Raw genomic sequence first — 57671 nt, 5'->3', positions numbered from 1 at the left:
CTATCGTATCTTACGAGAAGATGATTGCCGATGGTATCGAACCAGGCTATGCAGGGAAACTTCTACAATACGGTTGGGAAACGATTACCGAAGCACTTAAGTTCGGTGGTGTCACTCACATGATGGATCGTCTATCTAACCCTGCTAAAGTTAAAGCGTTTGAGCTTTCTGAAGAGCTGAAAGATCTAATGCGTCCGCTTTACAACAAGCACATGGATGACATCATTTCTGGTCACTTCTCTAGCACTATGATGGCTGACTGGGCGAACGATGATGTGAACCTACTAGGCTGGCGTGAAGAGACAGGCGAAACGGCATTCGAAAACTACCCAGCTTCTGACGTAGAAATCTCAGAGCAAGAGTACTTCGACAACGGTATCCTAATGGTTGCTATGGTTCGTGCCGGTGTTGAGCTCGCATTCGAAGCTATGACGGCATCAGGTATCATTGATGAGTCTGCTTACTACGAATCTCTACATGAGCTTCCACTAATCGCAAACACAGTTGCTCGTAAGCGTCTTTACGAAATGAACGTAGTAATCTCTGATACAGCTGAGTACGGTAACTACCTATTCGCTAACGTAGCAACACCGCTACTGCGTGAGAAGTTCATGCCTTCAGTAGCAACGGACGTGATCGGCCGTGGTCTAGGTGAAGCATCTAACCAAGTAGACAACGCTAAGCTAATTGAAGTAAACGAAGCTATCCGTAACCACCCTGTAGAGTACATTGGTGAAGAGCTACGTAGCTACATGAGCGACATGAAGCGTATCGCTGTAGGCGGTTAATTAGTCGCTTAGATACTGAAATATGTTGAAAAAGCAAAGCAGTATCACTAGCTCCTTACAGGTTGGAGTTATAAATAAGTAACACAACATCTAATAGAAAGGCTTGGTCGCCGTTGACCAAGCCTTTTTGCTTTTCAAGGGGCGGTATCGAGAATGCTTCGCGTCTCAGAGGATGATGGTTTTCAAGCTAAGTCATTCCCGAAAGTGACGAAGGAACGTGGTCAGGAAACTATTCATTATTAGAGTTCTCGTCCGCATAAAAAAGGGCTGACGTTCTCACGTCAACCCTTCATATATCTTCTCGCTTGAATGCTTACTTGTCAGCAAGCTTAGCTTCTAGTTCAGCTAGCTTCTGTTCCATTTCCGTCAGCTTTTGACGAGTGCGCAGCAGCACCTGTGTTTGAACATCAAACTCTTCACGGCTGACAACGTCTAGCTTATTCAATTGGCCTTGGATAACTTGGCGAACCTTTTGGTCTACGTCTGAACCCAGTTCTTTCACTGGCTGAGGCATAGAGTCGTGGATCTGCTTAGCAATTTGCTCTAGTTTTTTTGGATCAAACATATCAATTAAACTCCTGACTATTTATCACTATTCTATTTAATCACACCTGAGATGTCGCCTATCGCGTATAAAAAAAGGCCACCGAAGTAGCCTTTTTCATTGTTTTACGACTTAGCGATTACTTATTGTCAGCTAATCCTCTCTGCGCAGCCTTTGCTTCATCGACACGAGCTAGCTTTTCTAGATCTTTGTCTTCAACAAATACAGGTAGAGGTTTGTGCTTCTCTGCTAGGTAGCTGTAGATTACTGGCAGTACAAACAAGGTAAACAATGTACCGATTGCTAGACCAGCAACGATTACAATACCGATACTGAAACGTTGAGCCGCACCTGCACCCGTTGCATACATCAGTGGGATTAGACCCGCAATCATCGCAGCAGTAGTCATTAGGATTGGACGAAGACGAACCTTCGCCGCTTCCATAACGGCTTCAATACGCGTCTTGCCATTGTGTAGTTGCTCTTCTTTTGCTACTTCACAGATCAAGATACCGTGTTTGGTGATCAAGCCGACCAAGGTGATTAAACCAACTTGTGAGTATATGTTCATCGTGGCTGCACCCCAAGCCAGAGCTATTAGGGCACCACAAATAGCAAGTGGTACAGACACCATGATAACCAATGGATCTTTCAGAGATTCGAACTGAATCGCCAATACCAAGAAGATGATAGCCAAAGCTAAACCAAAGGTTGCGTAAAGTGCGCTACCTTCTGTTACGTATTGACGTGCTTCACCCATGTAATCGTGGTTGTAGCCACTTGGAAGCTTATTCGCCGCCGTGTCTTCAAACCATGCAATTGCATCACCCATTGCTGCTCCTGGAGCAGGTACTGCACCAATCGTAGCTGAGTTCAATTGGTTGAAGTGAGGAAGAGAACGAGGCTCTGCCACAACATCAATCGTAATCAAACTGCCTAGTGGTACAGCATTACCGTCCGCAGCACGTACGTAGTAGTTGTTCATTGATTCAGGGTTTAAACGGAACTTACGTTCAACTTGAGGGATAACCTCGTAAGAACGACCATTCAAGTCGATACGGTTTACGTAACCATCAGACATCATAGTACCTAAAGTGATACCAATGTCTTGCATGGTCACGCCGTAAGCCCCTGCTTTGTCTTTGTCGATATGGATCTTCATCGTTGCTGAGTCGTAGTTCAAATCAAGATCTGAATAAACGAACAACGGGTTAGTAGATACTTCGGCTAAGATCTCTGTCGTAATTTGGAATAGGCTCTCGAAGCTGTTCGGTGTGGTAATAACAAACTGAATAGGAAGGCCTGAACCTGCCCCTGGAAGTTCTGGCATTTGGAAGGCTGTTACGGCCATACCAGGGACATCTTTCACCAAGTTACCAACACGGTTTGTTACTTCAGACTGGCTTGCTTCTCGCTCGCTCCAAGGAACCATAGACGCAATACCAAACGCTTGGTTTGCATTTGGTACACCTGTAAACACTTGTGCGTAAGCTACTTCTGGCTGATCAGACAGAATCTTGTTTACGTCGTTCATGGTGTTTTGCATGAAGTCTAAGTTCGCATTCGACGGTGCTGTACCCATCAACATGATTACACCTTTATCTTCTGAAGGTGCTAACTCACTAGGGATGAACTTGAACAACAACGGTAAACTTGCAAATACGATGATAGCAAAGCCAATGAATACTGGACGATGCTGCATTACCGCACCAAGTATACGCTCGTAGCGGTTAGTCATACCATCCAATACACTATGTACTTTTAGTTCAAACTTGCTTGGTTCTGCATGAGCTTTTAGCATTTTTGAGCACATCATAGGCGATAGCGTCAGTGCCACGATACCCGATACAAAAACTGAACCTGCCAGGGTTAATGCGAACTCTTTAAACAACGAGCCTGTAATACCACCCATCATAGCGATAGGAGCGTATACCGCACCTAGCGTTAGTGTCATCGCGATAACGGGTACCGCAATTTCACGGGTACCGATAATGGCAGCTCGGAAAGGAGATTCCCCGAGCTTGATATGTCGGTCAACGTTTTCGAGTACCACGATCGCATCATCTACCACTAGACCTATGGCGAGTACCATTGCCAGTAGTGTCATCAGGTTCCACGAGAAGCCCATTGCTTGCATTACCATTGCCACACCAATAAGTGATAGTGGGATAGTAACGATAGGAATAAGAACTGCACGGAATGAACCAAGGAACAAGGTAATAACGATCAATACAATTAAGGCAGCCTCAAGAATGGTTTTGATAACTTCTTGAATAGACTCATTAATCGCAATGGTCGAGTCATACATCACGTTCATTGATATGTTGCTTGGGAGGTTCTTCTCTAACTGAGGAAGAAGCTCAAGTACATCGGCTGCAATATTGATTGGGTTAGCACTTGGCGCCGCGTTAATCGCTGCAACAACTGCTTCTCGACCATTGGCGCTTGCTCGGTAAATATCGTGGCTTTTCTCTAAAGAGACCTTAGCGATGTCGGATAGACGAATGATTTCACCTTCACCGCTCTTCACCACTAGGTTCTCTAATTCTTCAGTGTTTGATACCTGAGTATCTGCACTGCCGTTATAAAGCACGAACTCACCAGTCGCTTGACCCGTAGCTGATTGGTAGTTGTTAGCGTTCAGTACCGTCATCACATCAGATGCAGTTAGGCTAACCGCTGCCATTTTTGAGGGGTCTAGCCATACGCGTAGTGCGTATTTCATACCACCATAAAGGTCGACTTTAGATACACCGTTTACCGTAAATAGCTGCGGGTTGATGACACGCTCTAGATAGTCGGTAATTTGGCTCGATACCAACTCATCACTGGTAAAACCGATGTAGAGGACCGCTGTTGTTGAACCGGTAGACATAGTTACAGTTGGGTCTTCGGCTTCTTTTGGAAGCTGCGAACGAACCGAGTTTGTCTTGGCCAGTATGTCAGACAGCGCTGCATTCGGGTCGGTGTTCAGCTTCATGTTCACGGTAATCGTTGAACTACCGAGAACAGAAGAAGAAGTCATATAGTCGATATTATCCGCTTGAGCTACAGCCTGTTCGAGGGGCTGGGTTATAAAGCCTTGGATAAGATCGGCACTTGCACCGTAGTAACTCGTAGTAACGGTTACGACGGTATTCGTCATTTCAGGGTATTCACGCACCTGCATTTTGAAGATTGCTTGTAAGCCAAGCAGCGCAATCAAAAAGCTGATGGATACCGCTAGAACTGGACGTTTAATAAAAACATCAGTAAAGCGCATTGTGCCTCCAGTTACAGCTTAGGTGTTTCAGATGGTGGAGTGATGGCATCACTTTCAACAATCTTAACTTTGGCACCATTACTTAGACGTACTTGGCCTGAAGTGACAACCGTATCACCGGCTTTCACACCCTCAAGAATATGAGCGATATCAGCGGTACGTTCGCCTACTTTTACAACATGTTGAGCAACACGTTGAACCCCATCTTCTTCAGTTATGATATAAACATTGTCGCCGTATAGAGTAAAAGTAATGGCTGTTTGAGGCAGAGTTACTTGGTTCTCTAATTTAGGTAAAATGATGTTAGCGCGAGCGAACATGCCGCTACGAAGCTTGCCATCATTGTTTGGAATGTCTGCCTGAACTTGAATAAGACCACTTTGGATACTTACTGCAGGTTCAATAGCACTGATAGAGCCTTCAAAAGGTGTTTCAGGGTAAGCATCAACAAAGATGTCGATCGCTTGGCCAACGTTGATGCGAGATATATCAGTTTGAGAAACCGTGAAGCGCAGGCGCATTACACTGGTGTCTTCTAAGCGAACAATATCCGTACCCGATTGCAGGTATTGACCTAAGTACACATTACGGATACCGACAGTGCCATCAAACGGTGCGCGGATTTCACGACGCTCAATCGATGCTTTTAGGCTTTCAATATCAGCAGATAGAGAGAAGTAGTTCGCTTCTGCTTCATCGTATGCTTCTTTAGAGATAGAGCCTTTTTTGAATAGACCTTGGTAGCGCTTGTATTTTGCTTTAGCAGCAGGCAAACGAGCTTCAGAGCTCTTTAGATTTGCTTTTTCCACACCTGAGTCAAGGCGAACCAGTTGTTGACCATTCTTAACTTCAGTACCTGACTCGAAGGAAATTTGATCAATAACACCACTGGTTTCGTTTGCTAGAGTGACACCTTGGTTTGGTTCAATGAAGCCGATTGCCTCAATCACCGGAACCCAGTCGATCGGCTGAACTTCAGTTACCGTTACTGGAAACTCTGGCTCAGGACGGTTGGCCATAAACTCAGCAATTTTTTGTTGTTTGAACATGTTAAACCCAATAACGCTGCCGAAAAGAAGTACAGCGATGAGTAACATGAAGAAAGTCCACTTTTTCATTATGGTCAAAACTCCAATCTAGTGTTTAATTATTGCATCCCAACAGGCTTCTATTGCCGCTTCTAGTGCAGCCTCGTCAAGTTGGTAAAATCCTAAAGAATGCTTACGTGCTAGCGAGACACTAGCTGCTAAGCTCAAGCCACTTAATACTTCATTATCAAGTGGTTTAAATAACCCTCGCTCTTTGCCCTCATTAAATAGCAGCTCAACTTGGGCAAACATTTTACGTTCTAGTTCCCTGAAGTCTTGGCTATTTGTCACGGGTAAAGAGTCATATTGAACCTGATTTTTAATCGCGGCTAAATTCGTTCCCGATAAGCTCCATATGTTTAACCACATGGTTCTATAGCGTTGCTTTATTGGATCCGAATCATTAACCCCTTTTTGAACAGCATCCGCTACTCGTTGAGTTACGAGCACTCGAACATCATCTATCAAGTGGTCTTTATCATCGAAGTAGCGGTAGATAGTGCCTGCAGCTACTCCTGCTTCTTTCGCTAATTTTTGCATTGAGAGGCCTTGAAAGCCGACCTCTGCAATTAGCTTTTCAGCGGCAGAAAGTATTTGTTGGCGTTTATCCTGAGGTGTATGAGCTGTCATTTTCCATCACCGATGAATGAACGTTCATTCATTGTAGCCTGATAACTATACACATGTGCAACAAAATTTTGCACAAATAACGTAAAAATCTTATATAAGAGAGCATAGCAATCATGCTATTGCAGGATTATTATAGACGCGCAATTTAATTCGCACCTCTAGACCAAATTGAGAACCAAATGAAACTGAACCCAAGACAAGATGAAGCCGTGAAGTATGTTTCAGGCCCCTGCTTAGTATTAGCGGGGGCTGGATCAGGCAAAACACGTGTTATCACCAATAAAATTGCTTATCTGGTTCAGGAGTGTGGTTACAAGGCGCGTAATATTGCGGCGGTGACCTTTACTAATAAAGCAGCTCGCGAGATGAAAGAACGTGTTGGGCAAACGCTGGGTAAGGGCGAATCGAAAGGGCTGATTGTTTCGACCTTTCATACCATGGGCTTAACCATCATTCGTCGTGAATACAAAGCACTGGGTCTAAAAGCGGGCTTTTCTCTGTTTGATGACCAAGACCAGCTAGCTTTGTTAAAAGAGCTAACAGAGAGGCAGATCGATGGTGATAAGGATCTGCTGCGCGCATTGATGAGTACCATTTCGAACTGGAAAAACGACATGCTAACGCCAGATCAGGCGAAAGCGCGCGCTCAAGGCGAACAGGAGCAGTTGTTTGCTTTCTGCTTTGAGATGTACCAAAAACAGATGAAGGCCTATAACGCACTTGATTTTGATGATTTGATCGCGATGCCTGTACTGTTGTTAAAAACCAATCAAGAAGTTCGTGAGCGTTGGCAGTCACGTATCCGCTATTTACTTGTTGATGAATATCAAGATACCAATACCAGCCAATATGAATTGGTACGATTGTTGGTTGGTGAAAGAGGACGTCTTACGGTAGTAGGTGATGACGACCAATCCATTTACTCGTGGCGTGGCGCAAAACCGCAAAACTTGGTGCTGCTTGGTGAGGATTACCCTAATCTGCGTTTGATCAAGCTAGAGCAAAACTACCGCTCAACCAGCCGAATCTTGCGTGCGGCGAACATCTTGATCGCCAATAACCCGCACGTGTATGAGAAGTCACTGTTCTCTGAGATCCCTGATGGTGAAAAGCTCAAGGTATTGAATGCCAAGAATGAAGAGCACGAAGCCGAACGTATTACCGGTGAGATCATTGCACACAAATTTTTGAACCGCACAGAATACAAAGATTATGCGGTGCTTTACCGGGGTAACCACCAATCTCGCCTGATTGAAAAAGCCTTGATGCAAAACCGTGTGCCTTACAAGATCTCTGGAGGCACCTCTTTCTTCGCTAGAGCAGAGATAAAAGACATCATGGCTTATCTGCGTGTGTTGGTGAACCCAGATGATGACAACGCCTTCCTACGTATTGTAAACACGCCGCGTCGCGAAATTGGCCCGGTTACGCTTGAGAAATTAGGCAGCTACGCCAACATGCGTGGCAAAAGCCTATTTGAAGCCAGCTTTGAGATGGGCTTGGAGCAAACATTGACTGGCCGTGGTTTAGAAAATCTGCGTCGTTTCAGTGATTGGATCGTTCGTATCTCGGATAACGCCGAGCGTGGTAACACCGTGGAAGCGGTTCGTTCTTTGGTGCGCGATATTAATTACGAAGATTGGTTATACGAAACCTCGGCAAGCCCTAAAGCCGCGGAAATGAGAATGAAAAACGTCTCTGACCTTTATAGTTGGATTGTGGCTGACTTAGAAGGTGACAATTATGATAAAGAAGAAAAAACGCTAAGAGAAGTCGTTCAGCGCTTAACGTTGCGCGACATGATGGAACGTGGAGAAGATGACGATGATGCTGACCAAGTACAGTTAATGACACTTCACGCATCGAAAGGCTTGGAGTTTCCATATGTATTTTTAATGGGAGCGGAAGAGGGCATTTTACCTCACCAAACCAGTGTTGATGAAGGCAATGTAGAAGAAGAGCGTCGTCTTATGTATGTAGGCATTACTCGAGCACAAAAAGAGCTAACTTTTACTAAGTGTCGTGAACGCCGTCAGTATGGTGAATTGATAAAGCCAACCCAAAGCCGCTTTCTTGATGAGTTGCCGTATGATGATGTTGAGTGGGAAAGCGTCAAGAAACCTCAATCTGCTGAAGAAAGGATGGAAAAAGGGCAGGCGCACATTGCCAATATTCGTGCGATGTTCAACAAGAAGTAAAGCTCTGCTTTAATCGCGCTATATAGAAGCCAATAAAAAAGGTGACCATCAGATCAGGTCACCTTTTTTGAATTTGGCATTTTTAATTACAGATCGGTAAATTACAGACCGGCAATCATGTGCTCGATAGCATCTTTGATTTCGTCGTCTGAACAATCCATACATGAACCTTTCGCTGGCATTGCATTAAAGCCGTTGATTGCATGGTCTGCTAGAATGTCGCGACCCTGAGCAATTCTAGGCCCCCAGTCTCCCGCATCACCTTTCTTAGGTGCGCCACTTACGCCAGATGCGTGACAAGCGATACAAAAAGTACCATAAACGGTTGCGCCGTCGCGAGGGCCTGTTGGTTCTGCGGCTACTGGCTCACTGCCGACTAGGTATACTTGACCAACTGGCTTGATGCGTTCTGCAATTATATCTTGCTCTGCTTCGCTTAGGCCTGAAGCCATTGCGCCAGTTGAAAAGGTTAAAACTGCGATGACAACGCTTAAAATTCGACGAGACATATCCATTAAACTCACTTTACATTCCCAAGGTAAGTACATGCTTACCAATTTATAGTGTTGGAAGGGTGTTTTGATTTGAGCAGCAAAGAGCGACTGTTAAACCAATGTAAATAATGGGTGATTATATCCCGATAAGTTGTTGCAATAAACAACAACTTATAAGCTGTGACAGGTTGTAGTACTCAAATAAGGGGTTTATCACATATTAACTGTCGAAAAAGAGACCAAACAGAAAAAAAAGTTAAAAAAGTACTAGACGGCATTGGGTGATCTACGTATTATTCCACTCCGCCGACAGGGCATGCGCCTGTAGCTCAGCTGGATAGAGCGTTGGCCTCCGGAGCCAAAGGCCGAAGGTTCGAATCCTTTCAGGCGCGCCATCCGGTCACTTACTTAGGTAAGTGAAAATTGGCACAAAGAAACAATGGTGGCTATAGCTCAGTTGGTAGAGCCCTGGATTGTGATTCCGGTGGTCGCGAGTTCGAATCTCGTTAGCCACCCCATTCTTTCTTTTAAAAAATAATGGTAGCCTAGGCTTCCTGTATTGACTTAATATTCCCTGAGTCGAGACAAAACTAGTCGGTGAATAGCGCAGCTTGGTAGCGCATCTGGTTTGGGACCAGAGGGTCGGGGGTTCGAATCCCTCTTCACCGACCACTATTTCAATAATTGCTGTTAAGCGGTTATATAAAAAGTTAGTGGTGGCTATAGCTCAGTTGGTAGAGCCCTGGATTGTGATTCCGGTGGTCGCGAGTTCGAATCTCGTTAGCCACCCCATTAATTTTGGTAGCTTTTTGAAGCTCCCTGTTTGAGAAATCAAACGAAACGTCTCGGTGAATAGCGCAGCTTGGTAGCGCATCTGGTTTGGGACCAGAGGGTCGGGGGTTCGAATCCCTCTTCACCGACCATTTTTAAGAAAGCTCATCAGAAATGATGAGCTTTTTTTTCATCTGTAGCTCATTAGATTGGAACCCAAGTGGGGTTCGCCTGGTGTTCAAAGAATGTCTCTTCACCGATCACCTTTAAGAAGCCTCAGTCGAAAGACTGGGGCTTTTTTACATCTGTCGCATGGGTATTTTCCAATTATTGTTTCTGATGGCAGGAGCGAATCGAGTTAGGCTACTCTCCTGGTACCTCTTCAGTAAGATCCCCCTCATATACAGGTATCCCACCTTCGACTTTCTCAATTATTGCGTTTTCATAGAGAGGAGCGCTTTATTAAGCTCAAAGATCTATATCTAGTTTTATCTAAAATAACCGCTCAATAATTCGACAAATTAATGTGTTTGGTCTACGGATTTTGTGAAAAGAGAAACTTGGCCCCGGATTTGGTCACTAAGGGCTATATCTGACAACTTTCTTTCGGTCAAATACCTCAAAATCTCATCTAATTTATCAAGATTTTAGGTTTATTGTTTTATATTTACTGTAGCTATGTGAGTGGTTAAATATCTGGCTTATATATTCCTATCTAGTTGTTTTGTTTGCTTAAAGTGTAAAATGTAGAGTTTGTTTCTATAGTGTTAATTGTTTTTTGGAATAATTATTTGTTTTTAGTGACTAATAGTGAGATCTGCTTTTAGCCATAAGCTTAGCTCTACAAGTAAGTAGTTGTATGGGATTTGTGAGAATTTATCGCCGATAATATAATGTTGATTTTTATTACTATATGCTTCTTATGTGAATATTTATGTGCTACTTTTGCCTGTTAAGCGTTTGACGTCGACTTTTTATCCTATTTTTGTTGCTTTTCTGTGAATTATTTGCCAAATTGTCAACCGTATAAAATATCAGAACAATATTCTGGTAAGAATGGATTCAATTTTGCAGACAGGGCAGAAAGCTGCCAAAGCAGTAGAGGTCTGGTAATGTCACTTTTAGAAGTAAAAAATCTTCGTATCGAATACCCATCTCGTCATGGAGTTCACGCCGCAGTTAAATCACTCTCGTTCAGTATTGAACGTGGTGAGATTGTTGGTGTTGTAGGCGAGTCAGGTGCAGGTAAATCAACAGTAGGTAATGCTGTGATCGATTTGCTGAGCCCTCCCGGCCGCATTGCTAGCGGCGAGGTATTTCTGGATGGCGAAAAAGTCTCAGGTCTATCTCCTGAACAGATGCGTTCTGTTCGCGGCTCAAAGATTGGTTTTATCTTCCAAGATCCAATGACGTCTCTAAACCCTCTATTCACCGTAGAGCAGCAGTTAAAAGAGACGATTCATGCCAACATGAAGGTTTCAGATCAAGAAGCCTACCAGCGCTCATTAGACTTGATGAACCAAGTGGGTATCCCGCAACCAGAAAATCGTTTAAAGCAATACCCACACCAATTCTCTGGTGGTATGCGTCAGCGTGTGGTTATCGCGATCGCCTTGGCAGGTGAACCTGACCTTATCATCGCAGATGAACCAACAACGGCACTGGATGTGTCAATCCAAGACCAAATCTTGGGCTTGATTCGCGAGCTATGTATTAAGAAAAACGTGGGTTGCATGTTAGTCACGCACGACATGGGCGTAGTATCTAACGTTACTGATCGCGTAGCCGTCATGTATCGTGGTGATTTAGTTGAGTTTGGCCCAACAGCGAAAGTTCTGGGTACTCCTGAGCACCCCTACACACACAGTCTTATTTCAGCGGTTCCGCGTTCAGATCGTAAACTCGATCGTTTCCCCACAGTGAGTTACATCGAAGAAGCGCAAGAGATGGCACCACTTGATGTGAAAAACCACTGGTTAGGTCAAAGCCAAGATCATCGTGATTACACTGGTCCACTGCTGAACGTTGAAAACGTAAACTTGCGCTTCACCACCAAAGACTCATTCTTTGAGAGCCGTCGTGAGTACGTTCAAGCGTCAAACAACGTCAGCTTTGAAGTACATGAAGGTGAAACGTTTGGTCTAGTAGGTGAATCAGGTTCAGGTAAATCAACGATTGCTCGTGTTATTGCCGGTTTGTACGCACCAAACTCAGGTAAAGTGACTTTTGAAGGGATTGATCTGACAGGACTTAAGTCTGAGAAAGAGCGTCGTCCAATGCGTCGCCAAATGCAGATGGTTTTCCAAAACCCATACACATCAATGAACCCTCGAATGAAAATATTCGACATCATTGCGGAACCTATCCGATTCCATAAGCTGACTCGTAACGAGAATGAAACTCGTCAGATCGTGAACGACCTGCTTGATCACGTTGGTTTAGGCAGGATGTCAGGGGTGAAGTACCCGCACGAATTCTCAGGTGGCCAACGTCAGCGTATCTCTATTGCTCGCGCTCTGGCAACTCGTCCTCGTCTATTAATTTGTGATGAACCTACCTCTGCGCTGGATGTGTCAGTACAGGCTCAGATCCTTAATCTATTGAAAGACCTGCAAGACGAGCTCAACCTAACCATGCTGTTCATCAGTCACGATTTACCAGTTATTCGCCAAATGTGTGATCGTGTTGGCGTGATGCAAATGGGGGAATTACTGGAAGTGGCGCCAACAGAGCAGCTGTTCCAATCGCCTCAACATGAATACAGCAAACACCTAATTTCTTTAATGCCTGAATTTACGGGTTTAAGAGAAGAAAAAGCAGTGGCACAAGCCGCAACATAAAATCAGCAGGCTGGAGTTTAGCTTGCTAACAAAAATAAACAGACGCACATACAACAACTAGGGATCTGGATTCCCGCATGAAGGAGTTATGCAATGAAAACCATGAAAAGCAAATTAGCAGTAGCTTTGATGGCAGCTGGCCTAAGCTTTAGTGTAGCAGCCGCAGATATTACTGTTGGCTACGCAGCTGACCCAGTATCACTTGACCCGCACGAGCAGTTGTCTGGTGGTACACTGCAAATGTCTCACATGGTGTTTGACCCTCTAGTACGTTTCACACAAGAGATGGATTTTGAAGGCCGCCTAGCATCGAGCTGGGAGCGTATTGATGAAACGACTTTCCGCTTCAACCTACGTAAAGGTGTGAAATTCCACTCTGGTAACGAACTGACTGCTGATGATGTTGTGTGGACTTTTGATCGTCTACAAGCCTCTCCAGACTTTAAGTCTATCTTCACGCCATACGAAAAAATGGTAAAAGTGGATGACTACACAGTTGAGCTAGTATCAAAAGCGGCTTACCCACTAGTACTACAAACAGCAACTTACATCTTCCCAATGGACAGCAAGTTCTACTCTGGTCAAACCGCGGAAGGGAAAGACAAGTCTGAACTAGTTAAGCACGGTAACTCGTACGCTTCGACTAACGTTTCAGGTACAGGCCCATTCATCGTAACGCAGCGTGAGCAAGGCGTAAAAGTAACGTTTGAGCGTTTCAACGATTACTGGGACACAGAGTCTGACGGCAACGTAGACAAGCTAACACTTGTGCCAATCAAAGAAGACGCAACGCGTGTAGCCGCGCTTCTTTCTGGTGACGTTGATATGATTCACCCAGTTGCACCAAACGATCATAAGCGTGTTAAGAATGCTAAGAACATCGATTTAGTAACGCTGCCTGGTACTCGTATCATTACGCTTCAAATGAACCAAAACAGCAACGAAGCGTTGAAAGACGTACGTGTTCGTCAAGCAATCGTTCATGCGATTAACAATGAAGGTATTGTTAAGAAAATCATGAAAGGTTTCGCGACAGCGGCTGGTCAGCAAAGTCCAACAGGTTACGCGGGTCACAACGAAGAGCTAGTGCCTCGTTACGACTTGAAAAAAGCGAAAGAGCTGATGAAAGAAGCGGGCTACGAAGATGGCTTTACACTAACTATGGCAGCACCAAACAACCGTTACGTGAACGATGCGAAAGTAGCGCAAGCGTCTGCGGCAATGCTGTCTAAGATTGGTATCAAAGTTGATCTTAAAACGATGCCTAAAGCACAGTACTGGCCTGAGTTTGACCTATGTTCAGCAGACATGATGATGATCGGTTGGCACTCAGATACCGAAGATTCAGCGAACTTCAACGAATTCCTAACAATGACTCGTAACGAAGAGACTGGTCGTGGTCAATACAACTGTTCTGGCTACTCAAACCCTGAAATGGATGCAATTGTAGAAGCTTCTAACACTGAAACTGACCCGGTTAAACGCTCTAAGATGTTGAAAGGTGTTGAAGCAACACTTTACAACGATGCGGTATTCGTACCTCTACACTGGCAGAGTGAAGCGTGGGGCGCGAAGTCTAACGTAGGTGCCGCTGATATAGTAAACCCAATGGTTATGCCTTACTTTGGCGACCTAGTTGTAAAATAATCTAGCTTGCTAGAATCGAGAGCCTGAAGCTTTTCAGGCTCTCAAATTATTAAGAAATAGATTTAAGTTTTGGTATTTGGTTTTCCTTCAGTCTGGCTAAATACTTTTTTAAGACTGAATTTTTTGTTGTCTAGTCGCGGAGTTCGATTAGATAGTCATGGATAGATAAGGGGCAAGGAATGGTTACGTTTCTGGTCAAGCGCCTGTTTCAGGCACTGATAGTGATGTTTGTGATCAGTTTGGTGGCGTTTGCCATTCAGGATAACCTGGGCGACCCGTTGCGTGAGTTAGTCGGTCAATCTGTTTCAGAATCGGAGCGTCAAGCGCTGCGTGATGAACTCGGCTTAAATGATCCCTTCGTTACAAAATACACTCGCTTTATAGGCGCTGCTCTACAAGGCGATCTTGGTACTTCATATTTCTTTAAACGTCCTGCAGTGGATGTGATTTTAGATAAACTGGTCGCGACACTGGAACTGGTGTTGGGCGCTTCTCTGATCATTGTTTGTCTGTCGATCCCACTTGGTGTTTATTCTGCAATACATCCAAAAAGTTTCTTCACCAAACTCGTGATGGCGGGCAGTAGTATCGGCATCTCTGTGCCGGTTTTCTTAACCGCAATCATGCTGATGTATGTGTTCTCTATCGAACTCGGTTGGCTACCGTCATTCGGGCGGGGTGATACCGCAAACTGGTTTGGGTGGGAATCTGGCTTCTTAACGCTAGATGGCCTTGCGCACTTAGTGCTGCCGAGTATTGCTCTGGCATCTATCATGCTGCCGCTGTTCATTCGTCTAGTACGTTCTGAAATGCTCGAGGTTCTGAGCTCTGAATACATCAAGTTTGGTAAAGCAAAAGGCCTAGCGCTGAACAAGATTTACTACCAACACGCTTTGAAAAACACAATGCTGCCAGTACTAACAGTAGGTGGTGTTCAAATCGGTACCATGGTGGCTTACACCATTCTAACTGAAACTGTATTCCAATGGCCGGGTACCGGCTTCCTATTCCTTGAAGCGATTAACCGAGTGGATACTCCACTGATTACCGCATACGTTATCTTCGTTGGTCTGATCTTCGTAGTAACGAACACCATTGTTGACCTGCTTTACGGCATCATTAACCCAACCGTGAATATTACAGGGAAAGGAGCATAATCATGGAACACACAACAACAGCTCCATCTCGTTGGGAGCGATTCAAGCAGTCAGACATTCTGTACTACTTCTTGCGCGACAAAGTTGCAATGTTCAGCTTTGCGGTCTTTGCAGCTTTCCTAGTGATGGCTCTAGCGGCGCCGATTTTAGCGCCAATGGATCCATATGACGTGACCTCAATCGACATCATGGATTCTGAGTTACCACCATCTTGGATGGAAGACGGCGAAGAGCGTTTCTTATTGGGCACCGATGAGCAAGGTCGTGACATTCTATCGACCATGCTTTACGGCTCGCGTCTTTCATTGACGATTGGTTTCTTAGCGGTTGGCCTTCAGCTAACACTCGGTATCATCATTGGTCTTTCTGCGGGTTACTTCGGTGGTCGTATCGATAGCTTCCTGATGCGTTTTGCTGATGTTCAGCTTTCGTTCTCAACCATGATGGTCGCGATCATTGTCTCGGCTATCTTTAAGGCAAGTTTCGGTAGTGACTTCTATGCACAATATGCGGTTGTAATGCTAGTGGTGATCATTGGTATTGCTGAATGGCCTCAGTATGCACGAACCATTCGAGCATCAGTATTGGCAGAGAAGAAGAAAGAGTACGTAGAGGCGGCGCGTGTGATGGGCTTCAGAGCACCTCGCATCATGTTCCGTCATATTCTACCGAACTGTTTATCACCGATCTTGGTTATCTCTACGGTACAGGTGGCAAATGCCATTATGTCAGAAGCGGCACTTTCTTTCCTAGGCTTAGGCCTTCCGGTAGACCAACCGTCACTGGGTGCTCTGATCAGTACTGGTTTTAACTATATCTTCTCAGGAGCATGGTGGATCACAGCATTCCCAGGTGTGCTTTTGGTAACATTAGTTCTAGTAATTAACTTATTGGGTGACTGGTTACGTGATGTGTTTAACCCTAAAATTTATAAAGGGTGATAGCACAGATTGATTTTTGACAAAAAAAGTCACTAAACTAAGAGCCGTAAGCAATTACGGCTCTTTTTTTGCTTAATGACTCTGGAACTATAGATTATTGGTATGGTCAATAATACTTAAAATGGAATTCATGTTTTATCGATATAGAGTCGGTAACAATTAGCCCGAAAGGGTTTAAGTGGTGGTTATGAAGTTGACAATGAATGCTGTACGCTGTGTTGTGAGTGAAAATTATCGTATGGGGCTTATCGCGGTATCCCTTTTAGTATCGAGCCAGGTTAATGCGGAATCGGTCCTATGTGATGCGACTCAAGCCAGTACTAATCAATTACCACAGTTAGAACAATCATGTCCTATCGGTAAGGGTGTGTGGGGAAAAAAAGCCCCTAAACGTCATTCAGAAAACGAGTTGTTTTGGGTTCAATGTGGCTTGTTAAATGAGCCTTTATCATTAGGCAGAGCGAAACCTCTTTATGAAAAAATTTCGACTAACGTTTGGATGAAGCCAGAAAGTGGCGACTATCGTTGCTTAATTGGCCCATACTCTACCTTCTCTGATGCGAGAAAAGACCTAGCTCAGGTGCGTAAGGTCCCTGGTTACGGTGAAGCTTTTATTCGCATGGTCGATAAGTCGAAAACCTCATCACAACCTATCGTTGCGAAAGCGGCACAATCAAAAGCGGTTAAGCCTGCAACTCCGGCAAAGCCAAAACCAGCAGCTAAGCCAGCACCGAAACCTGTGGTTGCAACTCAAGCGGCAACGAATGTCGCTGCAATTCAAGCTTTCCCAAGCAGTGGCACAAGCCCTGACAATGACCTTGATATCGAAATCCGAGTGACAGCAAACGTTGCGGGTAGCAAATATGCCATTCCTTATTTAGTTGATCATAAGCAACAGTTTTACATGGAACAAGGTAAACCTTGGAGCCGTTTAGATTTTGGAAGTGCTGAGCTAGTGTGTAAGCAAATTGGCATGAAATTGATGAGTGATCAGCAATGGCAGAGCATTCTTGGTTCATCGGTTATGGAAAACCAGAATTGGCCAATGCATCTACCTTATTGGGGCGCAGATAAGAAAGGTCTGTTTACTAACGGGAACGTGAATCAGCTAAAAGGTTCTTCACTGCTAAACGTGATGTGCGTTAAGTGATTTTTTGTTCTTAATAGATAAAAGAAACCCCAAAGATAGAAAATTTCATAGGGTGCAGTCTTGGATTAATGACTTTTTCTCCCCAACGGTTTGGTAAGACAAGCAGATTCTGCTTTCAAATGAATTCAAGGAGTAGAGTCATCTTAAACTCCAAGTTGTTCTCGATAAGTTGATACCTGAGTTATGTCGAATCTATAACTCAGGTTCTGAGTGGACATAAAAAAGCAGGCTCAAGGCCTGCTTCTAAAAGTTATCAACGGAAGGCGTTGATTATCTCATGGTAATACGTTACCAACACAGGTGGTTTCTGAAATAAATCTGGAAAGGTACAAAGGAAGAGGCATTTGAGCCTTTTCCAGAAAAATCGACTTTTGGAGTGATTTTTCCTAAAAACGTTAGATTCACTATACCACTTTCCAGAAAATTCACTATAGCCAAGAACTCGATTTTTACCTGTCCCTAAAACGTTTTATTTTGAATTCTCTTTGCCATAAAGCGAGCTAATGCTTTTCAATAGGGCAACGTGCATTTTTTGCACATTGCTTATAGGCAAGGGTTATTAATTGATGGTTTTCTGTTAGTGAGCGCGTTAATTAATCAACAAGCGAGAATTCCTCGGTAGTTGTTGCAAATTCTGCAACAGCCGATAGCCAAATTTACTCGCCTAATTTGTCCAACAGCTTGTTGGATAAATCAACCCGGTGCGTTTTTGCCTCAAAGTTTGTTCGCAAAAACGAATAACTCACCTCAGTAAATTGTCATTTAACCAAGATTTCCTAATGGTTGTGGTTTCCTAGTGTGCATGGGGCGAATAATTTGCGTGGTAGCCTATCACAAGATAAGTCTAAACTTGATAAACAATTTAAATAACAATCGCTTGAAGTGAAACTCGTGATCTGTGGTAAATTAATCCCTAGTAAAAAGTGTAGTTCTGGTACATATATTCCTAGCAAAAAGTGTTGTTCCAGCCTATTTATTCCTAGTGAAAAGTGTAAAACTGCCAGTGCGCTACTACTGTTTCCCTGAAGACCTCATTAGAAAAATTAATGAGAATGATTTGACTTTAAAGATGATTTTTTAGCTGGCAATTGTCCCTCAACGTGCAACATATTAGGTTGGTACGGTTTAACCGATTTTGCACCGAAATCTCTTGTAAAGCTAAGCTCTTATAATTCCAAACCTTTAAGGGGCATTAGCCGCTTTCTCTATTTGCATTTCATACAACTTAACATTCTTTTATTTTAATATGTCCTTGTTCAATCAATAAAATGAACCGTTCAAAATCATGCTGATAGGCATAGATAGGATGTGGTGCAGATGAGCCAGCTAAAAACTCTTCGAAAGCCAATCTATAGGTGGCAGGTAGTTCATTTGGGTTAATGACTTTGAATGGAACATTGGGCAAATTAAAAGGGGTTAGTGTTGGGTATAACGTTGATTTGTTTGTTGTCATAGAGTTCTCCTTTCCTTTCGTTAGGCTATTATGTTACGTAGCACGAATCAAAGTCATGCATCAACATTTAGGTGACTATTTGTTGTTCTAAATGATAGACGGGACTTAACGTAATCTTAGGAGTTTGTTATGAACCAGAAAACTAGACTGCGCAGTTTAGGCGGTGGGCTCAACATTATTTCCGATTTTTCGCGGCAAGAAATTGATGTTAGTTTTTGGCAGGAGTGCTGTGCTGAATTAAAAGTTTATGCCGTTTTACGAACGAAAGGTGGGAGTGGTGAGCGTCATACTGTGCGAGTTCTACAGAAAGAACTAATGCAGCGTGGAGAGCGTCCTCTCGTTGTAAGAATCTTTGGAACTCGCAAGGACGAATATGGACCATACTTTGACTCATTGGCTCGACTAGAGAGTTCTGAGGAGTTGACGGGGTCTATCATGTGGGATTGGAGCGCGTGTCACAGCAACCATCAGCTGGCTCAGGCTCTATTCAAGTCATCATTTACGAGCGTAATTCTAACTCAAGGGGGGAGCTCTGGAGTAGGCTATAAAGATGTCATGAATGCTGCAGAATTGGCTCGCCATACATATCTAAGCGTCAATATTGACTGTGATTTGTCTGTAGAATCTCAAAAAACCGTAGTAGAAGAACTGAAAAACTCGATGCTAAATGTGGAATGTGTCTCCTCTGTATTATGGAGGGGAAATCGATGGGATGAGCCAAATTATGAGCTTATGAACCTGTCGAATGTAAGTATCGAGCACCCTTTGTCATCTCAATACTAAGTTTTCAATCTTTTCTCTGACTTCTTGCAAATCGGATAAGCGTCCTGAAGCGATGATACTAGTTGGGCTTCGCCCATTGAAGAAGGTGTTGTTGTTTGCATGACTCATAAAGCCATATACATTGTCTTCATTGCTAAATATTGTCCTTAAAGTGGAATGGATATTTAAAATGTGGCTGATTCTAACTTCGAGACTATCCTCTTTAGTTGGTAGAATAACTTGTATCTGTTTATGGGTAGCTCCCCATTTTAACAATAATGTTTCGGCGGATTTCAGCCCAGAGGCTAGCCTTTGATTCATCAATACTTCCCCTTAATTTATTATCGTTATATTAAATATTAACGTATCTCCGACAGTTTTCTACACCTAACCAAGCCTTAATGTGCAAAGCATTGGTGGTAGTATGTTTTGGTTTAATATTTGAGAGGGTATATCTCCAATATATGGTTTCATTTTCAACAGAACTGCGACGTAGAATCGACAAAATGTCGATTCTATGTCTATTGGAATCCTCGACAGTTGTTGCAAATTTTGAAACAACTAAGTTATGACAGTATTCCTTAAGTCTGGTTGGATTGACTTGTTTTTGCCCCATTCGGTGTTACGCCTAGTTGATATATTATTCACCTAGCGGTGATTTGACATACTTTTGGTCATACTAGAAGTGGCTACTATATTGGTGGCTATTCAGTACTTGTTTAGAGCCCACCTCAATACAAGAACAGGAATAAGCACTTTTATCAGTAGATGATAAAATTCTGGGAACATGGATATGGAAACGAATATGGAAACAATGAGAATTGATAATAAAAGTAAAAGAACACGAAGATAGGTAATGTCCCGTTTGCTAAAGGGGTGATCCCCGGGGACAGCTTCAGACTGATTGGTATATCTCAATACAGATTTAATCTTGAGACTCCCCTGCGGGCCATCTATAGGACGATACTCAATACCAACATACATGCTCCCCTCATTGCCAGAGCTAGAATTATCAACATAATCAATCAGACCTTCATTCAACTCATATGAGTTTGAAAATGGATACTTAAGCTCAATGGATATACATCTTCCTCCCAATGCTCCAATAGCATTGAAGCCAACGATTTGATTACCTTCCTCAATTTCTCGATGAAGTACATCCCAAATCTTAGGGTGCATTTGGGACATAGCCAAGAATTGAAAACAAACTGGGCAAATTCCACCTTTTGAAGCCAGTATATTTGGACTGACAAACTTCCTACACTTGTTACAAGTAAATATCCCCATTTGAGAATACCTAAGTTCATGAATATAGTACCTACATCTATTTTAGCTCTACTAATGGGAATGTAACGGTCAACTAGATTTTACTACTTAATTGGAGGTTACCCGTACCTAGACTAATCAGTTAGTCGCCAATTTAGTCAAGTTACTAAAACACATTTGTCCACCAACATTTCAGATCTTTCTGAGCCCTATTAAATGTGACAGCCAAACTTCATGTTGACCAAAAACACTGAGAGGAGGTCATCATGAGAAAGTCATCTTCTGGAAAATGCAGTGGTATCAAAAGGCCATTTAAGCTTGAAGAGATCTGGCGGATCAGAACTAGGCTGGAGATTGAAAACGATTTGATGCAGATCGCGTTACTGAACCTAGCTATAGATAGCAAGTTAAGAGCGAGTGATTTGCTAAAGTTACACGTCTACGATGTTTCTTCGCAAGGAGTTATCTATGACAGGGTTCAGTGCATCCAGCAAAAAACGGGAACCGATGTCCACTATGAGATTACACCAAGAACACAGCAAAGTATTAGCCGATGGATTTTTGCAGCATCCCTAGAGGCAAGCAGTTTTCTATTTCCGAGTAGCCGCCGCTCCGGGCAACCTATCAGCTACTCATTCTATCGAGCAATTATCAGGAACTGGGCTGTAAAGCTTGGATTGAATGCTGACTATTACGGTACTCACTCCATGCGTCGCACCAAAGCAACTTTAATCTGTGCCAGAACGAAAAACATCAGGGCTGTACAGATCTTACTTGGACACTCGAAGCTTGATAACACAATTCGATACCTTGGCGTTGAGCTAGAGGACGCTCTGAGGTTGTCTGAAAAAACAGACTGCTGACAGATAGAAGCTGTTACAGGCTTTTCTCCTGAAAAGCCTGTGCCCCATAGCGCGTTAGTGCGATTATTCAGCAATGGTTCACGCTGTTGAGTTTGCAATACTTTTAGTTATAGCTGGGCATAGTACAGTTTAGTGCTGCTCACAACCTCCAAGTTTCTTTCGCTTTTAACAATTTCTTCTGTGATTAGTTTTTGCATATCTATTCCAATACAACTTTATCCACTACACCTTCTTTTTTAAATTAGGTAGTCAAGACTTTATCGGAGTATAAAATCCTATGTTGTCGATTTGTGTGAAACTAATATCCCCGATTGGTATGTCACTTTGCCAGCAGACACTGAGAGCTCCCCAACCAAGACAAATGGTTTTTGTCTTGTAGCTCTTTTCTTGCCAGCGTAGTTTATACGGTTGGTCCTCTAAACTCGCTGCACAGTTTATGGTGTTTAGCCTATCACCTAGCCCACAGCCAACGGCTTTAAGTAGGGACTCTTTAGCTGTCCATATTTTAAGAAAGCCCTGATTTATATTAGGAGTGGTAATTAAGTGATTCCTTTCTGCCGGGTGCAATATGGCCTCTGCGAGCTCCGATATATCCTCCCTATTTTTATAGACCTCAATATCTATGCCTACCTCAAGTTGGCTTTTCCCCTTTAGAACAGCTAAGGCGACTGCTCCCGAACTATGACTTAAGTTAAATGATAATGGTTCTTTTACAAATGGTTTACCGTTCTTATTTGTAAAGAACTGCCAGGCCATTTTTCCGTTCTTTGGGTAATTTTGACTTAGTATGTGGCGTTTCAAGCTATGTGAAAAAGCGTATTCGATCCGTTCTTTTTCAAACTGAAATCGATTGAAGCGCTGGTATTCAGTGGCATCTAAACACTTCTCCAGATCGAAAGGACTTCTGGTGAAAACAATTTGTAGTTGCATTGAGGTTACCCCCTTCTCATGATCAGTTGTTGGTTCGCTTTGGAGTTGACTTCTAACGTAACCAGAGAATCAACTAAGGTTAGTGAGATGCCAGGTGTTGATTATGTCATTGTACCGAGAGCCTCTTTCAGATCGTCGATAACGGTTTTCCAGAAGCGAACCAAGTTTTTGATATTGGACAAAAAGTTGTTTAATTTCGCGTTAATCTTGGTCAAGAAGAGGCCTTGTCACTAGAGCTAAGTGATATTTTAGATAGAGTACTCTTGAGTTCTGCTTGGCTGAGGGAGCGGAAAGTACGTTTACAAATCTGATTCAAGCCCTCGTGATATTGAAGTGTTCGCTCCTGACCTTTCTCGGTTAACTGAACTCTGATGCTTCGACGGTCAACCGGATCAGAGTAACGTAAAGTGAGTTCTTTGCGCTCTAGCGAGTCCAAGCGTCCCGTAATCGTCCCGGTAGTGACTCCTGTGTAGTAAGCAAGCTCAGAGGGTGTGAGATCCCCCTTGGTGCTATGCTGTTGTAAAACGTCAAGAATCGTAAACTCGTTAAGGGAGATTCGATGATGTTTGAGCTCTGTCCGTTGTAGATCGTTGATGTAGTTAGTAAGTTTCCTAAACTGATGATAAAGGTGCACCGCGTAATTGTCTCCAGTACGGGCAGGTTCTTTCGTTATCACAGCACATTTTCCTTGTCGATGTGTTTTGATGTTTCTGTGGCCTGAAGGTCATATAGCAATCTTTCATTGATAAGTGACTTCAGGCCGAATGGCGTCAGAAGGGAATCTGAGCAGGGTTATTTCTGTGAATAATGACGGTGGTGTGCTACTGCGAGTTCTCCTGCTACCCGAGCCGTATTAATCAGCACTGCTTGATTTGCTTCAGCAGAACGCCCCTCAGTGGCTTTTTCGATCGCTTTCATAATGAACTTGGTCACCGAATTTCCTGTTACTCCCTCTCGTTTTGCTCTCGCTACAGCGTCTTGAACCAACAGCTGGATATCCTGACTATCGATAGCATCTTCATCTCGGGTTGGCGTTGTAATCACTAAGCCACCTGATCCAGGTAGAGATCGGTTGATTTCAATGGCTCTGGCTATCTCATCTGCATGATCCATTCTCACTGGGCTTTTGTGTCCACTGCTCTGACAGTAAAACGCTGGAAAATCGTCAGATCGGTATGACACTACTGGTACGCATTGGGTTTCTAAATATTCCAGAGTTAGACCGATATCGAGAATATTTTTTGCTCCGGCACAGACGATAGCCACTTTGGAGCGCGTAAACTGAATCAAATCCGAAGATATATCCATCGAGGTTTCAGCTCCGCGGTGAACACCTCCTATTCCTGCAGAACTGAAAAACAAGATGCCGGCGAGTTCTGCTATAACAAGGGAGGACGCGACGGTTGTTGCCCCCATTTTTCCTGAAGCCAAAATAAAAGGTAGGTCTCTGCTCGAGACTTTCGGAATATTTGGGGTTGATGCAAAGCGCTCGATATGTTCGCGATTCATACCTACTAACACCACGCCATTGTCGATGCCGATTGTTGCGGGTATGGCACCAGATTCACGCACGGCTTCTTCTACTTTGAGGGCCGTGTTAACGTTGTCAGGATAGTCTAACCCATGAGTAATCACATTAGATTCCAGTGCTACGACGGGTTGACCTGTTTTAAGTGCAGCTTTTACTTCTGGGTGAAATTCAAGTGTAATCATTTCCTTCATCCTACTTTTGTTGTTCTTGGTTGTTGGCCCACAGTTTTTGTTTGAGCTCCTGCACTCCGAGGGGTTTTAGGACCTGATAGTGGTCGGCATCTAGCTCAACATAGGTTGGACTTTCTCTGCTAAAGGTTGTTGCTTTTTCAAGGAATGAATAATGATCATCTTGTGCCTTAACAATGGTAACTGGTGCATTTAAGCAGCGATTTTTTAACTCCTCGAACTGATAGCTAAAGCCATACGTCATGGTGACGATACGAATAATGCGTTTGACTAAATCGGGATCCAACATAGGGAATCGTTCACAGATGAATGCGACAAAGTCTTGTTCTGAGTGACACAGTTCCAGACAGCGCTCCATCAGGCGACCGTCCACTTTGTGAGCAAACACAGAGAACAAAATGGCCAGAAATACTGGATTTTTGAAGCTGGCGTTATGCTCAAATTTTTGCTCTCTTTCCATCTGTATGATCGGAGCACCGGGGGCTAGCAGGTAGAGTGCTTCAACAGTTTCGCCCATGCTTTCCAATTGTGCAGCGGCTTCGAACGCTACTCGCGCACCAAAGGAGTATCCCCAAAGTGTATAGGGACCTTCAGGTTGGACCTTTTTCATTTGTTGGATGTCTGCTTTAGCCATGTCACTGATCGACGCGAGTGGTGTTTCATCGGCATTAATTCCTTTAGCCTGAACGCCATAGAAGGCTCGCTCGGTGAACAACTCATTGGCAAGGTGCTTAAGATTAAGCGGATAGCCACCAAGACCAGGCCAGCAGAATACTGGACTGTGAAGGCTTTGGTTTAGATGGACTAATCTTGAATATGGGGCTTGTGCTGATGAGTTATTATCAATCCAATGAGCCAAACCGCTGACGCTTGGTGTATGGAACAAAACCTGCAGCGGCATTTTGATCCCAAAATGACTATTTATACGGTTGACGAGAGCCACTGCTGTTAGAGAGTTTCCGCCAGACTCAAAGAAGTTGTCTGTGGCAGAAACAGACTCCCATTTCATTATACGGCACCAAATCTCACCAATTTTGTGTTCCGTCTCTGTAGTGAGTGGCTCGAGTGGTCGATTAGCATTAATCTGCTTGAGTTCGTCTAACTGGGATAGAGCAATATAGTCGATCTTTCCATTGGCTGTTTGCGGCAATTTATTCAGCAGCAGAACTTTGTTCGGAATCATGTACTGTGGCAATAATAAGGCCAGTTCGTCTTTGAGTATTTCAGTTGGCCCTTGCATATGGACTCGATCTTCATTCATGCCTTCACTCGTATACTGAGCTTCGCTAATCGGTCCGCCGACACCAAAGTAAAGACACTTCATCGGTTGGCCATGCTCGGCTAGGATGGTCCGCATTTTGATAGCGGCTGAAAGATCATTATTGGTTTTAGAGCTGTATCCCGAAGACATGACCCCAATTCGTGATGTGTTGCTTTGCAGGCGGTGAAGTGCACGACCTAGGTTGATATAGTGGTCATCTATGTTTTCGTCATTACACACAAGACCGATACCAAAACTTGAGCGTTCGAAGACTTTCTGGTTGATAGCAATGACATCATTTTTTTGTAACATCTGGTCAGTTAACCAATGTAGGTCACCATCTTGATATTGATAAAGGCCAGGTAGCAGTCCCGCTACTTTATCGTCATGTATTTGTACAAGGCATTGCGGACTGGTTGGTTGATGAGTGACTCGGTAGGGTTCAAATCGGTAGTTACCGAGGTAAACGTCTTCACTTTCCCCATCATACCAAGTCGGTAACTTGTCGCGTTCAATTGAGCGGTCTTGAAGTAGCGAGAGGCCATGTTCGGGCAGTAATTCATCAAATAGACCCAGCATATGACCAGTTTCCATCTCCAGTACTTCTAACAGATTGTTTTTATATACAGGCTCGATAGCATTCCATTTTCCGATGAAGTGGACATTCAGCGTAGGAACATGTGATGTTGGCAGGGTGTGGATTTTTATCAAGCAGTGTTCTGCAGGATGATAATAGTAAATCCCTGGTGTAATCCCGAGCAGCCCACGGATCTCAAAATACATTTGTGTCGCGTATAAGGCACCTGGCGATGCATAGGCGTATTTTGGAAGCAGACGCTCCTCACTGATGAACTGGCCAAAGTTTCTTATGAGGAGACCAAATGTAGATAAGGAAAGAGTCTCAACATCACGTGAAGGTTGTGCGGACATAGGCTGGCGTTTTAATACACTTAGCAGTATTGCTTTTGACATGGGAGTTTCGCCTTCGAAAAAACGGTACGTTTTTCGGCCAAAGGCGTTCACTCGTTGAGTGGCTGTTGCGGTTTTTCCCGGTAATGGAAGAACATCAATGGCGTCACAGTGGTTCAGATCGCGGCATCCGGAGTTCGATAGCTGTGCTTTTACCTGAAGCTTATTGGATTTTGATTGATGATGGCTGTTATGAATGCCTTGATCCATCAGCGCAGCTTGTCTTTCATCGAGCTCTACGCAAGCGATTAAGTTCTGGTGACCAGTACGTGGATCATTGTTGACCACCATAGCGGCCGTTTTAACCCATTGATGATTCTCTATCGCCAAGCGTATTTCATCGAGTTCAACGCGGTAACCACGGAGTTTTATTTGGTTATCGGCTCTGCCGACAAAGTGTGTATAGCCATGAACATCTTGTTTCACAAGATCTCCGGTCTTATACATCACTTCATGACCTAATAAATAGGGCCTTGGATTAGCAATGAACTTTTCATCAGTAATATCAGGGCGTTGATAGTAGCCTTTCGCAACTTGTACGCCGGAAATATGCAATTCACCGATTTCACCGACTCGTGCTGGCTCACCATCTTCTCGCAATACATGGTACAAGGTGTTCGCGACAGGCTTACCAATCGAAATGGCGTCTGGGTAATTAGCCAACGCATCGCGAGATAGAGTAAATGTAGAAGAGTTAATCGTACATTCAGTTGGCCCGTACAAGTTGGTCAATTCAGCATGAGGTAAACATTGCAAGAATTCACTTGCCAGCTTGCGAGTTAATGTTTCACCACCACTAAATACCTTGTTCAAGCGAAGGCAATCAGTAAATAGCGGGTGATCCACCAATGCCTGAAGGAGCGTCGGTACACACTGTAGTATAGAAATATTATGATTTAGTAAAGTCTCAATCATGGCATCTGGATCGCGGTAGCAATCTTTCGGGCCGATCACGACTTGGCTACCAAATGCTGGCGCGAGAATTTCCCACTGAGCGGCATCAAAACTGGCTGGCGTCTTCTGAAGGATCCGATCATGTTGATTGAAATTAAACTGTTCTTTCATAAAGGCGATTTGATGAGAGATATTGGCGTAGGTCACCATCACACCCTTAGGTTTACCTGAACTGCCTGAGGTATAGATGATGTAGGCCAGCTGATGGTCATCGGAAACACTGCGCTCAACCGTGTGTATAGTGTCACTCTTGTCTAAGCCCTGCAGCTCAGCTTGTGTCAATACAGTGATATTTCTCGGAACAATAGACTCTAACTGGGATTTTAGATGTGGTTGAGTGAGGATCACTCGAACACCAGAGTCGACAACCATATACCTTATTCGCTCTTCTGGGTATTCAGGTGCCAGAGGCAGGTACGCGTGCTCGGATGCGAGAATACTCCATGCGCCCGTAATCATATCTAGTGAGGGGTCACAGTAAAGACCAATACATGGCTCATCGGCTTTGATATGTTGACTGATAAGCTGTGCATTGTGTGTCACCAATGCCTTAAATGTCGCGTAATCAATAGATGAATCACCATCTTGAACCGCAATATGCTCAGGATACATCTTTACTTGAACGTCAAGCATAGTGAATAAGCATGGTTGATGGATGGTGGTGAGGAGCTCTGAATCTAGCGCCGACAGAGTCTCAAGTTGATCTAATGAAGTACTCATAGCAAGTTAATTTCCCTATATGCAATTAGTGTGTTGGAAGGTAAGATACCAGCATGTTGCATTCTGTCAAGTATCTTCTTGGGAAGATACTTTGTTTCAAGCTATTGAGTTGAAGTAAAAAAACCTGCAAAATTGCAGGCTTGAGAAATTAAGATTCGTTGGTCAACATCCAGGTTCTAAGTAGGCTGGCCAATTGCTCACGTTGTTCATCAGTAAGTGGGTCAAGGATGGCTTTTTCATTGACAACATGCTCAGAAATAACCTTGTCTATCAATGTATTACCTTCTTTAGTTAGTACGACACTACAGCTTCTTCTGTCTTCTGGGCTTGCGATGCGTTCAATCAACTCCCGTTTCACTAACTGTTCAATACGCGTACTCATTGCGCCGGAGGATAGCATCAGTGTCTGGTACAGTTCTGTGGGGGTCATCGGTTCGTTAAAGCGTCTCAAAGTGGCTAGTATATCGAATTCAACTGAACTTAAATTGTTGTTTTTAAATGTCTTATTTAGTTTCTTATCAACGATTCTACTCATTCGACTTAAGCGGCCAATGACCCCCATCGGTGAGCAGTCTAGATCTGGTCGTTGATGTTGCCACTGTACCAACAACCGGTCTACATGATCGTAATGCATTTTCACTCCTTAAAATATTTTTTTGAAAAGATACTTGAAAAAAAGATTCTTGATCGGTATCGTCTGCAATGTATCTTTTGGTAAAGATACTCACTTAAAAGTTATAAGTATTCTACCACCAATCTTGTCAGTAACAAGCATTAAAAGGAAAAGTATTATGCGTCTTCAAGGAAATGTTCATGTTTTACCCCACACCTCCTATTTGGCCTATCTGCATACTAAAATCCGCGACAAGCACGCTGACTTAAGTACATTCATGCATTTCAGTGATCAGGTGATTCGTCAGTTGCTGATTAAAGCATCAGAATTGCTGGATTATTCAGAGCAGCATGTCACGACACCGATTGGTGATGTGTATCAGGGAAAAGTGCTATCAAAAGGTCTCTGTGGCGTATCCGTTATTCGTGCAGGCGAAAGTATGGAGCGTGAGTTTAAGCAGATGTTTCCAGAACAACCTATCGGCAAGATCCTGATTCAAAGAGATAAAGTCACCAAACTACCAGAATATTTCTATTCTCACTTTCCTTCAGACATCGCGCAAAAAACCGTGTTCTTGTTTGAACCTATGCTTGCAACGGGTGGTTCGATGCTTAAAGCGATCGATGTACTTCTGGGTCAGGGCGTTTCTATCGAAAATATTATTGTGGTGAATTTTCTGGCGTCTCCCGTAGGGCTGGATCGGTTAATGACCGCACATCCTTCCGTTCAACTGATCACCGCATCTATCGAAGAGACCATGAATGATGAAGCCTTCATGCGACCTGGCATTGGAGATTTTGGAGACCGTTATTTCGGTACATACCCGGTACAAAGTTATGAATAAATATCAAACTTTGATGAATGTGGCTCTGACAGCAATGGCTCCCATTGTATGGGGTAGTACGTATATCGTCACAACAGAGCTGCTGCCTGCAGACTTGCCTTTATTAGCCTCTGTTATTCGGGCACTTGGTGCAGGATTGGTTCTATTGTTGTTTTGCAAAATCCGGCCAAGTGGCATTTGGTGGGGGAAAATCGCAGTGCTTGGGCTGCTTAATATTGGGTTGTTCTTTTATTGCTTGTTTGCAGCGGCGTACTACTTGCCTGGTGGACTAGCAGCTCTGGTTATGTCGATTCAACCGCTCATTGTTATGGGATTGGGGGTGATTTTCTTTCAAAACAAACTCAGCGTAACTCATGTCGCCTCTGCCGTGGTGGGTGTCGCTGGTATTAGCCTCTTAGTTCTGAACAGCGCGGTCGAACTGAATTGGTGGGGAGTTTTAATCGGCTTAATCGGTACATGCAGTATGGCACTGGGCATTTTACTAACGAAGCATTGGGAACGCCCAAAAGGCATGTCTTTACTTGGTTTTACTGGCTGGCAGTTGACGCTGGGTGGTTTGATGCTGTTACCGATAGCCCTTTGGTATGAGGATTTCCCTCAAACCCTGACGGTTCTAAATATTACTGGTTATGCCTATTTAAGTCTGATCGGTGGGGTATTTGGTTACTTTGTTTGGTTCCGTGGTATTGAAAAGTTAAATCCGGTTACGACGTCGTTTCTTGGTTTTCTCAGTTCAGTCTCCGCCTGTTTGCTGGGGTATATCTTCCTTGGTCAGTCGTTTACTCAGCTACAGATTGTTGGTTCGGTTGCCATTATTGTCTCTGTATATATGGCTCGTCCGAAAGCCGAAAAACAACCTAGCACGTTAACTCAAGCGCCAGTGACATCTTTACACCGATAGGAGAATGAACCATGAAAATTAGTATTATTTCAGGAAGCCACCGAAGCAACTCATACAGCTTAAAGGCTGCTACCTATTTACAGAGCCTGGCCCTGCTGGAAGAGTTTCAAGAGACACAAATCATGGATTTGAGTGTCCTAGATTTTCCTTTTTGGAATGAAGGCGTTTGGGATGGCAGCGAACAGTGGAACGATTGGAGAGCTATCTCTCAAGAGTTGCAGCAATCAGATGCCATCGTACTGGTTACGCCAGAATGGCATGGCATGGTGACACCGGCTCTGAAGAACTTTCTTTTGCTTTGTACCAATCAAGAGTTGGGTCATAAGCCCGTACTACTTGTCAGTGTGTCTGCAAGCGTTAATGGCGTTTATCCCATCAGTGAGTTGAGGATGACTGGTAGTAAAAATAATCATGCTTGTTTTATCCCGGATCATTTGATTTTCCGTAACTGCGAGAGCCTTCTTCTATCTGACAAAGCGGTCAGTGATGAGCAATTCGATCACCGAGCCAAATACACGATGAAGTCACTAAAGGCTTACGCGAAAGCTCTCGGTACGGTTCGAGCAACGCTGCAACAAGACATGCAGAAATTCCCATTTGGTATGTAACAAGGAGAGCCCCATGCCACACATATCTATTAAGCATTTTCCTGCCGAGTTGACTCTGCAGGAGAGAAAAGACTTATCTGACGTTATCTCTTCTTCTATTCAAAGCGCACTTAAATGCAGTGAAGACGTGATTTCAGTTTCGATGGAGGAAGTTGTGCCAGAGGACTGGACGGCTGAGGTTTATCAACCAGAGATCGAAGCTAAACGCCAGTACTTAATCAAACAACCGAACTACTAGTCATCTCGAGCCCCAATGGACTCGGGGCTCCTGAGTTAAGGAAGGAATAGTAAATGAAACACAGCTCCCTAGTCATTATGTTCGATCTAGATGGCACATTGTTCGACACTGCCCAAGCTATTGCTACCGCATTTAACGCTACGTTTGCATCTAAGCAATTGCCAGCCAAGGAGAGTAAGGATATCTGCGATACGATAGGGTTACCGCTAGAAAAAGCGTTTTCCCACCTTCTCAATCAACCGGAGCACACTCCGATTGTGGCGGAGTGCGTAACTGAATATCAGCGTCAGTTTCAGGAGGTAATCCTTCCTGCCGCAAAACAGCTGTTATTTCCTGGTGTGCTCGATGGGTTAAGTTACCTAAAAAATCATCAGTATAAACTTGCTGTTACCACCAATAAGTTTTCACGCAGTGCAAACGCGTTACTTGCAGCAGCGGGGATCGCAGATTTTTTTGATGTCGTTGTTTGCGCGGATGAAGTTAAAGAGAAAAAGCCAGCACCTGAATCTGGTCAGAAGATTCTAGCTTACTTCCAAGCCTCAAAAGAACAAGCGTTGATGGTCGGGGATACCACACATGACATCTTTATGGCGAATAATCTCGGATGCAAAGCCATTGCTGTGAATTACGGCATTCATTCTGAAACGGAACTTAATAAAGCTAGCCCAACTTGGATGGCAGCGAACTTTCGCAGTGTAGTCGATATATGCGAACGACATTTTAGCTGAGTCAACATTTTGTTATCAGCCGGCTAAGCCCAAATAGCCAAGCCTGATAAGAACTACGGTGAATAAGTCATCTTTAAAGGAAATTTAATATGGAACATGTCTATACTTTTGTAACGCTAACCTATTTGACTTTAGGTTACCTAGCGACAATCTACACTATCATATTTTTTGTTTGTACAGGGTCGACGATTTTCGACCAAGGACGTAAGCAAACAATGCCCTTGCGATACAAATTTAGTTTTGTACTTGTATCTGCGGTGCTGATGCCCTACCTATACATTTTGTTTTTCAACGAAATTCTGACTCTTCACCGAAGAAAAATGCGACTATAGCTGAGTTTTCTAGCGCAAAAAGTAGTTACGAGTCGTAACGGTATTATTCGTGAAGCATCAAAGCCGTATGAATACGCTGAAGTCGGGTGTCCTACGTCTATTCAACATCTTTGGTTTATACTGTAATAGATAAATGAATTTGGCTACTTAACTAGAGGTTTTGCAGAATTTAAAATAATCCATTAAATACTAATTTAGTAAAGGTACTGACAAACAAATGTCCAAAGGTGTGCTGACGGGACATGTAACACGAAATTGCCCCAAGACGTGTTTAGAGCGCATGAAACCAACATGAGATTTATTTGTGCAGCAAGCTGCTGCACAATTAGGAAATCGCCTGCTTCATCGAATGTCCAACAGGCTGTTGGACAAACTCCAACCCCAATTTTGCAACAGCCTGTTGCAAAAATCACTATGAAGCACTTCTGCCCCAAGACGTGTTTAGTGCGCATGAAACCAACATGAGATTTATTTGTGCAACAAGCTGCTGCACAATTAGTAAATTGCCTGCTTCATCGAATGTCCAACAGGCTGCTGGACAAACTCCAACCCCAATTTTGCAACAGCCTGTTGCAAAATTCATTATGAAGCACTTCTGCCCCTTTCCGCGTTATAAACCAATCACGCAAGTTGCGTCACGCACACTGCGTGATGAACTCATTTCAGCCCCGAAATGAGTTAGAATGATTCACCCTCATTTTAACAATCTCAATATGCACAGTTTCAGTTGACCACTACAAAAACGACTACCCTTAAGTAGAAGGTTAGCGATGCTTTGCATTGCCATGTGTTCATACAACTCGGGACGGTTGAAATTAGTGGTACTTCTATCCCCCCTCAAGGGAAATCATGAAAAAAGCTAACATAATCCATATTCTATTGGTGCTAAACTTCCTTTTCCTCACTGCGGCCTGTTCTCAGTTAGAGCCGTATCGAGTCATGACCGATGAACCTCCTGGTAAAGATGGTGTTCTACCAGAGCAGCCCGTTTATCGTGCCGATGTTTCTATATTGCCGGACAAAAAACCATTATCTAGAGTCTGTGATAACTCCAAAACGAATTGTATCCAAATAGTCGAGTTCGATGAGTTTGGGAATGCCCAAAGCCGAAAACAATTAGAAACAAGTATTTCCGAATCTAAAAAAGTGGCGGAAGCAGGAGGAACTGTCCTTGTCTATGTGCACGGATGGCATCACTCAGCCAAGCCTGGTGATAAAGATATCGAAGCCTTTTTAGACTCAGTGACCTATGCGTCAAATTCTAACTCCAAGCCAGCGATGGGTATATATATCGCTTGGCGAGGGGACTCTATACCATCAGATAATTGGTTCACGTCTCCATTTAGCTACATGCTCACTTTTTGGGATCGAAAATCAACAGCTCACTCAGTTGGTAGTGGTGGAGGGGTGTCTGAGTTACTTCGCAAAGTTTCGGATGTTCGTAAGAACACATCATCTCGCCTAGTCATCATAGGGCATAGTTTTGGCGGGGCCATACTGTACTCATCAGTTTCGCAACTTATGGCTGAGCAGATAAGGTTAGATATGAGGTGTATCCGAGGTAAAGATGGTCAGCCGGAAAACGGAATAGCTGAGTTCAATGAGATTGCTGATTTAGTTGTTCTGGTAAATCCTGCCTTTGAAGCAATGCAAATGTCTCCGCTCTATGCATTAGCGAGAGATGCGACCTACAAGTGCAATTTACCCCCTAGAATAGTGGTAGTTACCACAGAGGCCGATTGGGCAACAGGACTTACATTTCCAATTGGCCGCTTTTTTGGTACTCAATTTCAAGCCTACCCTCGGGGGCAATATAAGGCGCTAGATCGAACCACAATTGGGCATTATGACCGGTACATTACTCACCAGTTAAAAGTGAGTAAGCGCTGTAGTTCATCCATACAGAAAAATACCCCTCAAGTGCAGATTCTGAGCGACACGAAAGGAAATAATTGTATTCCAGTTACAAGTAATAATGAGATAAATGCCAAGCCTGTTTTGCTAACAAGGTGCGATCAAGCAGGAGTGTGTGATCTTCTACCTGATGATATTTACATAAAACGCCGATTACCGGATGCGGATGGTAACAAGGATACGGTTCCAGAAAGATTTCCAATTATGAATATCCGAACAGACAAGAGTGTCATGAGTGGTCACAATGATATTTGGAGTCCAACTTTAAAGAGTTTTCTGAAGCAGTTACTGACGACAATTCAAACGAAGCCAGAAGACCTTAATTTCAATCCGATTTAGCGCAGGGTGAAGAGAATGGCTCCATAAAAGTGATGGAGTGTGTTGAGAAGTGAGCCGTGATAACTCATTTATGTCCAGAAACGTGCCAGAAAGCACCCCATTTGAGTTAGTCTCAAATGGGTATGTTGATTATTTGATTGCTACAATCTTACTTCGTTTTAGATCGGAAAGTTTCTCTTTCAACTCTTCATTCTCATACTCCAACTCATCAATGCGGGCCAATGCCTGAACTAGCTTGTCGTTGAGGTGATGCTGGGCTGCTGCGAATAAAGCTAGTTTTTCTTTTTCAGATTCGTACTTTTCCTTGAAGTTTTGCTTGATACGTTTTTGTTCATTGAGCTTAGTTTGAGCTGATTGAATTTCAGGTTGGACATACTCACCTTTAGCTTTTGCGATATCAGCCTTAACTTGCTTAACCTTCTCAACAAACTCAGGGTAGTAGTAGCCACTGCCGTTACCCAAGTTAGCCTCTTCTTCCACAGCACGCACACTGAGTTTACGATGAGTAGGGATGCGCTTAGGATTCCCTTGAGCGATTCGGTTTAATGCAGCCTCAAGAGCAATTAATGTGTTTTCACTCTTTCCCATGTTTAAATCTCCGTAACAGTTAACTCTGCTTCAAAAGGGATAAAGTCCATATCAAAGTCCTTCATTACATTTTCGGCGGCCCTTACCTGAGTGACATAATGGCTATGCTCACTCACCGAAATATCTTCTCCAGATTCCATGTAAGCAACCAAGCTTCGATGCTTTTTCTGCCACCACTTAGCCTGTTGTTCATCAATAATGCTGCTGCCAGAGCCACAATCGACACAGAATTGCGGAGCAACGATACCATCCATATCGCAGTCATAGCCACTTTTGCAATAGCTGTGTAGTGAGCCGTGAAGAGTGAGTTTTCCCTCTTTAACTGACTTATAAATAACATCCCAAGAACTGTAGATGGTTGGTACATCACCCCGCATTTTCACAATGGTTTTACCGTATGAGCCCGATAAATTTTCATCAGAGTGCCACTGATTAAAGATTTTATTTGTTGTGGTCTCAGCGTTTATTTCATCGAGCGCTTTTTGTACTTTTTCATCCACTTTCAAGTTTCGTAGACTCGCCAGTTTGCCACCATTGGAGTACCACTCGGTCATTGCAAGATAGAGGTGCTTAAACTGTTGTTTAAGCGCAACCAGTGTTCCTAAGCGATTTTTAATGCAATAAAACGCCAAGGTGCGCCTAAATTGGTGGGTTGACATAGGCCAAGGCTTTCCAATTTTTACGTCTTTTCTTATACGCTCTAAAGAGCGTGGATTAGCCTCAAGGCATTCCAGGTAATCCTCTTCTGTCACAGTGAAATTAAACTGCTTACAAAAACGCTTTAATCGTTGATTCCAGTCGGTAATGAGTACAGGGGGTCTAGAGCGGTATATTTGACTTACCCATAGGGAATTACTGTATTTTTCATCGGGATAATTTGTTTTTTTTCGCCATCGAACTGTTAACGAGTTCATTAACTCTATGGCTTTTTTTGATGAGGAGGCTGTAATCCAAGTTTCACGCTTTTCACCCAACTTAAAGGTGTGTGATTGCAGCATATGGTAATCACGTCCCTCAAACGTATCTTTGTAGTAGCTGTCAGGGGTTAGTTTATCGAGTTCGGAATCTCGCATCCCACTAAATCCGCCACAAACAATATAGCTGGCAATGGTTAATTGCCCTAAATAGCGCTTAAAATCACTTCCGTTGTTAAGTGGAATATCAGGAAGTTTTTTTTCTAATAGTGCAATAATAGTTTTGTTTTCTTGTGGAGATATATCATTGATTGTCGCTGCATATTTATGGGTGTCGACACTTCCATCTCCATTCAGAAAGCTATAGGTATAGCCCTGCTTTACTTTCTTATCGAGAATGCGTTTTCCCTCAAGGTAGTTGGCTTGCATGGCGTTCTCGGTATCTGCAATTAACTGTCTGTGAGGGTAAGCGTAATCAACTAGGGCTATCGCTTTGGCGTAAATGGCATCACATAAACGCTCTGGTATAACAAGGAATTGCTGACCCTCTTTATTGCTCAATCTTTTAGCTTCTTTTCTTGAATTAATGGGGGATATGCCTAGTTCAAGTTTGTGCCATGATGCATCGCTTATTGCGCTATTGATGGAGACAAAGGTCTTCTCTATTGTGCTTTGAGAGTAGTTCCGAGTTTGCAGGTAGTTTTCAAACTCAGTCCACACGACAGGAGATAATAGCGCTTTTAGAGAGTTGTAATTATTTTCCGCTAAGAATCGATAAACCCTTTTGATATTAGTTAACCGAGAATAAACTCCTGAGAACCTCAGTGCCTTTTTCCTTTTTGGGCTTTTATTAAATAGCGAGCCAAAGGTAATTAGCTTAAGTTCTCGTTGTAGCTCTGGAGTGACGTTAAACTCCTTAACTGTAAGGTTATTTCCTTCTTTTTTTCGAGAAAAAGGTAGGCAATCCCAGTTGTTTTGACCAAAGGTTGCGGTGACGTTTCCCTCTTTGTCTTTACAGACAACCGCCGCATCTAATTCTTCAAATTTTCCCTCGTGGTACAGCGTGACTACATCAACGTCTTTGACTTTGTGTTGTTCGGGGAAGACAGGTAAATAGAGTTTAGATGTGTCCATTACTGCACCTCATTAGTTGATTCAGGTATAAGGCCAAGGATAGATTCGCTATCATCCCACAAGGGGTGACGGGCATCATCGTCCAGTTTGGCTTCAGCTTGTTTTAAGGTGCGTTTATTAATATTGGGGAGTATCTTTAACTCGATAAACTTCACGACATTTTCAAAGTTTTTTCGATAATGGCTGGCATCTAAGTGAAGGTATAAAGATTCTTCGATACAAGCTTTAAATGAGAGCAGACACCAGATATCAGCAACCGATTGAACAACCACTTGGTCTGGACAACCAAAGCATCCTAAAAGGTCAGCACATGCTAATCGCTCACCTTCTTCAGCAAGTCCTCTTTTTTGAGCTTTCTTTGTATATTTTTTTGATTTTCCACCAAATGGGTCAGCGCAACTGGCTCCGTTAGGAGTTCGACTTAAATTAGGGATGTTGCTTTTATTTTCGGCCTCAACCACCAAGACATCTATCCCTAAATTCTCCTGTGCTTGCTTGGTTTTTACACCAGTTTTAACTTGCTCCTCTCTAATCGACATCACATCTTGCATCATGCCTTTATTTGCGAGTTCATTGCCTTTACTGTAATGCTTCTTGCGAGTATTAGGTGCATTATTTAACATGATATCGTTAACCATTTCACCCTGATGATACGTGGTTAACTGAGAGCCCGTTTCACGGAAGCGGCTGATTGCAGGGCGTAAACGCCTCCCTGTTTGGTCTGTGAAGGTAAAATGCTTTTCTACCCAACGTTGCAAGAAGCTATGTAGGGTTCTACTCTTTAACGGTTGCACCTTTTTAGAGGCAATGGTTTGAAGTAAAGTGGCGTTCTCATCTATGCTAAGCCTCTGTGAGGCATTGAGTAATTTATCGAAAAATTTCATGGCATATTTTGGAATTTCTAGTTCATGCCCTCCCATTTCAACTTGAATCGTTTTGAAAGCTCGACGCTTAAAAGCGGGCATTGTGTACCAGGTTTCACCTAATGAAGTGGATGCATTTTTAGGTTGTTGCAGTTTGAATAAATCACTTGTGTTAGCGTAAGTGTAATAAGCCAGCAAGTAGGTTGCCGCACACATCATCTTTGTGATTCCACCACAAAGTAGATAATCCTCACCTTTCCACTTAAAGGTCATGGTTGGTATGCTTTTATGCGCTTGAATATGCTTGTCAGGGCCTTTAATAAATTGTTCGTAGGTTTGATTAAACAAACGTCTTAAAAATGGAAGGATTTGGTTTAAGTCGCTACGAGCATAGGCTTCAAAAGGCTCTCTATCGGCATCATCCATAATGACTACGTTATCAAAATAGTGGTGTGGTAAATCTAGATATCGAGTAAATAGTGTGACCATTCTAGAACACCTTAATTTATAAGAACTACTTTTTATCTCTCCTAGCATGACCCTAGTTTGCAGGTGTGTCATAAAACCCTCTAATGAGCTTTGACTGAAAGCTTGAGAGCTTTGCCCATCACACCATCGAAGATATAAAGAAGTTTCACTAAAGTTATCGTAGAGCGAATTATGGCTACCTCCTTCCTCAATGACTTCATCAAACATATCTTTCAATTGAAGGGCAAATCTTTCACGGTCTGCATCTTCAAATTGAACACCTTGTTGTAATTGTTGTGTAGGTGGAATGCCTTTAACCAAAAAGCGGTTAAAGTCAGCAAGGTGGTTATCTTCCGTATTTAGTTGAATGCAAAGCTTAGGGTCCCAGCGACTTAGATAGGAGAGATTACTCATCGTTACCTCCAAGCGCTTCGTGCATGATGCTATCAAGAATGCCAAACTTTACCTTAAAGGCTTCTTTGCGCTCTAAAAAGCGTAGGTATTTCCAAGTGGTTGATTCGTTTTTATGTCCCATCCAGCCCATTAGAAGATCCATACATTCAGAAACGGGTAATTTAGCCTCTAGTAAGTCGCTGAGGCGGTAGGTGCCATAGGTGGCGCGTAAATCATGGAAACGATGAGAGAATGAAGGCTCTGTCTTTTTTATTTCGGCTCTGAACTCAACCCACCGAGCTTCAATGGATTTCCCTGTAGTAGGGTTGCTTTGCTGGCTAACAAATAGTGGTTCGTGACGTTTACAGCGCTCCAGTATTTCAATGGTCTTCTGGACGAAAGAAGGGGCGTCGCAATCCAACTGCTCAATTTTCTCACTCAGTTTGGCGATACGCTTCAGGCGGCGCTCTGAAGTTCGGTATTCATTCAATGATTGAAGCAAATCCGATGAAATTTCGACAGACCGGGTTTTTAGAAACTTGGTTTGCACCCCTGTTGAGCGGGGGCATAATTGAATTTCTAGGCGATGCTCGCTCTCAGCAAGTGGGGTTGCGGTATCTAGCGCATCTAGCGTTAGTGTTGCTACTTCTTCAACTCGCATGCCTGTATCAATCGCGAGCAAGGCTTGTAAGCGCAGCTCTTCAGATGTTTGCAGGAGATATTTAGTCAAAATGCTCAGGGCATCTCGACTTAACGGGGAAAGCGGTCTGATGTTTTTGCTATCCGCATCTCTGGGTACCTTTATGCGTAGATCACTGGTCTCAACAATGAAGGTTGGGGATATATGAGCAAGCATCCCAGTATTCTGAACAGAGACAAACTCCATTTTGAATGGGGCTTCCTTCTCATTTTTAATGTGTAGATAACCATCGTGCATCAGCCATTTATAGTAATTGACGATTTGGTGCATACGAACGCTGGCTGTGCTGTGGGCAAGCTCGCCTTGCTTAATTTGCTTGAGTAGGTGGGAGCGGAACAGATAGGTCGGTTTGAGCCGTTTGATAGGTGGGAATTTATCCCAATCTAGCCCCTTGTCTTCAAGAAACTGGTAGTAGGCACGCAGGGCCTGCGCGCAAGGGGATAGGTCTTCCGCTTTCTTTACGGCCTTGAGATGAACAGATAGCTGTTGGCTTCGTGATTGAATATGCCATCTTGCGAAAAGAGTGTGTGCAGCGAACCGATATTGTCATTTGTGGGTTGGCAATGGAATGAGCCATCATCCAGTTTTTGTAGCTCAGTCTCTTTGGAGACATCGCTGGAATGTACAAGGTATGTCATAAAATATCCTGAAAAAGATCACTGTCCATGTATGCAGTATGGACAGTGATTAATTATTTTCCAGATTTACTTACCTGTGTAAGATGCTTTTCCTACACTAACCCCTCATGGTAACAAACTCTTCAGAGCCCGTTGGGTGAATCGCTACAACAGAGTCGAAGTCTGCTTTGGTTGCGCCCATCTTCATTGCAACGCCGAAGCCTTGAATCATTTCGTCAACCGTGAAACCGATGCCGTGTAGGCCAACGACTGTCTCTTCTTCACCAGCACATACTAGCTTCATCTTACAAGGTTGACGGTGCTTGGTTACTGCTGTGTACATAGCAGTGAAGCCAGACGTGTATACCTTGATGTTGTCTTTGCCGTATTGCTCTTCAGCTTCTTGAGTCGTTAGACCAATTGTGCCGATAGGTGGGTGGCTGAATACAACAGTAGGAACGAGCTTGTAGTCCATCTTAGCGTTGGTTTGACCGTTGAATAGACGCTCAGAAAGCTGACGACCTGCTTTAACGGCTACAGGTGTTAGCTCGATACCGCCTTCCATGATATCGCCAACACAGTAGATGCCAGGAACATTCGTTGCTTGGAACTCGTCTACTTTGATGTAGCCACGGTCGTTAGTTTCAACGCCAGTTGACGCTAGGTTGATAGCGTCAGTCGCTGGGTGACGGCCGATAGCCCAGATTAGGTGGTCAACGTTTTGAGTGTTGCCGTTCTCTAGGTGTAGAGTCAGCGTGCCGTCTGCTTCTTTCACAACTTCTTTAGGTACTGAGTGTGTGTGAAGTGTTGGGCCTTCCGCTTCCATTACTTCAACCAATGTTTCGATGATCATTGGGTCGAAGCTACGTAGTGGAGACTCTTTACGGCAGAACAGGTGTGTTTCTGTGCCAAGTGCACTTAGTACGCCTGCGATTTCTACTGCGATGTAACCTGCACCGATAACAGCAACACGTTTTGGTTGCTCCATTAGATCGAAGAAACCGTTTGAGTCGATGCCGTATTCTGCGCCTGGGATGTTTGGAATCGTTGGACGACCACCTACTGCGATCAGGATGTGATCTGCAGTGTAGTGTTCGCCGTTTACTTCAACAGTCTTCTCGTCAACGAACTTAGCGAAGCCCTTGATTACGTTTATTTTGTTGTTACCCAAAACGCGATCGTAAGATTGGTGGATACGACCAATGTACGCTTGGCGGTTTTCAACCAACTTACTCCAGTTGAAGCCTTTTACCTCAACGTCGAAGCCGTAATCTTCCGAATATAGGTTGATCGCTTCAGCAACCTGAGCACCGTGCCACATTACTTTTTTAGGAACACAACCAACGTTTACACATGTACCACCAAGGTCTTGTGCCTCGATAAGTGCAACTTTTGCACCGTGCATAGCTGCGCGGTTAGCTGATGCGATGCCGCCTGAACCGCCGCCGATACAGATGTAATCAAAATGAGTTGCCATTACTTTCTCCATTTATTGAAGGCTGTAGTTACAGTGAGCGCACTGGATACCTACGTCCTATAGATTCTTAAATTGTCTAATTATTATATTGAGGGCAGATCGGTTGAACTCAATCACCCTGTTTGAAATTTATTCGTGTACGTCACAATCTGCTGAATATTCGTTAGATTATGACGTTAAGTTCGAGATTACTCGGGTACGATCCACTCTACTTTGAAGTGACCGGTCGCCGGCGCAATTGCTTCCTTCAAGAATGGAAGAATCTCGTTCATTTGGCTTTCTAGCTTCCAAGGCGGGTTGATAACAATCATGCCTGATGCTGTCATGCCACGCTCGTTGGTATCTGGTGATACGCCCAGTTCGATTTGTAGAATCTTGTTGATGCCTAATCCTTCCAGTCCTTCGATCATATCTTCTATATCACAGCGGTTTACTACCGGGTACCAAATTGCGTAGATACCGGTTGCCCAGCGCTTATGACTTTGAGCAATCGCAGTCACCACATCGCGATACTCTTTTGCCAGCTCGTAAGGTGGGTCGATAAGTACCAAACCACGACGTTCTTTAGGTGGCAGGCTGCCTTTTAGGCGTTGGAAGCCATCTTCTTTGTAGATAGATACCTGACGATCGCGGTGGAACTCTTGCTCAAGCAGAGGGTGATCGGCTGGGTGAAGCTCAGTCAGTACCATGCGGTCTTGGTCGCGCAGGTGCGCGCGGGCAACACGTGGAGAGCCCGGGTAGAAACGCAGTTTTTCGCCATTGTTGAGTGCTGAGATAGACTCAAGGTAGCTTTGAATGTCTTCAGGAAGTTCTGTTTGTTCCCAGACGCGTGCAATACCTTGCTTGTATTCACCGGTTTTTTCAGACCATTCATGCGTTAAGTCGTAACGACCTACACCAGAGTGAGTGTCATGATAAACAAAAGGCTTATCTTTCTGTTTCAAAGAATTAAGAATAAGGCTCTGTACGATATGCTTTACTACGTCGGCATGGTTGCCCGCGTGGAAGCTGTGGCGATAACTTAACAAATTAAACTCTCGTAACACTCTCGATTTAGAGTGTGGTTAGTGTAGGTGGGGTGAATCTGACTATTATAACCCTCAATGGACTATAAATTCTCGAACAATTCAGGAACAGTCGTTCGCAATATGCAGTTAGTTATTGGTTCTACTATTGAAATTTGCCTTGTTGGGCACTATTTAATAACTATTCGCAGGTGATTTTTTTAGGCGACCCTTAGCCTGATGACTGTAAGACGACCTCATTACAAAAAAGACGAAAGTCTCTAAAGCCAAAGGAATGTTTATATGTCTAATCCGCTATTAACCTTCACGGACTTACCTCCGTTTTCACAAATCAAGCCTGAGCACGTTAAGCCAGCAGTTGAGCAAGTGATTGAAGCGTGTCGCAACAAGATAGAACAAGTACTTGAAGGTAATACTTCACCAAGCTGGGACAACCTCGTTGCTCCGATTGAAGAAGTGGACGATCGTTTAAGCCGCATTTGGTCACCTGTAAGCCATATGAATTCTGTCGTGAACAGTGATGAGCTACGTGACGCGTATGAGAGCTGTTTGCCTGCTCTATCTGAATACGGTACTTGGGTGGGTCAACACAAAGGTTTGTTTGAAGCGTACAAAGCGATCAAGGCGAGTGAAGCATTCTCGGCACTGAATCGAGCTCAGCAAAAAACCATTACTGACGCACTGCGCGACTTCGAACTGTCGGGCATTGGCTTACCTGCAGACGAACAGCATCGTTACGGCGAGATCAGCAAGCGCATGTCTGAGCTAGGTTCTCAATTCTCGAATAATGTACTTGATGCAACCATGGGTTGGAGCAAGCAGATCACAGACGTGGCTGAACTGGCGGGCATGCCTGAATCTGCGTTAGCTGCAGCGAAAGCAGCGGCGGAGTCTAAAGAGCAAGAAGGTTACCTACTGACTCTAGATATCCCATCATACCTACCTGTGATGACTTACTGTGATAACCAAGAACTGCGTAAAGAGCTTTATGAAGCGTACGTAACGCGTGCTTCTGATCGTGGTCCAAATGCAGGTAAGTGGGACAACACAGAGATCATCACCGAGCAACTTAAACTGCGTCACGAAGTTGCACGCATGCTTGGCTTCAACACCTACAGCGAAAAATCACTGTCGACCAAAATGGCTGAAACGCCGGATCAAGTGCTCGGTTTCCTCAATGACCTAGCCGTAAAAGCGAAACCACAAGGTGAGCGCGAAGTCGAAGAGCTACGTCAGTTTGCTGAGAAAGAGTTTGGTGTGTCTGAGCTAAACCTATGGGACATTGCTTACTACAGCGAAAAACAGAAGCAGAATCTATTTGAGATCTCTGATGAAGAGCTTCGCCCTTACTTCCCTGAATCCAATGTTGTATCAGGCCTGTTTGAGGTACTAAACCGTGTGTTTGGTATGTCGGTAACAGAGCGTGAAGGTGTCGACACATGGCATGACTCAGTGCGCTTCTTTGATATCTTTGACGCGACTGGCGCACTGCGCGGTAGCTTCTATCTAGACCTATACGCACGTGAGCACAAACGTGGTGGTGCTTGGATGGATGACTGTCGTGGTCGTCGTATTACCGAATCTGGCGAGCTACAAACGCCAGTTGCTTACCTAACGTGTAACTTCAACAAGCCAGTTGGTGATAAGCCAGCACTGTTTACTCACGATGAAGTAGTGACCTTATTCCACGAATTCGGTCACGGTATCCACCACATGCTGACGCAAGTAGAAGCGGGTGCAGTTTCGGGTATTAATGGTGTGCCTTGGGATGCCGTTGAGCTGCCAAGTCAATTCCTAGAGAACTGGTGTTGGGAAGAAGAGGCGCTGTCGTTTATCTCTGGTCATTTCGAAACGGGTGAAGCCTTACCAAAAGAGATGCTCGAGAAGATGCTAGCGGCGAAGAACTTCCAATCTGCAATGTTTATCCTGCGTCAGCTAGAGTTTGGTTTGTTCGATTTCACGCTACACACAGAATACGATCCAGAAGTGGGGGCTCGCGTATTAGAGACGCTAGCCGATGTGAAATCTAAGGTATCGGTACTACCAAGCCTTGATTGGAACCGTTTCTCGCATAGCTTTGGCCACATCTTTGCTGGTGGCTACAGTGCAGGTTACTACAGCTATCTATGGGCAGAAGTGCTTTCAGCCGATGCGTTCTCTGCATTTGAAGAAGAAGGCATCTTCAATACAGAAACCGGTAATCGCTTTCTGAGTAACATCCTTGAAATGGGTGGCAGTGAAGAGCCAATGGAGCTATTCAAACGCTTCCGAGGTCGTGAGCCAAACATTGATGCAATGTTGCGTCATGCGGGAATCAACGCGTAATTGCTATCATTTCCGTAACGGTGGTAGTTGCTTAGTTCTATTGCGAGTTAATTAGCTTTCATTACGAGTTAATAGCGAAAAGAGCCTCTACGTTAGAGGCTCTTTTTTTGTCTACATTAAGCTGAATCAATGCTATGGATTCACATTGCGATTGATAGGGTTCTGCAATGAAATCAGGGTCTCGGTCGACTGAACTTCATCGATCGCTTGCAGCTTATCGATCAATACAAACTGCAGTTCTTCGATCGATTTACACATCAATTTGACAAAAATATTATAGGCGCCTGTGGTGTAGTACGCCTCTACCACTTCCTCTAAAGCATTGAGCTTGTCGATGGCTGAATGGTAATCGCGGGCGGCATTGAGATTGATGCCAATAAAGCAGCATACGTCGTAACCTAATTTTTTGGTGTTTACCACAACCTCGGTACGCTCAATAATGTCAGCCGCTCTCATCTTTTCGATACGAACATGAATCGTGGCTGGGCTGACATCAAACTGCTTTGCCATTTCAGCATAAGGCGTTCGCGCATCTTCCATTAAAGTTTTGAGAATGGCACGGTCTAGGTCATCTAGACGAGCGGTTGTTGTGGACATGCGTAATCCTTAGATTGAATGAAAACATACCGGCTAGAGTACACATCATAGCCAAGGGTGATAATATTAGCAGTAACTATAGTGTTAGGGTGAATACAGTGCGATTTTCGTTGTTATTAGTTTTGATGTGTTGGAGTGTTTTTACTTCAGCACAGACAAAAGATGTATTGGTCATTCACTCTTATCATCAAGGTTTTGTCTGGACAGATGATTTCCATGAAGGGTTGGCTGAAGAACTCGACCGTGACGGCCTGTCTTATCGTGTCGTTTATCTCGATAGCAAGCGTACTCAAAACACGGAATACTTAGAGCGAATTTATCAGCTATACCGTACCAAGTTGTCGCATGAAGAGTTTACCGCTGTGGTGGTCAGTGATAACAACGCCCTTAACCTGATGAAGCGCTTAGCGCCTGAGCTCAATGGCACGCCTGTTATTTTTGGTGGCATCAACAACTTCTCTCCACAAATGATAGAAGGTTTGAATGCGACGGGTATCACCGAAGATATTGATATAGCAAGCAATGTAGAGCTGATCAAGCGACTTCAATCGACAGTGGAAAAAATATATGTGGTCACTGATCATTCGGTAACGGGTGAAGCTATTCGCGCTCAAGTGGATCTATTCCTAGAAAAGCGTCCTGAGTTTTCTAGGTTGGTAGAGCAATATAAGCCCGACTCTTATCAAGAACTGATGACGTTCGCTCAACGCGCTGATATTACAAAAAGCCTGCTGTTTTGGGCTTACTACCGAGATATCAACGGCCGAGTCAGCAGTAATGAGGACTGGCGCCAGCTTAACAAAAAAGCTCAGATACCATTGTATATCGTGCATGATTTGGGGCTTGGGTATGGTGCTATTGGCGGTGTCATTCACCGTGGTAAGACACAAGGGCGAGGTACGGGGCAAGTGTTGCTGAATGTGCTCGATAACCCGGATCAACCTTTGCCGAAAGTGGTTGCTGGCGCCCCAGAAATCAAACTTGATTACCAACAAATCTCACGCTGGAATTTGGGTGCTGAGAATGAAGCCTCGGTGTCCTTCTTCAATAAGCCCAAACCATTCCTGACTCGTTACCGCGATGAAATTCAGACCATAGGTTTGCTGTTCCTAACGATGTCGAGCGTCATCGCGATCTTGGTTTATTACCTTAATCGTCTCAAGAAAAGTGAGAGAACGAGCCGTCAGAGCCAACGGCTACTTGAGTCGATATTCGACCAGAGTTTACAGTTTATGGGGATTATCGATGAGGCTGGTGTGCTGTTGTCTAGTAATAGTAAATTGCATGAACTTCTTTACAACCAAGGCTATAAATTGGGGACGCCTCTTCAAAACCATCAACACTGGGAAGATTCTGCAAAGCAGCGGCTAAAGGAATATTTTATCTCTAAAGACGAACATCAGGCTTTGCGATTTGAAGCCGAAGTGTGGTGTCGTGATCGTGGCGCAATGGTATTGGACATCTCATTAAAGCCAATGCCGATAAGCGAAGGGGATGATATTCAGTTCTTATTTGAAGCTCGTGACGTTACGTCGGGTAAGCTTGTTGAGAATAAGCTGTTCCAGCGTGAAGCAAACCTAAAGCTGTATTATGACAAACAACCGGTAATGATGATTACGCTGGATGGTCACAACCGCATCCAACAAGTGAATCAGTTTGCTGAAAAGTTGTTGGGTTATTCATTGAAACAGTTATTGGGCCATCGCCCTCGAGAGTTCTACGTTGATGAGAATGCGATGACTCCACGTAATATCTTGTTGCAACCGCAGCATAAAATCCGCGGTGTGTGGCGTCGTGATATTGAATATCGTCATGCAGATGGCAGTGCAATCTGGATTAGAGAAAATATTCGCCCGTTGGTGGAGTCTGATCAGCTGTTGATTGTGGGTGAAGACATTACTGAAACACACGAGCTGTCAGAAAAGTTAGAGTATCAAGCACAGTACGACTTGTTGACTGACACTTTTAACCGCAACCACTTTGAGCAAGAGCTGAAAAAGGCGCTTAAAGAGGTCGAAAGCCACATGCGAACTCATGCGATGTTGTTCCTAGATTTAGACCAACTGAAGGTGTTGAATGATACCGCAGGGCATGAAGCGGGCGATGCTGCGATCTTGTTTAGTGCAAAACTGTTAGAAGATGTGCTGCCCTATAATGCGTTATTGGCGCGCATGGGTGGTGACGAATTTGCTGTGTTAATCAAAGACTGCACCGAGCGAGATGCGCTCAATGTGTGTCGTAGCATTATCTCTATGATGAGTGAAAATTCATTTGTGTGGAGGGATATTCGCCTCAACCTCACTTGCTCTATCGGTCTTCGATTGATTGACCATACTGCCTCCTCACCGCAGATGGTGCATGCTCAGGCTGATGCTGCTTGTCATGTGGCCAAAGAGGAGGGACGTAACCGCTACCACCTTTATCATCAAGATGATGAAGACCTACGTCGCCGTCATTTGGAGATGGAGAGCGTGAACTTGGTGCATGAAGCATTGGCCAATGATCGCTTAGAGCTATTTGCACAGCGTATTCTAGGCTTAGATATAGATTGCGAGAAAATGCATTTCGAGATCTTGGTTCGGATTAAGAATGTTGATGGGGAGTACATCTCTCCGGGTATCTTCATGCCCGCTTCAGAGCGATACAACATTGCACACCTGATTGACCGAAAAGTGGTAAGCCTGACATTGAGTTGGTTGGAGCAACGGCCCCAGGTTATTGATGAGCTTGGAATGTGCTCAATCAATTTGTCTGGTCATTCGATGGGTAATCGAGAGTTTGTCGAGTTCTTGATTGATAACCTCAAAAACTCGTCAATACCGAGCCATAAAATTTGTTTAGAGATCACTGAAACGGCCTCAATGAGTAACATGAAACAGGCGATCAAGTTCTTTACGAGAATTAAAGAGCTGGGCTGTATGATTGCACTGGATGATTTCGGTTCAGGGTTATCGTCGTTTGGGTATCTGAAGAAGCTACCGGTCGATATTGTGAAAATCGATGGTTTGTTTGTACGTGATATTGATGTCAACGAGATGGACCACGTGATGGTTCGTTCTATCAACGACCTAGCTAAGCAGATGGGCAAATATACGGTGGCTGAATTTGTTGAAAACACTCAGGTGATCGACAAACTGCTCGAGCTTGGTGTTAACTATGCGCAGGGTTACATCATAGGTAAGCCTAAGCCGCTTGAAGAATTAGTCGAAGAGTTACAGCAAGAGCGCTTTCTATAACATTTGGACTTAGTGAATATAGCTTTGTGATGAACGCTAAGCATCATGAGTGTTTTTCCTTACTCATCGTTTCTACGTATTCATCCTTTTTACACCGTTAATATGTATTGTTGAGGCAATCAGGTAAACTGGTTGCCTCTTTTATTTGAATACTACAGTCTGTTGGAGACGACCTTGCAACTACAACTGATTTGCGAAGATGCTACCCAAATCGATCATTTGAATGACTTAGCGACCCGCTGGAACTTATCTCATGATGAAAGCAGCGATTTTGCGTTGGTATTAACGAGCGAGCGACTTGAGTTACGCAAAGTAAACGAACCGAAGTTGGGCGCTATCTTTGTGGATTTAGTAGGAGGTGCCGTTGGTCACAGACGTAAGTTTGGGGGCGGTAAAGGCCAGGCGATTGCCAAGGCGGCAGGTTTAAACAAAGGAGCAACACCGACTATCCTCGATGGCACGGCCGGTTTAGGACGTGACGCGTTTGTGTTGGCCTCGTTGGGCTGTAAAGTGCAAATGGTAGAGCGTCATCCTGTCGTGGCCGCGTTGCTTGATGATGGCTTACAACGCGCGCAGCAAGATCCGGATATTGGTGGTTGGGTAAGCGAACGTATGACGTTGATTCACGCTTCAAGCCATGACGCCTTAAATAAGCTCTGTGATGATCCTAATTTCAAGCAGCCAGATGTGGTTTACCTCGACCCTATGTACCCACACCCTGAAAACAAAAAGAAATCGGCTTTGGTTAAAAAAGAGATGCGCGTATTCCAATCTTTGGTCGGCGCTGATATGGATGCTGATGCTTTATTACAACCTGCTCTTAAGCTCGCATCAAAACGCGTTGTGGTTAAAAGGCCGGATTACGCCGCATGGTTAGACGAGCAAAAACCAAGCATGGCGATCGAAACCAAAAAGAACCGTTTTGATGTGTATGTGAAAGCATCAATGACCTAGGTAAAGTATCAATTACTCAGTTAAAGCATCAATAACTTAGCGACATGCTAAGAAAATTCCCCGTCATAAATACGATAAATCACCATTTAACACTTGCGATAGTCGCGTTACGGATGTATATCTAACTAAGAATCATTATTATTCTTAGCTGGAGTTGTAGCATGGCTAAACGCTTTTGTAAGTTAAACCGTCGAGATATTACCGAACATCTAGGTGAGATCCACAGCTTGGTCACTGAACCCAAGTTTGTGTGTCGTTCTTGTGCGCGTTCTTCGGCAGATCAAGCGAACCTATGCAAACCGACTGCAATTCCACCGCTTGGTTGTCAAAGCAAACCCATCGAAGAGAAAGTGGTGTGTGGCCTGTTAGCTGAAACGCTGCCTAAGCCTGAAATAACGCTTGTTGAGGTTGTAGATTCGCCTGATTCTGCCGTACAAATGTTTGATCCTAGCGTTGCTAAGAAACCATCATTGAAAAAAGCCAAGCTGAAAAAAATCATGGCGAGCAACGGTCAGAAAAAAGAGCTTAAGCGAGCGAAAAAAGCCGCGAAGAAGCAAGAGAAGTACAATAAGAAATTGGCGAAGATGATTAAGAAGCAGCAAAAGCTGTTTAAGAAAAGTCAGAAGATGGAAAGCAAACTGGAACGCATCAACCTACAACTTGATGACGTTGTTTTCACAGAAAGCCAATCGTTGGTAGCAAACCATATTCACTAATACTGAAGATGATAAGTTTATTTAAAAAGAGCGACCTTAGGTCGCTCTTTTGCTTTCTGGGGTAGCCACAATCTGTTCAATCCAATCGTTCGGTTAAACGTTGCTTGCGGATCTCGCTGCGCGCTTCTTCACCCAGGTCTCATTGAGGAATAGAGAAAACAAGATAACGCAGCCACCAATGGCAAGTCGAACCAGGTCAACATCCCTATTCCAAATCAGGATGTTCACTACAAGGCCGGTTGGAACTAAGGCATTATTCATTACGGCCAGTGCGCCTGCATTCACCATACATGCGCCTTTATTCCACATAAAGTAACCCAGCCCCGAGGCTATCAAGCCTAGGTAAATCAGGATTCCCCATTGAAGTGTGGTCGTTGGCAACTTCTCAGCGTTGCCCAGTAGCATGAAAGCAACCGAAGCGACGCATAACGCACCTAAGTAAAAGTAACCAAAGACCGTTCTTTGCGGTAGTTCAGTCGATTCCTTCTCCATCACCACTTTATAGCCTACTTGTCCGATAGCAAAGCACAGGTTAGCGCCTTGCACGACTAAGAAACCGACTAAAAAATTGTCGTTGATCCCTGCAAACTTAATAAAAATGGCTCCAAGCACTGCCGTCGCTGCTGTTACCAAATACCACGGTGAAAACTGCCCTTTTAGGAAGTCATAAATAAGTGTGACGTAAATCGGCGTGAAAACCGTAAACAAAAGGACTTCAGGCACAGATAGTAGCAAGAAAGATTGATAGTAGAAGCAGTACATCAGACCAAGCTGGATACCACCAATTGCCATCAATTTAGCGATCAACTTACGCGAGACGCCACGGAACTTAAGGAAAGGAATAAATACGATGCCAGCAAGGGCGACGCGCATTAAAACAGAAAACCAAGAATCAACCTGACCAGCAAGGTAGACGCCAATCAGGCTAAATGAGAAGGCCCACAGGAGGGTAACACCAGCTAAATAGCTCATACAAAAACTTCGTTAATAAGATATGAGCTGTATGTTACCTAACCTTAAATCATTAGTCTTCTGAATCTCTTAGAGGCACGACCAGCATATCAACCGGTGATGCGTTGATCAGTTGTCGTGTTGAAGAAAGCAGCTTGCTCCAAAAATCTTGGTGATGTCCGCAGACCACTAGATCAACATTAAACTCGTTGATGGTGTCACACAGTTCATGACTCAAGTCACCGCTGCCTACTAAAGTATGAGCGATTGGGTACTGAGCGTGTTCAGCAAAACTTTGTAATTGAACTCGTGATGCTTCCATCGCATTGTGCTGAGTTTCTGCCATGTTGATATCAATCAGCCCAGTATAAAGCTCGGCATAATTAATATCGATGTGGATAAAAGAGACTTTTGCACCCAATGGTTTAGCCAATACAACCGCTTTATCGACGAGTCGTTTACTGTCTTCAGATAAATCGACCGCAACCAAAATATGTTTGTAACTCATATCGCTACCTCCCTATTCATTGTCTAGTTAAAGATTAGCACTATGTGATACCTTTTTTTGCCAGAGTGATCTCATATCCATCGTCTTGCGTAGTAAGAGGTAAGTATTGGTTAACTAATGGCCTGCGAGATATTCATTAAATAGTGATATGATAGAGAAAATAACGGATGTAATTAGGAGACCGAAATGCTGTCTAAAACAATGGTTGAGCAACTGAACGATCAAATTAACCTCGAATTTTTCTCATCCAATCTATACTTACAAATGAGTGCTTGGTGTGAAGACAAAGGATTTGAAGGTGCAGCAGAGTTTCTGCGTGTTCATGCAGTAGAAGAAATGGGACACATGCAACGTCTTTTCACTTACGTAAGTGAAACGGGTGCGATGCCAATTCTAGGTGCGATTGAAGCGCCAAAACATGAATTTGATAGCCTTGGTGCAGTGTTCCGTGAAACTTATGAACATGAGCAAATGATTACTCAAAAAATCAACAAACTCGCTCACGTCGCTTTTAGCACACAAGATTACTCAACCTTTAACTTCTTGCAATGGTACGTTGCAGAGCAACACGAAGAAGAAAAATTATTTAAAGGTGTATTAGATAAGCTAGAACTTGTTGGTGAAGACGGTAAAGCACTGTTCTTTATTGATAAAGACTTAGCGCAATTGGCAAAAGATGGTTCATCTTCAATTATGGAAACTCCTGCTGTTTAGGTAGTAAGAGAAAGACACTGATTATCTTTTTCTTCCGAGTTTTCTGATGAAGATGTAGGGAGGAAAGGATGATCAGCGGCGACACTATTCTATTTGCACTAATGGTTGTGACATGTGTGAACTGGTTGCGTTATTTTACTGCGCTACGAACACTCATTTATATTATGCGAGAAGCGCACCCTTTGCTTTATCAACAAGTAGACGGAGGCGGTTTTTTCACAACCCATGGCAATATGACCAAACAGGTTCGCTTGTTTAGTTACATAAAAAGCAAAGAATATCATCATCACCATGATGAAGTTTTCACATCGAAATGTGATCGAGTGAGGCAGCTATTTATACTTTCTGTCTCTTTGCTGGGTGTAACGTTACTATCTTCGTTCATCGTTTAAGCGTGATCTGGGTTTTGGTTGTAGGTCTCGTATCCAATCAGTGAACATATTGATGCTTGCGATTTGTACAATTGAACATCAATTGCAAAGTTGAAAATTGCCGCTAAAATAGCGAGCAACAAGTAAGGATGTGCTGTTTATGCACATCCTTTTTTATTGACCGCATTTCGAGAACAGGGCGTACTCGGGCTGCAAAAGTGAAGAAAAGCAGAACCACAATGAGTGAAAAATTTGATGTAATCGTAATTGGTGCGGGCGCCGCGGGCTTAATGTGTGCTGCGGAAGCTGGTAAACGCGGCCGACGAGTGCTGGTGGTTGATCATGCAAAGAAACCAGGCAGAAAAATTTTAATCTCAGGTGGCGGCCGTTGTAACTTCACTAATTATGATGTTTCAGCAAACAACTTCCTGTGTAACAACCCTCACTTCGTGAAGTCAGCGCTGTCTCAATACACCAACTGGGATTTTATCTCGATGGTGAGCAAGTACGGCATTGAGTTCGAAGAGCGTGCTCACGGCCAATTGTTCTGTGTGAATGACCACACCGCAAAAGACATCGTGAGCATGTTGCTTGAAGAGTGTAAGCAGGCGAAAGTTGAACAACGCTACCGTTGTGATGTTCACTCCATCGAAAAAACAGATACTGGCTTTAAGATGCACCTCAACACCGACGAAGTTGAGTGTGACTCATTGGTTGTCGCGACAGGTGGTTTGTCGATGCCTAAGCTCGGCGCAACGCCATTTGGCTATAAGATTGCCGAGCAGTTTGGTTTGTCTGTGTTGCCGACTACCGCAGGTTTGGTGCCATTTACTTTGCATAAAGAAGACAAAGAAGCCTTCGCTGAGCTTTCTGGTATCGCCATCCCTGCTGAGATCACCGCTCAAGACGGCACTGTATTCAAAGAAGCGCTGCTGTTTACACACCGCGGCTTATCTGGTCCGTCAGTACTGCAAATCTCTTCATTCTGGAAAGCGGGCCAATCGGTCTCTATCAACCTAGTACCCGAAGTGGATGTTGCGGAGCTACTTGAAAACTCTCGCGAGAAACACCCAAACCAGAGCCTGAAAAACACCTTGGCGAAAGTATTGCCAAAGCGTTTTATTGAAGTACTGATTGATCGTAAAGAGCTGGAAGACAAGCCACTTAAACAGTTTAATGAAAAGCAATTGAATGGCGTTGTAGAACATCTAGAAAACTGGAAAATTGCGCCAAACGGCACCGAAGGATACCGCACGGCCGAAGTGACTCTAGGCGGTGTAGACACCAATCACCTATCTTCAAAAACCATGGAGTGTAAGAGTGTCTCTGGCCTCTACTTTATCGGTGAAGTGATGGATGTAACTGGCTGGCTGGGTGGCTACAACTTCCAATGGTGTTGGAGTTCTGGCTTTGCCGCAGGGCAGTGGGTTTAGTTATGTGTAGAGACAATAAAGTTCGCCCGTAAGCACTAAAGTTTGCCCGCAAGAGCATTTTCAGACAATAAAGTTTGCCCGTAAGGAGAACTAACCTATTCTTTACAGAGGTAAGCCTTATTGGATTAATCATGGGACGTGGACGAAAATTAGAGTCGTTGAAAGACTATCAACGGGCGCTGAAGAATAGGTATGGAATAGGCCAAGGCTCCGAGTATAAGCCTTGGCTTCGAATTCAAGATGTAAAATCCAAAGGTACTCGTTCGTTAATCTACGGTAGGAAATCTCAAAGACACCACCATATGATGTCTTCAATCGAAAGTGAGTTTTTTTATCTAGCGGAGTTCTCGGATAGCGTTATTGATATCCGAGAGCAGTTCCCAATCTTGCCTCTCAACTACACACAAAAAGTAGCTAGCATACTGGGTGTAGAGCATCCAGCACATCCTCAAACGAAAGAACCTATCATCATGACGACTGATCAGTTGCTCACGGTGAGCTCTCTTCAAGGTAACTCATATCACGCAGTTTCTGTGAAACCTGAAGATGAGTCAGACAACCTACGTGTACTCGAAAAAATTGATATTGAGCGAGTTTGTTGGGATCTTCTTGGAGTTAAATTTAGCTATTTTACTGGCAATGATTTGACAAAAACTCAGAGTCGTAACCTCGATTGGGTCACTTCTCCTTTCCGCGAAAATCCTGTTCTTTTTTCTAATGAGCAGGTCGACTGCGCACTATCTATTATTCGGTTAGGTCAATGTTTTATTGAAGATATTCATAGTCGATTTGTTTCGATGAGTATTGCTTCCAATAATGATGCCTTGTTGCTGATTCGCTACCTCATAGCAGAAAAATTCATTGATGTGGATTTGTCTATTAATATTCCAGAGTCAGGTGTATTAGATGTTAAAAGAGTGTTGATGGATAAGAGGGGAGGAATATATGGAGCTTCCTAAAAATAGTGTTTGGGAGTTTAAGGGCTCTGATTTAGCTGAAGATAATTTGTATCGAGTCTTGGATATCATGCGTGATGTTGAGTCCGTGGTGCTATTTCCTCTCAATAAAACTTCAACAACAGTACGACCTGTTGCTGTATCGGTCGAGGCATTTTGTGAGCAAGTAAAATGTCAAAAAGTTAAAAAATCGCGGTTTATCTTACCTAGTTTTCTTCTGGTATCTGAAGAGAGCATTCCTCAAGAACACATCGTTCGTAGAGATAAAAACTATGAAATGGTCAAAGATATTGCTTTTGATAGATCTTTTGTTTTTGACTACGCAACAAAAAAGCGTGTCCCTCAGCTCGCAGAATTCGCTCGGGAAATCGGAATAGATCGTAAAGCTTTAGCTCGACTACTGACTCTATTTTGGCGTTATGGTCAGGACAAAATGGCTCTGCTTCCCGCTTTTTCACAAAGTGGTGGTTTGGGTAAGGATAGAAAGCCGACGAACAAGCCACTCGGAGCCCCAAAGAAACCTAGGACGGTTGCAGTAGAAAGAGCAACTAAATACATCGTTTCTGATGTTGATAAAGATAAGTTTAAGAAAGCGCTTAAAAAGTACTATTTGAAAGAATCTGGTCTTACTTTGGCAAAAACATATAAAAAAATGCTAGCAGATAGTTATTCTGATGAAGTGCGTTTTGCTGATGCATGTGGAAGGCCGCCAATTGTACCGACACTCAAACAGTTTAGTTACTGGAGAAAAAAACTATTTGATAAAGAAGAGATTATTAAGAGTAGAACGACTGAAAATGACTATTTGAGAAATAAAAGGGGCTTATTAGGAAGTGTTATTCAGGATAGCTACTTACCTGGGACTCACTTTGAAATTGATGCTACCGTTGCAGATGTGCACATTGTTTCTGAGTTTGGTTCTCAACATGTGTTAGGGCGACCAACTATTTATATTGTAGTGGATAGAGCTAGTAGAATGATCGTAGGTATGCATGTATCACTCTTCCATGCTTCATGGCGTGCTGCGAGGCAGGCATTAGTGAATTGCTTTCTACCTAAGTCTAATTATTGTAGAGAATTCGGTGTGGATATCGAAGAGTCTGAATGGCCGTGTGCACATATTCCGAAAGAACTTGTCTGTGATAATGGGGAGATGATTGGTTTGAAACCTCAGAAAGCTCTTACTCCTATGACTAAGTTGTCCTTTGCTCCTCCTTATAGGCCTGATTGCAAAGGTGTGGTTGAGAAACGTTTCGATATTTTAAATAAAGAAGTAGTTCATGAGTTCTTAGGAACGACGAGAGGTGGAAAGGTTGTCAGAGGTAATCGAGATCCGAGAAAGGATGCGATCTATACATTAAAAGAAGTTACTACTGAAATAATAAAAGCCGTTCGAGAGCATAATCGCTCGACTCTAGGTGACTTAGCCTTTTCTAGCCCACTATTGGTTGAGAACGACTTATCGCCTACCCCACTAAATTATTGGAAAATTCACGTTGCTAAGCACAAACATGAGCTGCAGGCAGCAAGCCCAGGTGAAGTGATAGCTCGTTTACTCCCTCCGGCTGAAGTCAGTATGACGCGAAGTGGGATTCACTTTAATGGGTTGTATTACTCTTGCTCAGAACTTGAAGAGCGTGATTTGGCATCTGTAGCAAGGTCGTCTGGTCAATGGCGTTTAGAAGCTCGAGTTGATGAAAATACGACAAACCACATTTATGTACGGCTAGATAAAAATAAAGGTTTTATCCGTTGCGAACTTTTGCCTCGTAGTCGTATGTTTAGCAATAAATCCATATTTGAATCA

Annotated in this window: 45 protein-coding genes, 5 tRNA genes and 1 pseudogene (2 of these 51 cut by a window edge); 29 read left to right on the top strand and 22 right to left on the bottom strand. The window is 43.7% G+C overall.

Going from position 1 to position 57671, the window contains the following annotated elements; translation table 11 throughout:
* On the top strand, positions 1-788 hold the 3' portion of the coding sequence (gene ilvC, locus OCV24_RS14000) for a ketol-acid reductoisomerase (protein ID WP_136998772.1). It extends 697 nt beyond the left edge of the window; only the last 788 of its 1485 coding nucleotides appear in the window; its start codon lies off the left edge, out of view; its stop codon occupies positions 786-788.
* Between the two features lie 313 nt (positions 789-1101).
* Here the strand turns inward: ilvC and ubiK are convergent, their stop codons facing one another.
* The 4 genes from ubiK to OCV24_RS13980 form a co-directional block, all read right to left on the bottom strand.
* A complete protein-coding gene (ubiK, locus tag OCV24_RS13995) occupies positions 1102-1353 on the bottom strand; it encodes a ubiquinone biosynthesis accessory factor UbiK (RefSeq protein ID WP_004740921.1) in 252 nt (83 codons plus the stop codon).
* 118 nt (positions 1354-1471) lie between these two features.
* Positions 1472-4594, bottom strand: coding sequence for a multidrug efflux RND transporter permease subunit (locus OCV24_RS13990; protein WP_137007559.1), 3123 nt, complete (start codon positions 4592-4594; stop codon positions 1472-1474).
* 11 nt (positions 4595-4605) lie between these two features.
* Positions 4606-5712 carry an efflux RND transporter periplasmic adaptor subunit gene (locus tag OCV24_RS13985; RefSeq protein WP_017055695.1) on the bottom strand — a complete coding sequence of 369 codons (1107 nt, stop codon included), beginning with the start codon at positions 5710-5712 and terminating at the stop codon, positions 4606-4608.
* A gap of 18 nt (positions 5713-5730) precedes the next feature.
* Positions 5731-6312, bottom strand: coding sequence for a TetR/AcrR family transcriptional regulator (locus OCV24_RS13980; RefSeq protein WP_017055694.1), 582 nt, complete (start codon positions 6310-6312; stop codon positions 5731-5733).
* A gap of 179 nt (positions 6313-6491) precedes the next feature.
* On the opposite strand from OCV24_RS13980, the gene rep reads away from it, so the two are divergent.
* The gene (gene rep / locus OCV24_RS13975) at positions 6492-8510 is read left to right on the top strand and encodes a DNA helicase Rep (RefSeq protein WP_150879287.1); all 2019 of its coding nucleotides are present in this window, start codon (positions 6492-6494) and stop codon (positions 8508-8510) included.
* Between the two features lie 101 nt (positions 8511-8611).
* Here the strand turns inward: rep and OCV24_RS13970 are convergent, their stop codons facing one another.
* A complete protein-coding gene (locus OCV24_RS13970) occupies positions 8612-9025 on the bottom strand; it encodes a c-type cytochrome (protein WP_017055692.1) in 414 nt (137 codons plus the stop codon).
* Positions 9026-9322: 297 nt separating this feature from the next.
* Here OCV24_RS13970 and OCV24_RS13965 point away from each other — a divergent pair.
* The 10 genes from OCV24_RS13965 to OCV24_RS13920 all read left to right on the top strand — a co-directional run bounded on the left by OCV24_RS13965 (position 9323) and on the right by OCV24_RS13920 (position 17510).
* Positions 9323-9399, top strand: a tRNA-Arg gene (locus OCV24_RS13965).
* Between the two features lie 47 nt (positions 9400-9446).
* Positions 9447-9522: transfer RNA gene (locus OCV24_RS13960), tRNA-His, on the top strand.
* 77 nt (positions 9523-9599) lie between these two features.
* Positions 9600-9676: transfer RNA gene (locus OCV24_RS13955), tRNA-Pro, on the top strand.
* Positions 9677-9720: 44 nt separating this feature from the next.
* Positions 9721-9796 (top strand) — tRNA-His (locus tag OCV24_RS13950).
* Positions 9797-9850: 54 nt separating this feature from the next.
* Positions 9851-9927 (top strand) — tRNA-Pro (locus tag OCV24_RS13945).
* A gap of 960 nt (positions 9928-10887) precedes the next feature.
* Positions 10888-12615, top strand: a complete 1728-nt coding sequence (locus tag OCV24_RS13940) for a dipeptide ABC transporter ATP-binding protein (RefSeq protein ID WP_046223390.1) — start codon at positions 10888-10890, stop codon at positions 12613-12615.
* 93 nt (positions 12616-12708) lie between these two features.
* Positions 12709-14262, top strand: coding sequence for an ABC transporter substrate-binding protein (locus tag OCV24_RS13935; RefSeq protein WP_046223391.1), 1554 nt, complete (start codon positions 12709-12711; stop codon positions 14260-14262).
* 179 nt (positions 14263-14441) lie between these two features.
* Positions 14442-15419 (top strand): ABC transporter permease, encoded by a 978-nt coding sequence (locus OCV24_RS13930; protein WP_017055555.1) that lies wholly within the window; start codon positions 14442-14444, stop codon positions 15417-15419.
* A 2-nt stretch (positions 15420-15421) separates the two neighbouring features.
* Positions 15422-16360, top strand: a complete 939-nt coding sequence (locus OCV24_RS13925; protein WP_017055556.1) for an ABC transporter permease — start codon at positions 15422-15424, stop codon at positions 16358-16360.
* 187 nt (positions 16361-16547) lie between these two features.
* Positions 16548-17510 (top strand): SPOR domain-containing protein, encoded by a 963-nt coding sequence (locus tag OCV24_RS13920; protein WP_137025427.1) that lies wholly within the window; start codon positions 16548-16550, stop codon positions 17508-17510.
* A 1225-nt stretch (positions 17511-18735) separates the two neighbouring features.
* On the opposite strand, the gene OCV24_RS13915 is transcribed toward OCV24_RS13920, so the two are convergent.
* Positions 18736-18963: a hypothetical protein gene (locus OCV24_RS13915; protein ID WP_150879288.1), complete on the bottom strand. Its 228-nt coding sequence runs from the start codon at positions 18961-18963 to the stop codon at positions 18736-18738.
* Between the two features lie 129 nt (positions 18964-19092).
* Here OCV24_RS13915 and OCV24_RS13910 point away from each other — a divergent pair, with 129 nt between their 5' ends.
* A complete protein-coding gene (locus OCV24_RS13910) occupies positions 19093-19746 on the top strand; it encodes a hypothetical protein (RefSeq protein ID WP_150879290.1) in 654 nt (217 codons plus the stop codon).
* Here the strand turns inward: OCV24_RS13910 and OCV24_RS13905 are convergent.
* A complete protein-coding gene (locus OCV24_RS13905; RefSeq protein WP_150879291.1) occupies positions 19732-20046 on the bottom strand; it encodes a hypothetical protein in 315 nt (104 codons plus the stop codon). The two genes, OCV24_RS13910 and OCV24_RS13905, sit on opposite strands and share 15 nt — an antisense overlap.
* 387 nt (positions 20047-20433) lie before the next feature.
* Positions 20434-21012: a hypothetical protein gene (locus OCV24_RS13900; RefSeq protein WP_150879292.1), complete on the bottom strand. Its 579-nt coding sequence runs from the start codon at positions 21010-21012 to the stop codon at positions 20434-20436.
* Positions 21013-21257: 245 nt separating this feature from the next.
* On the opposite strand from OCV24_RS13900, the gene OCV24_RS13895 reads away from it, so the two are divergent.
* Positions 21258-21854, top strand: coding sequence for a tyrosine-type recombinase/integrase (locus OCV24_RS13895; protein WP_150879293.1), 597 nt, complete (start codon positions 21258-21260; stop codon positions 21852-21854).
* Between the two features lie 249 nt (positions 21855-22103).
* On the opposite strand, the gene OCV24_RS13890 is transcribed toward OCV24_RS13895, so the two are convergent.
* The 5 genes from OCV24_RS13890 to OCV24_RS13870 all read right to left on the bottom strand — a co-directional run bounded on the left by OCV24_RS13890 (position 22104) and on the right by OCV24_RS13870 (position 29041).
* Positions 22104-22784: a 4'-phosphopantetheinyl transferase family protein gene (locus OCV24_RS13890; protein WP_150879294.1), complete on the bottom strand. Its 681-nt coding sequence runs from the start codon at positions 22782-22784 to the stop codon at positions 22104-22106.
* Between the two features lie 211 nt (positions 22785-22995).
* Positions 22996-23460, bottom strand: coding sequence for a MarR family winged helix-turn-helix transcriptional regulator (locus OCV24_RS13885; RefSeq protein ID WP_167514284.1), 465 nt, complete (start codon positions 23458-23460; stop codon positions 22996-22998).
* A 116-nt stretch (positions 23461-23576) separates the two neighbouring features.
* Positions 23577-24497 (bottom strand): pseudouridine-5'-phosphate glycosidase, encoded by a 921-nt coding sequence (locus tag OCV24_RS13880; RefSeq protein ID WP_208806558.1) that lies wholly within the window; start codon positions 24495-24497, stop codon positions 23577-23579.
* Positions 24498-24507: 10 nt separating this feature from the next.
* The gene (locus OCV24_RS13875) at positions 24508-28407 is read right to left on the bottom strand and encodes an amino acid adenylation domain-containing protein (protein WP_150879298.1); all 3900 of its coding nucleotides are present in this window, start codon (positions 28405-28407) and stop codon (positions 24508-24510) included.
* Positions 28408-28555: 148 nt separating this feature from the next.
* Positions 28556-29041 carry a MarR family winged helix-turn-helix transcriptional regulator gene (locus OCV24_RS13870; RefSeq protein WP_150879299.1) on the bottom strand — a complete coding sequence of 162 codons (486 nt, stop codon included), beginning with the start codon at positions 29039-29041 and terminating at the stop codon, positions 28556-28558.
* A gap of 157 nt (positions 29042-29198) precedes the next feature.
* Between OCV24_RS13870 and upp the strand changes: the two genes are divergently transcribed.
* The 6 genes from upp to OCV24_RS13840 all read left to right on the top strand — a co-directional run bounded on the left by upp (position 29199) and on the right by OCV24_RS13840 (position 34924).
* Positions 29199-29864 carry a uracil phosphoribosyltransferase gene (upp, locus tag OCV24_RS13865; RefSeq protein WP_150879300.1) on the top strand — a complete coding sequence of 222 codons (666 nt, stop codon included), beginning with the start codon at positions 29199-29201 and terminating at the stop codon, positions 29862-29864.
* On the top strand, positions 29857-30765 hold the full coding sequence (locus tag OCV24_RS13860) for an EamA family transporter (RefSeq protein WP_150879301.1): 909 nt from the start codon (positions 29857-29859) through the stop codon (positions 30763-30765). Before upp ends, OCV24_RS13860 begins: the two co-directional genes overlap by 8 nt.
* An 11-nt stretch (positions 30766-30776) precedes the next feature.
* Positions 30777-31373, top strand: a complete 597-nt coding sequence (locus tag OCV24_RS13855; protein ID WP_150879302.1) for an NAD(P)H-dependent oxidoreductase — start codon at positions 30777-30779, stop codon at positions 31371-31373.
* Between the two features lie 13 nt (positions 31374-31386).
* Complete coding sequence (locus tag OCV24_RS13850; protein ID WP_150879304.1) at positions 31387-31611, top strand: tautomerase family protein; 225 nt, start codon at positions 31387-31389, stop codon at positions 31609-31611.
* A 53-nt stretch (positions 31612-31664) separates the two neighbouring features.
* Complete coding sequence (locus OCV24_RS13845; protein WP_150879305.1) at positions 31665-32339, top strand: HAD family hydrolase; 675 nt, start codon at positions 31665-31667, stop codon at positions 32337-32339.
* A gap of 1181 nt (positions 32340-33520) precedes the next feature.
* Positions 33521-34924, top strand: coding sequence for an alpha/beta hydrolase family protein (locus tag OCV24_RS13840; protein WP_150879306.1), 1404 nt, complete (start codon positions 33521-33523; stop codon positions 34922-34924).
* Positions 34925-35053: 129 nt separating this feature from the next.
* Here OCV24_RS13840 and OCV24_RS13835 read toward each other — a convergent pair whose 3' ends face one another.
* From OCV24_RS13835 to OCV24_RS13810, 6 genes and pseudogenes are all read right to left on the bottom strand, one after another.
* Positions 35054-35512 (bottom strand): hypothetical protein, encoded by a 459-nt coding sequence (locus OCV24_RS13835; protein WP_150879307.1) that lies wholly within the window; start codon positions 35510-35512, stop codon positions 35054-35056.
* A gap of 2 nt (positions 35513-35514) precedes the next feature.
* Positions 35515-37560: a site-specific integrase gene (locus OCV24_RS13830; RefSeq protein WP_150879308.1), complete on the bottom strand. Its 2046-nt coding sequence runs from the start codon at positions 37558-37560 to the stop codon at positions 35515-35517.
* Entirely contained in the window at positions 37560-39305 is a 1746-nt protein-coding gene (locus tag OCV24_RS13825; RefSeq protein ID WP_150879309.1) for a hypothetical protein, read from the bottom strand. The genes OCV24_RS13830 and OCV24_RS13825 overlap by 1 nt, the downstream gene beginning before the upstream one ends.
* Positions 39298-40622: pseudogene (locus OCV24_RS13820) on the bottom strand (tyrosine-type recombinase/integrase). The gene OCV24_RS13825 and the pseudogene OCV24_RS13820 overlap by 8 nt, the downstream one beginning before the upstream one ends.
* A 97-nt stretch (positions 40623-40719) precedes the next feature.
* Positions 40720-42078: a glutathione-disulfide reductase gene (gene gorA / locus OCV24_RS13815; RefSeq protein ID WP_150879311.1), complete on the bottom strand. Its 1359-nt coding sequence runs from the start codon at positions 42076-42078 to the stop codon at positions 40720-40722.
* A 188-nt stretch (positions 42079-42266) separates the two neighbouring features.
* A complete protein-coding gene (locus OCV24_RS13810; protein ID WP_010433428.1) occupies positions 42267-43106 on the bottom strand; it encodes a 23S rRNA (adenine(2030)-N(6))-methyltransferase RlmJ in 840 nt (279 codons plus the stop codon).
* A 279-nt stretch (positions 43107-43385) separates the two neighbouring features.
* Between OCV24_RS13810 and prlC the strand changes: the two genes are divergently transcribed.
* Positions 43386-45428, top strand: coding sequence for an oligopeptidase A (prlC, locus tag OCV24_RS13805; protein WP_017055559.1), 2043 nt, complete (start codon positions 43386-43388; stop codon positions 45426-45428).
* Between the two features lie 132 nt (positions 45429-45560).
* Here the strand turns inward: prlC and asnC are convergent, their stop codons facing one another.
* Entirely contained in the window at positions 45561-46025 is a 465-nt protein-coding gene (gene asnC, locus OCV24_RS13800) for a transcriptional regulator AsnC (RefSeq protein ID WP_017055560.1), read from the bottom strand.
* A gap of 125 nt (positions 46026-46150) precedes the next feature.
* Here asnC and OCV24_RS13795 point away from each other — a divergent pair, with 125 nt between their 5' ends.
* The 3 genes from OCV24_RS13795 to OCV24_RS13785 all read left to right on the top strand — a co-directional run bounded on the left by OCV24_RS13795 (position 46151) and on the right by OCV24_RS13785 (position 50931).
* On the top strand, positions 46151-49261 hold the full coding sequence (locus tag OCV24_RS13795) for an EAL domain-containing protein (RefSeq protein ID WP_150879320.1): 3111 nt from the start codon (positions 46151-46153) through the stop codon (positions 49259-49261).
* Positions 49262-49435: 174 nt separating this feature from the next.
* Complete coding sequence (locus OCV24_RS13790) at positions 49436-50215, top strand: class I SAM-dependent methyltransferase (protein WP_136979031.1); 780 nt, start codon at positions 49436-49438, stop codon at positions 50213-50215.
* Between the two features lie 161 nt (positions 50216-50376).
* Positions 50377-50931, top strand: a complete 555-nt coding sequence (locus tag OCV24_RS13785) for a hypothetical protein (RefSeq protein ID WP_150879312.1) — start codon at positions 50377-50379, stop codon at positions 50929-50931.
* A gap of 93 nt (positions 50932-51024) precedes the next feature.
* Here the strand turns inward: OCV24_RS13785 and OCV24_RS13780 are convergent, their stop codons facing one another.
* Complete coding sequence (locus tag OCV24_RS13780) at positions 51025-51903, bottom strand: carboxylate/amino acid/amine transporter (protein ID WP_136979027.1); 879 nt, start codon at positions 51901-51903, stop codon at positions 51025-51027.
* A 52-nt stretch (positions 51904-51955) separates the two neighbouring features.
* Positions 51956-52390 (bottom strand): universal stress protein UspA, encoded by a 435-nt coding sequence (gene uspA / locus OCV24_RS13775; RefSeq protein WP_017055565.1) that lies wholly within the window; start codon positions 52388-52390, stop codon positions 51956-51958.
* A 186-nt stretch (positions 52391-52576) separates the two neighbouring features.
* Between uspA and ftnA the strand changes: the two genes are divergently transcribed.
* The 5 genes from ftnA to OCV24_RS13750 form a co-directional block, all read left to right on the top strand.
* On the top strand, positions 52577-53104 hold the full coding sequence (gene ftnA / locus OCV24_RS13770; RefSeq protein ID WP_017055566.1) for a non-heme ferritin: 528 nt from the start codon (positions 52577-52579) through the stop codon (positions 53102-53104).
* A gap of 68 nt (positions 53105-53172) precedes the next feature.
* Positions 53173-53496, top strand: coding sequence for a universal stress protein UspB (gene uspB / locus OCV24_RS13765; RefSeq protein WP_017055567.1), 324 nt, complete (start codon positions 53173-53175; stop codon positions 53494-53496).
* Positions 53497-53714: 218 nt separating this feature from the next.
* Entirely contained in the window at positions 53715-54908 is a 1194-nt protein-coding gene (locus tag OCV24_RS13760) for a BaiN/RdsA family NAD(P)/FAD-dependent oxidoreductase (RefSeq protein WP_150879313.1), read from the top strand.
* A gap of 131 nt (positions 54909-55039) precedes the next feature.
* On the top strand, positions 55040-55867 hold the full coding sequence (locus tag OCV24_RS13755) for a TnsA endonuclease N-terminal domain-containing protein (protein WP_150879314.1): 828 nt from the start codon (positions 55040-55042) through the stop codon (positions 55865-55867).
* A protein-coding gene (locus OCV24_RS13750; RefSeq protein WP_150879315.1) for a Mu transposase C-terminal domain-containing protein crosses the window boundary here: on the top strand, positions 55854-57671 show its 5' portion. The gene runs 318 nt beyond the window's last position; the window shows 1818 of its 2136 coding nt (coding positions 1-1818); its start codon is at positions 55854-55856; its stop codon lies beyond the right edge, outside the window. The genes OCV24_RS13755 and OCV24_RS13750 overlap by 14 nt, the downstream gene beginning before the upstream one ends.

This window comes from Vibrio kanaloae, assembly GCF_024347535.1.
In the GTDB taxonomy this organism is placed as follows: Bacteria; Pseudomonadota; Gammaproteobacteria; order Enterobacterales; family Vibrionaceae; genus Vibrio; species Vibrio kanaloae.
The sequence above is the reverse complement of the archived record's forward strand: the minus strand, read 5'-3'. Positions and strand labels throughout refer to the sequence as shown.

Bases quoted from the DNA above. Each gene is read 5' to 3' on its own strand.
- ubiK (WP_004740921.1), bottom strand. From the start codon at position 1,353: ATGTTTGATCCAAAAAAACTAGAGCAAATTGCTAAGCAGATCCACGAC.
- OCV24_RS13990 (WP_137007559.1), bottom strand. From the start codon at position 4,594: ATGCGCTTTACTGATGTTTTTATTAAACGTCCAGTTCTAGCGGTATCC.
- OCV24_RS13985 (WP_017055695.1), bottom strand. From the start codon at position 5,712: ATGAAAAAGTGGACTTTCTTCATGTTACTCATCGCTGTACTTCTTTTC.
- OCV24_RS13980 (WP_017055694.1), bottom strand. From the start codon at position 6,312: ATGACAGCTCATACACCTCAGGATAAACGCCAACAAATACTTTCTGCC.
- rep (WP_150879287.1), top strand. From the start codon at position 6,492: ATGAAACTGAACCCAAGACAAGATGAAGCCGTGAAGTATGTTTCAGGC.
- OCV24_RS13970 (WP_017055692.1), bottom strand. From the start codon at position 9,025: ATGGATATGTCTCGTCGAATTTTAAGCGTTGTCATCGCAGTTTTAACC.
- OCV24_RS13940 (WP_046223390.1), top strand. From the start codon at position 10,888: ATGTCACTTTTAGAAGTAAAAAATCTTCGTATCGAATACCCATCTCGT.
- OCV24_RS13935 (WP_046223391.1), top strand. From the start codon at position 12,709: ATGAAAACCATGAAAAGCAAATTAGCAGTAGCTTTGATGGCAGCTGGC.
- OCV24_RS13930 (WP_017055555.1), top strand. From the start codon at position 14,442: ATGGTTACGTTTCTGGTCAAGCGCCTGTTTCAGGCACTGATAGTGATG.
- OCV24_RS13925 (WP_017055556.1), top strand. From the start codon at position 15,422: ATGGAACACACAACAACAGCTCCATCTCGTTGGGAGCGATTCAAGCAG.
- OCV24_RS13920 (WP_137025427.1), top strand. From the start codon at position 16,548: ATGAAGTTGACAATGAATGCTGTACGCTGTGTTGTGAGTGAAAATTAT.
- OCV24_RS13915 (WP_150879288.1), bottom strand. From the start codon at position 18,963: ATGACAACAAACAAATCAACGTTATACCCAACACTAACCCCTTTTAAT.
- OCV24_RS13910 (WP_150879290.1), top strand. From the start codon at position 19,093: ATGAACCAGAAAACTAGACTGCGCAGTTTAGGCGGTGGGCTCAACATT.
- OCV24_RS13905 (WP_150879291.1), bottom strand. From the start codon at position 20,046: ATGAATCAAAGGCTAGCCTCTGGGCTGAAATCCGCCGAAACATTATTG.
- OCV24_RS13900 (WP_150879292.1), bottom strand. From the start codon at position 21,012: ATGGGGATATTTACTTGTAACAAGTGTAGGAAGTTTGTCAGTCCAAAT.
- OCV24_RS13895 (WP_150879293.1), top strand. From the start codon at position 21,258: ATGAGAAAGTCATCTTCTGGAAAATGCAGTGGTATCAAAAGGCCATTT.
- OCV24_RS13890 (WP_150879294.1), bottom strand. From the start codon at position 22,784: ATGCAACTACAAATTGTTTTCACCAGAAGTCCTTTCGATCTGGAGAAG.
- OCV24_RS13880 (WP_208806558.1), bottom strand. From the start codon at position 24,497: ATGATTACACTTGAATTTCACCCAGAAGTAAAAGCTGCACTTAAAACA.
- OCV24_RS13875 (WP_150879298.1), bottom strand. From the start codon at position 28,407: ATGAGTACTTCATTAGATCAACTTGAGACTCTGTCGGCGCTAGATTCA.
- OCV24_RS13870 (WP_150879299.1), bottom strand. From the start codon at position 29,041: ATGCATTACGATCATGTAGACCGGTTGTTGGTACAGTGGCAACATCAA.
- upp (WP_150879300.1), top strand. From the start codon at position 29,199: ATGCGTCTTCAAGGAAATGTTCATGTTTTACCCCACACCTCCTATTTG.
- OCV24_RS13860 (WP_150879301.1), top strand. From the start codon at position 29,857: ATGAATAAATATCAAACTTTGATGAATGTGGCTCTGACAGCAATGGCT.
- OCV24_RS13855 (WP_150879302.1), top strand. From the start codon at position 30,777: ATGAAAATTAGTATTATTTCAGGAAGCCACCGAAGCAACTCATACAGC.
- OCV24_RS13850 (WP_150879304.1), top strand. From the start codon at position 31,387: ATGCCACACATATCTATTAAGCATTTTCCTGCCGAGTTGACTCTGCAG.
- OCV24_RS13845 (WP_150879305.1), top strand. From the start codon at position 31,665: ATGAAACACAGCTCCCTAGTCATTATGTTCGATCTAGATGGCACATTG.
- OCV24_RS13840 (WP_150879306.1), top strand. From the start codon at position 33,521: ATGAAAAAAGCTAACATAATCCATATTCTATTGGTGCTAAACTTCCTT.
- OCV24_RS13835 (WP_150879307.1), bottom strand. From the start codon at position 35,512: ATGGGAAAGAGTGAAAACACATTAATTGCTCTTGAGGCTGCATTAAAC.
- OCV24_RS13830 (WP_150879308.1), bottom strand. From the start codon at position 37,560: ATGGACACATCTAAACTCTATTTACCTGTCTTCCCCGAACAACACAAA.
- OCV24_RS13825 (WP_150879309.1), bottom strand. From the start codon at position 39,305: ATGAGTAATCTCTCCTATCTAAGTCGCTGGGACCCTAAGCTTTGCATT.
- gorA (WP_150879311.1), bottom strand. From the start codon at position 42,078: ATGGCAACTCATTTTGATTACATCTGTATCGGCGGCGGTTCAGGCGGC.
- prlC (WP_017055559.1), top strand. From the start codon at position 43,386: ATGTCTAATCCGCTATTAACCTTCACGGACTTACCTCCGTTTTCACAA.
- asnC (WP_017055560.1), bottom strand. From the start codon at position 46,025: ATGTCCACAACAACCGCTCGTCTAGATGACCTAGACCGTGCCATTCTC.
- OCV24_RS13795 (WP_150879320.1), top strand. From the start codon at position 46,151: ATGTGTTGGAGTGTTTTTACTTCAGCACAGACAAAAGATGTATTGGTC.
- OCV24_RS13785 (WP_150879312.1), top strand. From the start codon at position 50,377: ATGGCTAAACGCTTTTGTAAGTTAAACCGTCGAGATATTACCGAACAT.
- OCV24_RS13780 (WP_136979027.1), bottom strand. From the start codon at position 51,903: ATGAGCTATTTAGCTGGTGTTACCCTCCTGTGGGCCTTCTCATTTAGC.
- uspA (WP_017055565.1), bottom strand. From the start codon at position 52,390: ATGAGTTACAAACATATTTTGGTTGCGGTCGATTTATCTGAAGACAGT.
- ftnA (WP_017055566.1), top strand. From the start codon at position 52,577: ATGCTGTCTAAAACAATGGTTGAGCAACTGAACGATCAAATTAACCTC.
- uspB (WP_017055567.1), top strand. From the start codon at position 53,173: ATGATCAGCGGCGACACTATTCTATTTGCACTAATGGTTGTGACATGT.
- OCV24_RS13760 (WP_150879313.1), top strand. From the start codon at position 53,715: ATGAGTGAAAAATTTGATGTAATCGTAATTGGTGCGGGCGCCGCGGGC.
- OCV24_RS13755 (WP_150879314.1), top strand. From the start codon at position 55,040: ATGGGACGTGGACGAAAATTAGAGTCGTTGAAAGACTATCAACGGGCG.